This is a genomic window from Gardnerella vaginalis (genome assembly GCF_001563665.1).
Taxonomy (GTDB): Bacteria; Actinomycetota; Actinomycetes; order Actinomycetales; family Bifidobacteriaceae; genus Bifidobacterium; species Bifidobacterium vaginale_A.
In genome coordinates this window covers 27,191-84,861 of the sequence record NZ_KQ961867.1, presented here as the reverse complement: position 1 = coordinate 84,861, position 57,671 = coordinate 27,191, and the positions used below count along the sequence as shown (strand labels likewise).

Annotated in this window: 46 protein-coding genes and 2 tRNA genes (1 of these 48 cut by a window edge); 12 read left to right on the top strand and 36 right to left on the bottom strand. The window is 36.7% G+C overall.

Features of this window, described 5'->3' with window-relative positions; all coding sequences use genetic code 11:
- The 9 genes from HMPREF3230_RS03900 to HMPREF3230_RS03860 all read right to left on the bottom strand — a co-directional run.
- Window positions 1–322, bottom strand: the 5' portion of a protein-coding gene (locus HMPREF3230_RS03900) for an HAD-IC family P-type ATPase (RefSeq protein ID WP_075523646.1). It extends 2,090 nt beyond the left edge of the window; 322 of the gene's 2,412 nt are visible here — the first part of the coding sequence; it begins with the start codon at window positions 320–322; its stop codon lies beyond the left edge, outside the window.
- A 452-nt stretch (window positions 323–774) separates the two neighbouring features.
- Window positions 775–847, bottom strand: a tRNA-Ala gene (locus tag HMPREF3230_RS03895).
- Between the two features lie 28 nt (window positions 848–875).
- Window positions 876–949: transfer RNA gene (locus HMPREF3230_RS03890), tRNA-Ile, on the bottom strand.
- 106 nt (window positions 950–1,055) lie between these two features.
- A complete protein-coding gene (locus HMPREF3230_RS03885) occupies window positions 1,056–1,535 on the bottom strand; it encodes a Dps family protein (protein ID WP_075523645.1) in 480 nt (159 codons plus the stop codon).
- A gap of 90 nt (window positions 1,536–1,625) precedes the next feature.
- Window positions 1,626–2,933, bottom strand: coding sequence for a hemolysin family protein (locus HMPREF3230_RS03880; RefSeq protein ID WP_075523644.1), 1,308 nt, complete (start codon window positions 2,931–2,933; stop codon window positions 1,626–1,628).
- Between the two features lie 173 nt (window positions 2,934–3,106).
- On the bottom strand, window positions 3,107–3,889 hold the full coding sequence (locus HMPREF3230_RS03875; RefSeq protein WP_075523643.1) for a TIGR03943 family putative permease subunit: 783 nt from the start codon (window positions 3,887–3,889) through the stop codon (window positions 3,107–3,109).
- A 142-nt stretch (window positions 3,890–4,031) separates the two neighbouring features.
- On the bottom strand, window positions 4,032–5,123 hold the full coding sequence (locus tag HMPREF3230_RS03870) for a permease (RefSeq protein WP_075523642.1): 1,092 nt from the start codon (window positions 5,121–5,123) through the stop codon (window positions 4,032–4,034).
- Between the two features lie 166 nt (window positions 5,124–5,289).
- Window positions 5,290–5,955: a carbonic anhydrase gene (locus tag HMPREF3230_RS03865; protein ID WP_075523641.1), complete on the bottom strand. Its 666-nt coding sequence runs from the start codon at window positions 5,953–5,955 to the stop codon at window positions 5,290–5,292.
- Between the two features lie 293 nt (window positions 5,956–6,248).
- Window positions 6,249–9,005 carry a phosphoenolpyruvate carboxylase gene (locus HMPREF3230_RS03860; protein ID WP_075523640.1) on the bottom strand — a complete coding sequence of 919 codons (2,757 nt, stop codon included), beginning with the start codon at window positions 9,003–9,005 and terminating at the stop codon, window positions 6,249–6,251.
- A 226-nt stretch (window positions 9,006–9,231) separates the two neighbouring features.
- Here HMPREF3230_RS03860 and HMPREF3230_RS03855 point away from each other — a divergent pair, with 226 nt between their 5' ends.
- Window positions 9,232–11,004 (top strand): threonine/serine exporter family protein, encoded by a 1,773-nt coding sequence (locus HMPREF3230_RS03855; protein WP_075523639.1) that lies wholly within the window; start codon window positions 9,232–9,234, stop codon window positions 11,002–11,004.
- A gap of 94 nt (window positions 11,005–11,098) precedes the next feature.
- On the opposite strand, the gene HMPREF3230_RS03850 is transcribed toward HMPREF3230_RS03855, so the two are convergent.
- The 6 genes from HMPREF3230_RS03850 to trpS form a co-directional block, all read right to left on the bottom strand.
- Window positions 11,099–12,655, bottom strand: a complete 1,557-nt coding sequence (locus tag HMPREF3230_RS03850) for an AAA family ATPase (RefSeq protein WP_075523638.1) — start codon at window positions 12,653–12,655, stop codon at window positions 11,099–11,101.
- Between the two features lie 5 nt (window positions 12,656–12,660).
- A complete protein-coding gene (locus HMPREF3230_RS03845; protein WP_075523637.1) occupies window positions 12,661–13,272 on the bottom strand; it encodes a hypothetical protein in 612 nt (203 codons plus the stop codon).
- Between the two features lie 14 nt (window positions 13,273–13,286).
- Window positions 13,287–14,651 (bottom strand): hypothetical protein, encoded by a 1,365-nt coding sequence (locus tag HMPREF3230_RS03840; RefSeq protein ID WP_075523636.1) that lies wholly within the window; start codon window positions 14,649–14,651, stop codon window positions 13,287–13,289.
- A 2-nt stretch (window positions 14,652–14,653) separates the two neighbouring features.
- Complete coding sequence (locus tag HMPREF3230_RS03835; protein ID WP_075523635.1) at window positions 14,654–16,411, bottom strand: hypothetical protein; 1,758 nt, start codon at window positions 16,409–16,411, stop codon at window positions 14,654–14,656.
- Between the two features lie 134 nt (window positions 16,412–16,545).
- Window positions 16,546–17,043 carry a hypothetical protein gene (locus HMPREF3230_RS03830; protein ID WP_075523634.1) on the bottom strand — a complete coding sequence of 166 codons (498 nt, stop codon included), beginning with the start codon at window positions 17,041–17,043 and terminating at the stop codon, window positions 16,546–16,548.
- 170 nt (window positions 17,044–17,213) lie between these two features.
- Window positions 17,214–18,305, bottom strand: a complete 1,092-nt coding sequence (trpS, locus tag HMPREF3230_RS03825; RefSeq protein WP_075523633.1) for a tryptophan--tRNA ligase — start codon at window positions 18,303–18,305, stop codon at window positions 17,214–17,216.
- 144 nt (window positions 18,306–18,449) lie between these two features.
- Between trpS and HMPREF3230_RS03820 the strand changes: the two genes are divergently transcribed.
- Window positions 18,450–18,824, top strand: a complete 375-nt coding sequence (locus HMPREF3230_RS03820; RefSeq protein ID WP_075523632.1) for a DUF3073 domain-containing protein — start codon at window positions 18,450–18,452, stop codon at window positions 18,822–18,824.
- A 339-nt stretch (window positions 18,825–19,163) separates the two neighbouring features.
- On the opposite strand, the gene HMPREF3230_RS03815 is transcribed toward HMPREF3230_RS03820, so the two are convergent.
- Window positions 19,164–19,592, bottom strand: coding sequence for a sterol carrier family protein (locus HMPREF3230_RS03815; RefSeq protein WP_075523631.1), 429 nt, complete (start codon window positions 19,590–19,592; stop codon window positions 19,164–19,166).
- A gap of 218 nt (window positions 19,593–19,810) precedes the next feature.
- Between HMPREF3230_RS03815 and HMPREF3230_RS03810 the strand changes: the two genes are divergently transcribed.
- Window positions 19,811–22,294 carry a glycogen/starch/alpha-glucan phosphorylase gene (locus tag HMPREF3230_RS03810; protein WP_075523630.1) on the top strand — a complete coding sequence of 828 codons (2,484 nt, stop codon included), beginning with the start codon at window positions 19,811–19,813 and terminating at the stop codon, window positions 22,292–22,294.
- A gap of 243 nt (window positions 22,295–22,537) precedes the next feature.
- On the opposite strand, the gene HMPREF3230_RS03805 is transcribed toward HMPREF3230_RS03810, so the two are convergent.
- Window positions 22,538–22,756, bottom strand: coding sequence for a hypothetical protein (locus tag HMPREF3230_RS03805; RefSeq protein WP_075523629.1), 219 nt, complete (start codon window positions 22,754–22,756; stop codon window positions 22,538–22,540).
- Between the two features lie 158 nt (window positions 22,757–22,914).
- Between HMPREF3230_RS03805 and HMPREF3230_RS03800 the strand changes: the two genes are divergently transcribed.
- Entirely contained in the window at window positions 22,915–23,622 is a 708-nt protein-coding gene (locus tag HMPREF3230_RS03800) for a rhomboid family intramembrane serine protease (RefSeq protein ID WP_075523628.1), read from the top strand.
- Window positions 23,623–24,094: 472 nt separating this feature from the next.
- On the opposite strand, the gene HMPREF3230_RS03795 is transcribed toward HMPREF3230_RS03800, so the two are convergent.
- The 3 genes from HMPREF3230_RS03795 to HMPREF3230_RS03785 all read right to left on the bottom strand — a co-directional run bounded on the left by HMPREF3230_RS03795 (window position 24,095) and on the right by HMPREF3230_RS03785 (window position 27,752).
- On the bottom strand, window positions 24,095–25,756 hold the full coding sequence (locus tag HMPREF3230_RS03795) for a PASTA domain-containing protein (RefSeq protein WP_075523627.1): 1,662 nt from the start codon (window positions 25,754–25,756) through the stop codon (window positions 24,095–24,097).
- Window positions 25,757–25,848: 92 nt separating this feature from the next.
- Window positions 25,849–26,961, bottom strand: coding sequence for a class E sortase (locus HMPREF3230_RS03790; RefSeq protein ID WP_075523626.1), 1,113 nt, complete (start codon window positions 26,959–26,961; stop codon window positions 25,849–25,851).
- A complete protein-coding gene (locus HMPREF3230_RS03785; RefSeq protein ID WP_075523625.1) occupies window positions 26,958–27,752 on the bottom strand; it encodes a DUF881 domain-containing protein in 795 nt (264 codons plus the stop codon). The genes HMPREF3230_RS03790 and HMPREF3230_RS03785 overlap by 4 nt, the downstream gene beginning before the upstream one ends.
- A gap of 75 nt (window positions 27,753–27,827) precedes the next feature.
- Between HMPREF3230_RS03785 and crgA the strand changes: the two genes are divergently transcribed.
- Complete coding sequence (crgA, locus tag HMPREF3230_RS03780) at window positions 27,828–28,241, top strand: cell division protein CrgA (RefSeq protein WP_075523624.1); 414 nt, start codon at window positions 27,828–27,830, stop codon at window positions 28,239–28,241.
- Between the two features lie 180 nt (window positions 28,242–28,421).
- Here crgA and HMPREF3230_RS03775 read toward each other — a convergent pair whose 3' ends face one another.
- From HMPREF3230_RS03775 to HMPREF3230_RS03740, 8 genes are all read right to left on the bottom strand, one after another.
- On the bottom strand, window positions 28,422–29,786 hold the full coding sequence (locus tag HMPREF3230_RS03775) for a THUMP-like domain-containing protein (RefSeq protein WP_075523623.1): 1,365 nt from the start codon (window positions 29,784–29,786) through the stop codon (window positions 28,422–28,424).
- Window positions 29,787–29,838: 52 nt separating this feature from the next.
- Window positions 29,839–31,884: a Stk1 family PASTA domain-containing Ser/Thr kinase gene (gene pknB / locus HMPREF3230_RS03770; protein WP_075523622.1), complete on the bottom strand. Its 2,046-nt coding sequence runs from the start codon at window positions 31,882–31,884 to the stop codon at window positions 29,839–29,841.
- Window positions 31,881–32,846, bottom strand: coding sequence for a serine/threonine-protein kinase (locus HMPREF3230_RS03765; protein WP_075523621.1), 966 nt, complete (start codon window positions 32,844–32,846; stop codon window positions 31,881–31,883). Before HMPREF3230_RS03765 ends, pknB begins: the two co-directional genes overlap by 4 nt.
- Window positions 32,843–34,309 carry a peptidoglycan D,D-transpeptidase FtsI family protein gene (locus HMPREF3230_RS03760; protein ID WP_075523620.1) on the bottom strand — a complete coding sequence of 489 codons (1,467 nt, stop codon included), beginning with the start codon at window positions 34,307–34,309 and terminating at the stop codon, window positions 32,843–32,845. Before HMPREF3230_RS03760 ends, HMPREF3230_RS03765 begins: the two co-directional genes overlap by 4 nt.
- Window positions 34,302–35,891 (bottom strand): FtsW/RodA/SpoVE family cell cycle protein, encoded by a 1,590-nt coding sequence (locus HMPREF3230_RS03755; protein WP_082266274.1) that lies wholly within the window; start codon window positions 35,889–35,891, stop codon window positions 34,302–34,304. The genes HMPREF3230_RS03760 and HMPREF3230_RS03755 overlap by 8 nt, the downstream gene beginning before the upstream one ends.
- On the bottom strand, window positions 35,888–37,516 hold the full coding sequence (locus HMPREF3230_RS03750) for a PP2C family protein-serine/threonine phosphatase (protein ID WP_075523682.1): 1,629 nt from the start codon (window positions 37,514–37,516) through the stop codon (window positions 35,888–35,890). The genes HMPREF3230_RS03755 and HMPREF3230_RS03750 overlap by 4 nt, the downstream gene beginning before the upstream one ends.
- A gap of 158 nt (window positions 37,517–37,674) precedes the next feature.
- Window positions 37,675–38,205 (bottom strand): FHA domain-containing protein FhaB/FipA, encoded by a 531-nt coding sequence (locus HMPREF3230_RS03745; RefSeq protein WP_075523619.1) that lies wholly within the window; start codon window positions 38,203–38,205, stop codon window positions 37,675–37,677.
- A 27-nt stretch (window positions 38,206–38,232) separates the two neighbouring features.
- Window positions 38,233–38,934: an FhaA domain-containing protein gene (locus tag HMPREF3230_RS03740; RefSeq protein WP_075523618.1), complete on the bottom strand. Its 702-nt coding sequence runs from the start codon at window positions 38,932–38,934 to the stop codon at window positions 38,233–38,235.
- A gap of 211 nt (window positions 38,935–39,145) precedes the next feature.
- Here HMPREF3230_RS03740 and HMPREF3230_RS03735 point away from each other — a divergent pair, with 211 nt between their 5' ends.
- Window positions 39,146–39,904, top strand: coding sequence for a phosphatase PAP2 family protein (locus tag HMPREF3230_RS03735; RefSeq protein ID WP_075523617.1), 759 nt, complete (start codon window positions 39,146–39,148; stop codon window positions 39,902–39,904).
- Between the two features lie 102 nt (window positions 39,905–40,006).
- Here the strand turns inward: HMPREF3230_RS03735 and mscL are convergent, their stop codons facing one another.
- The 8 genes from mscL to dnaA form a co-directional block, all read right to left on the bottom strand.
- A complete protein-coding gene (gene mscL / locus HMPREF3230_RS03730) occupies window positions 40,007–40,417 on the bottom strand; it encodes a large conductance mechanosensitive channel protein MscL (protein ID WP_075523616.1) in 411 nt (136 codons plus the stop codon).
- 16 nt (window positions 40,418–40,433) lie between these two features.
- The gene (locus HMPREF3230_RS03725; RefSeq protein ID WP_075523615.1) at window positions 40,434–40,937 is read right to left on the bottom strand and encodes a DUF3566 domain-containing protein; all 504 of its coding nucleotides are present in this window, start codon (window positions 40,935–40,937) and stop codon (window positions 40,434–40,436) included.
- 230 nt (window positions 40,938–41,167) lie between these two features.
- Window positions 41,168–43,873, bottom strand: coding sequence for a DNA gyrase subunit A (gyrA, locus tag HMPREF3230_RS03720; RefSeq protein WP_075523614.1), 2,706 nt, complete (start codon window positions 43,871–43,873; stop codon window positions 41,168–41,170).
- 69 nt (window positions 43,874–43,942) lie between these two features.
- Window positions 43,943–46,018 (bottom strand): DNA topoisomerase (ATP-hydrolyzing) subunit B, encoded by a 2,076-nt coding sequence (gyrB, locus tag HMPREF3230_RS03715; RefSeq protein ID WP_155642899.1) that lies wholly within the window; start codon window positions 46,016–46,018, stop codon window positions 43,943–43,945.
- A 275-nt stretch (window positions 46,019–46,293) separates the two neighbouring features.
- Window positions 46,294–46,752: a DciA family protein gene (locus tag HMPREF3230_RS03710; protein WP_075523612.1), complete on the bottom strand. Its 459-nt coding sequence runs from the start codon at window positions 46,750–46,752 to the stop codon at window positions 46,294–46,296.
- Window positions 46,749–48,212: a DNA replication/repair protein RecF gene (gene recF, locus HMPREF3230_RS03705; RefSeq protein ID WP_075523611.1), complete on the bottom strand. Its 1,464-nt coding sequence runs from the start codon at window positions 48,210–48,212 to the stop codon at window positions 46,749–46,751. The genes HMPREF3230_RS03710 and recF overlap by 4 nt, the downstream gene beginning before the upstream one ends.
- A gap of 222 nt (window positions 48,213–48,434) precedes the next feature.
- The gene (gene dnaN / locus HMPREF3230_RS03700; protein ID WP_075523610.1) at window positions 48,435–49,556 is read right to left on the bottom strand and encodes a DNA polymerase III subunit beta; all 1,122 of its coding nucleotides are present in this window, start codon (window positions 49,554–49,556) and stop codon (window positions 48,435–48,437) included.
- A 607-nt stretch (window positions 49,557–50,163) separates the two neighbouring features.
- Entirely contained in the window at window positions 50,164–52,053 is a 1,890-nt protein-coding gene (dnaA, locus tag HMPREF3230_RS06605; RefSeq protein WP_419471025.1) for a chromosomal replication initiator protein DnaA, read from the bottom strand.
- 675 nt (window positions 52,054–52,728) lie between these two features.
- On the opposite strand from dnaA, the gene rpmH reads away from it, so the two are divergent.
- The 6 genes from rpmH to rsmG all read left to right on the top strand — a co-directional run bounded on the left by rpmH (window position 52,729) and on the right by rsmG (window position 56,938).
- Entirely contained in the window at window positions 52,729–52,863 is a 135-nt protein-coding gene (gene rpmH / locus HMPREF3230_RS03690; RefSeq protein WP_004106067.1) for a 50S ribosomal protein L34, read from the top strand.
- A gap of 20 nt (window positions 52,864–52,883) precedes the next feature.
- On the top strand, window positions 52,884–53,606 hold the full coding sequence (rnpA, locus tag HMPREF3230_RS03685; RefSeq protein WP_082266273.1) for a ribonuclease P protein component: 723 nt from the start codon (window positions 52,884–52,886) through the stop codon (window positions 53,604–53,606).
- Between the two features lie 212 nt (window positions 53,607–53,818).
- Window positions 53,819–54,106, top strand: a complete 288-nt coding sequence (yidD, locus tag HMPREF3230_RS03680; protein ID WP_075523681.1) for a membrane protein insertion efficiency factor YidD — start codon at window positions 53,819–53,821, stop codon at window positions 54,104–54,106.
- Window positions 54,106–55,113, top strand: coding sequence for a membrane protein insertase YidC (gene yidC / locus HMPREF3230_RS03675; RefSeq protein WP_075523609.1), 1,008 nt, complete (start codon window positions 54,106–54,108; stop codon window positions 55,111–55,113). The genes yidD and yidC overlap by 1 nt, the downstream gene beginning before the upstream one ends.
- Before the next feature lie 277 nt (window positions 55,114–55,390).
- On the top strand, window positions 55,391–55,942 hold the full coding sequence (locus tag HMPREF3230_RS03670) for a Jag family protein (protein ID WP_075523608.1): 552 nt from the start codon (window positions 55,391–55,393) through the stop codon (window positions 55,940–55,942).
- Window positions 55,943–56,143: 201 nt separating this feature from the next.
- Entirely contained in the window at window positions 56,144–56,938 is a 795-nt protein-coding gene (gene rsmG, locus HMPREF3230_RS03665; protein WP_082266271.1) for a 16S rRNA (guanine(527)-N(7))-methyltransferase RsmG, read from the top strand.
- Window positions 56,939–57,671 lie beyond the last annotated feature (733 nt).

Sequence of the window (57,671 nt, the reverse complement as noted above, 5' to 3'; positions counted from 1 at the left end):
GAGTAGAAAGTAGCGCTACGAATGCGAGTAAATCGATACCCAAAGTTCCATTACACAAATCATTAAACATGCTAATTAAAGACACGGCACACGTATATAAAACTAAGAAAACTATAATAATTTGCCCAATAGTTGGATTCATATTTAAGTAGAAATCAATATTCACAAGAAGAAATGCATTATGAATAATATGATTTATCTCAATCCAGAATCCTGAAAATATACGAAGATCTAATGAATATGAAGCAAAAATTATTGGAAATAGTACTACAACTACTGTTAATTGAGGTAGACGATTGAAATACGCTAAAAGTTTACGCATACACTTTCCTTACGCTGATCAAGTCAACTACGTAAAACGTTGTCAACACGATTTCACGCCTTGTTAACCCATTGACAGCCAAGCTCAAGACACGATCAAAAAAATCATCCAAAATGAGCAATAACTTAAACCAGAAGATTTAAACTCACTATCAATACACGGCGTAAAGATACTTATGTTTATTTAATTATTTAATATTATTTAATTATTATTTAATTATTATTTAATATTATTTAATTATTATTTAATATTATTTTCAGTTTTAAAAGTTGTTTTGTCATTATAACAAAAGCCCTTGATGAGAAACATTCTCATATAAAGCGATATAAGTCTACAACCAAAAACGAGTAATTGAGGGGACTATTTGGGGGTTATTTCCCAAAAACGTTGATATTTCAAGGGTTTTCGGCATGAAAAAAGGGCTTCTAGCGATTGGCTAGAAACCCTGTTTGTGGAGCTAAGGAGACTCGAACTCCTGACCCTCTGCTTGCAAAGCAGATGCGCTACCAGCTGCGCCATAGCCCCATTTGAAAGAACGCTAAACATTCTATCGTGGGCCCGGGAGGACTTGAACCTCCGACCTCATCCTTATCAGGGATGCGCTCTAACCACCTGAGCTACGGGCCCAACGTATGTCGAAAACATACAAATAGATAGATTAGCACAGGAAAGAAAAAAGTCAAATTAAATAGTCAAAGCTGGTGCGCTGGCGTGTCGCAATCGATTATTCAGATTATTCAAGATGACTACGCATAAACCATTGGAATTTCTCAAGCTGCTGAACGTGATCCTGAATAATGTTTGAGCTAACAAAATCTAATTCATCAAGCTCATAAATAGCCTTACGATCATCTGAAATCATATCGCTATAATAATCAATTAAAGCTTGCAAATATTCCTTAGTAGACTTACGACCAGTCAAAGCAAAGCGCTTCCATGTACGAGAAGAAATAACGTCATCAGCGCGTCCAAGTGGGGAACCGCCTAAAGTCGCAATGCGCTCAGCAGTTTCATCAGCTTGATTCAAAACCTCATCAACTTGCGGATCAAGCATTTCATGAACTGCAATAAAATCAGCCCCAGTCACATTCCAATGAGCATGTTTCAACACTAACGCAGCCTCTTGCTCATGGCTTAAGCGATTTTGCAAAATCTCTATAGCTTTCTCACTAGCATCTTCATCAAGACCTGGAACTATATGTAACAAAGTCATTTTATCCTCCATAACCTTCGTTAATACAACCTTCGTAATATATAATAGCCGTTGTTAATAAACCTTTGCTATAACATCTTTATTTTACAGCTAAGACTCAGGCTGAGCTCTACGGCGTACTTCAAGAGTAGCAATACGCCTTCCATCAACCTCAGTAACAGTCATATCGTAACCGTCAGCATCATGCAAAACAGCGCCAACTTTGCCCATCGCACCAGTATGAGCCAAAAAATATCCAGCTACAGTTTCATAAGGACCATCTTCAAGCTCAATGCCGGTTATATCTGCAAAATCTTCAATAGTCATACCACCATCAATAGTGGCAACACCGTTCACAAAAGCAGTTACCTTATTATCATGACCTTGATTCGTTTCAGTCGGCAAATCGTATTCATCACGAATATCACCAACTAACTCCTCTGTCATATCTTCTAAAGTAACAATTCCATCAGTTCCACCATATTCATCAATCACTACAGCTAAATGTATTCCGCGCTTACGCAACAACGACAAACTAGGTAATAATTTTGAAGTTCCAGGAAGACTAATACCCTCCCTTGTTACATCTGCAACTGTTTTTGCATTAGGATCCTTAACATCCAACAAATCACGCACATGCACAAAGCCAATAACATCATCAAAATCTTTTCCAGTAACAGGATAACGAGAATAAGGAAGCTCACGAATCTTATCAGCAGCATCTTTAAGGCTTAGTGAACCCTCTAAGAACTCAACATCAGCACGAGGACGCATAACTTCAGCTACAATCGTTTCTGAAGCATCAAAAACATCATCGAGAATAGTTCTCTCATCTTGACTTAAGCGTTTATTGGAATTTACGAGTACACGCAATTCTTCGTCAGAAACTTCGCTTTCTTTCTCATTTGGATCAAATCCTAAAAGTCGCACTAAACCATTGGTATTCTTTGCTATAAGCCAAATCAAAGGTCTGCAAATCATAGAAACAATATCTACAGCAGGAACCACAGCTCTAGCGATTTGCTCAGATCTTTGCATTGCAATTCTTTTAGGAACAAGCTCCGAAATAACAATCGAAAAATAAGATATTACCAATGTTAAAACTATCGTTGTTAAAGGAGATGCAATATGAGCTGGCACACCCCATGATTTGACTTGAGGAACAATATATGGAGCGATTGCAGATTCACCAAAAGAAGCAGAAAGAAAACCTGAAAGAGTTACGCCAATTTGCAATGTTGAAAGAAAAGTATTAGGATCTCTCGCAATTCGCGCCACACGCGCTCCACGCGCATCTTGCAACTCCATGCGATCAATTTGTGAAGCTCTCAAACTTACAAGAGCTAATTCAGTAGCAGCAAAAATAGAACCGCATAACAAAAAAATTACAATAAGCAAAACGTTAAAAGCCAGCGCCATACTTGTTATATTAGTGAACTTCGCTACGATATCAACACATATACAATAAAAATCGATTTTCAAATAAGTAAATTTTATATTTTATCTTTAATTTTCACTTATTTTGCTTCTAGATTCACTACAATAACACCCTCAACATTTTTAATCCTTTATGCCGATTTACTGCCCATGCTTTACTGCCTGTAAAAATATCCGCTAGGAGGAGCAGCTTCAGATATTTTGTCAATTCGCAAAATCACACCCGAACGCCGATTATTATCATTACCAACGTTTCCAACATCAATATGTGCAATAACATGAATCCATTGATGTTCTTTAACTAACGAAAAATCATTCTTGCTAGAAGAAGAAATCTCTCCAACAAACCCAAATGGTGACATATCTAAAATACAGCAAGACATAAAATGACGAGCAACATAAAATTGGTTAGAGCCAAGAGATCTAGATTTACTTACGAATCCATTAACTATTATTTTATATCCCTTATAACGATTCACATTGTGATCGATTTCGTCATACCAAGTTCCAAAATCATCATTAGAAACAGAAATAGTGCGACTAGCTTGATCAAGACCTCTAAAATTTTTATATCCTTGAAAATCCTTAATTGCTATAGCTCTTCCGCCGGCATATTTATCGAATCCAAAATTTGCATAATCATGATTTTGCAAAGGAATCACAATAAGTAAAGCAGGGATGCATATTGCAACTAATATACGAAAAGACTCACGTGAAGATACTTTACAAACGTTGAAAAGCGCACAAAAAGCCAACAAAATAAGCATTATTGACGCAATTATTAAATACGGAAAAACGCGAGGCGTTGTAAGAAAAGTATAACTTCCACTAAAAGCAGACCAAGCTATTGATACAGAAAGAAAAGACAAAGACAAACAAAGCACAATCCTAGAAAACAAAGGATTGCGCAAAGACGAATTCTGCGTGATTTTACTCATCTTTCACTCACCTTTTCTAAAGTTTCTAGATTCAGATTGAAAAATTTAAGAAAACTTATGCTAATTACTAAAATCCGATTCGCACGATTCATACAACTCGTCCGATTCATCCAATTCGCACGATTCGCACGATTCATCCGATTCATAGCACACCTCCCCAAGCAAAATGAACAAGCAAAGATGCAACTAAGCACAACAAAACAACAGTTAAAGTAAAACGTAAAACAAATTTACCTTTACAATCACTAATAAGCATAAGTGTATTTTTAACATCTAGCATAGGTCCAAAAAGCAGAAAAGCTAGGACTGAAGATATTGGCAAAGATGCAGCTAAACTTCTTGCAATTACAGCATCGGAACTTGAACACAAAGAACTTGCATAAGCAATTAACATCATTGCAGGTATAGATATAAGCGCAACAGTTGTATTTATATGGGATGCTGGATCATTACCTAACCAAGCTCGTATTATTGATGCAATAATTGAACCAAATAAAATTATTGGCATTAAATGAACAAAATCTTCATAAATATGATTAGCATATGCTAATAATTTCGACCCAAATGAATTTTGCATAGAAGACTCATCGCGAGAACAACAAGACCCATCGCGAGAACAACAACTATTTGAAGAATCTGAATCTTTACAAACACATAAAGTACTTTTATCACCCAGTATACGCTGTTTAAGAATTGTGCCTTTATACGGGAATATTACAAAACTCATTCCAACAAGTAGAGCGACAACAATCCCCAATGCAACTCGAATAACAACAACAGCTGGAGCGTCAGAAAAAGCGTACCAAGTAGCTAAAACAGATACAGGGTTCACAACAGGCACAGCACATAAAAACGTTACAGCAGCAGGCAAAGGCAGCTTTTTAGCAACCAATCTAGAAAAAGTCGGCACAATAACACAATCGCAAACAGGCATGCAAAATCCTGCTATAATCGCTACCAAAAATCCGTCTGAAGTAGATTTAGGCATATGCTTTTCTATAAATTGAGTCGTAACGAAAGTTTCAACTGCTGCAGAAACCAATACTCCAATAAGCGTAAAAGGAACAGCTTGCAAAAGTAAACCTGCTATTGCGCGAATTGTAGTGTTTATTGCAAATCCCGTAAATCTAGCTTGTAAAGCAGGCGCAATTGCAATAAGTATGGCTATTATAGGTACGCCAAGAATCACATATAAATAATGCGCAGAACTTGTTTTTTGCATATCCTGTTTCATGTCTAAACCATTTTCACAAATAAACTAATAAGCCAACGAACTAAACTAAACTAAACTAAACCGATGAACCAGACTAAACCAAGCCAACAAACCAGATTGAACTAACAAACCAGACTGAACATGAAAATATTCTTAAATCTCAGTAAATAAAATAATATTTTCAATATCAGCAAGATAATATTTCAACTAATCCGTCACTCATTCGATATCTAGCTCCAACAATCATGAGCTTCTCACTATTCATAGCTTCACGAATAACTTCAGATTTATCACAAATACTCATAAGTACATTACTAACGTGAATACGCTCAATATCATCAGTTTCCAAAGAATCCTCAATTCCAGAAACTACAGCAGGGCCTAAAGCGCGCAATAATATTGATTTTGAAGATTCAATAGCTTCGTATACATCATCTTCATCAATATCTTTAATAATCTTAGAAACTTCTGGCAAAACAGCTTTTACAGCACCGCAATTCTCATGACCTAGCACAACAAGCAATTTAACGTGCAAATCACTCACAGCATATTCCAAAGAAGCTAAAACTGCATCATCAACAACTTCGCCAGCACTTCGAACAGAAAATATATCTCCTAAACCAGCATCAAAAATAAATTCAGGAGCAACTCTAGAATCAGCACAAGAAAGCACAACAACATTAGGATTTTGACCACTAAGAAGTGATTTGCGAGTTTCGATATCCACGCCAGAATGTAGCGATTTACCTTCCGCAAATCTGCGATTACCTTCGAGAAGTGAAGTCAATATTGATGTTTTTAACACAGAATTTTGCTCAATCAAATTATTTTGCTCAATAAAACTATCTTGCATAATCACCTCTAAAACGTAAATCAAAACAAGCTTTCATTACCAACAACATTGTATATTCACAAATGCTTTTCACAAAAGATATTAAGACGTTGAAATTCACTACAACAAGACTACAAATTCACTACAACAAGGCGATTACACAAAAAGTTACGATAAACAGCAACAAACAGCGACAAACAAAAATATGGGTTATTCCCCAAAAATATAAACAGCAACAAACCAAATATAAGAAAACCTTCACAAGCTAAGCAAATAGCAATGTGAAGGCTTTCTTTACTAAACAAATAGTGAAATCATCCAGTATTTTGCAAACCGGCAGCCACACCGGAAACAGTGCACAAAATAAGGTAGATGAACTCAGCTTGCTGACTTTGACTCAGCTCTTCTTTATCAACTTTATTGCGCAACTTATGCAATGCAAGCGACTGAATTACAGACAAAACATCCACATAAGGCGAGCGCACACGAATTGCTTGACCGAGCACGTGTCGATGTTGCAAAGGCCACTTATCATCAACAATTTGCAAAACCCACTTACGAGTCAATTGCATTTCTGAAAGCACTTTATTGCTCAAATCTTCACGATCTCCCAAGCTTAAATACATACGAGCAATACGCTCATCTGTTTTAGCTAAAGACATCTCAATATTGTCAATAAAAGTACTAAATAACGGCCACTCTTCATATGCTGTGCGTAATGTTTGTAAATCGCCAAACTTTTCACATGCTGTACCTAATCCATACCAAGCAGCCAAGTTGATTCGAGCTTGAGCCCAAGAGAAGACCCACGGGATTGTTCGCAAATCATCCAAAGATTTCGCACCCAAACCACGTTTTGCAGGACGCGAACCTATAGGCAATAAGCCAATTTCACTCAAAGGAGTGACAGTTGAGAACCACGGCGCAAAATCTGAAGTCTGCAGCAAATCAAGGAATCTTTCATGAGCTGCAACATCAAGCTTTTGAGCCATATTCGCATACTTATGAGTCATATCTGTATTAGTCTTCTCAACGCTTGGCGAAGACTGCAACAATGTTGCAGCTGCAACAGACTCAACATGGCGAATTGCTAAAATAGGATTACCGTAACGAGCAAAAATAACCTCTCCTTGCTCAGTAAGCTTAAATCGGCAATTTACAGAACCAACAGGCTGCGCAAGCACAGCACGGTTAGCAGGACCGCCACCACGACCAACAGCACCGCCACGGCCATGGAACAAAGTCAAATCAATATCGTGCTTCTTAGCCCACTGAGCAATTCTCTCTTGAGCGCTATGCAATGCAAGAGTTGCAGAAGTAGGTCCAGCATCCTTAGAAGAATCAGAGTATCCAAGCATAACCTCCATCTTGCGACCGGTTGCCTTTAATCTAGCTTGAACCTCAGGAATCTTAATAATTTCTTCAAGAACATTCACAGAATTTTGCAAATCTTCAAGTTGTTCAAATAATGGAATCACGTCAATAGTCGGAGCATCCTGAGGATGAGCAAACGCAAGACGGTTCAACTCAAATACATCACGAACATGTTGAGCTGATTTTGCAAATGAAATAATATATCGGCGAGCAGCACGCATACCGTTACGTTTCTGAATTGCTCCCAAAGCGCGGAAAGTATCAAGAACCTCACGCGTCATCGGCTGCAACGGACCTCTCTCGCCATGCAAACCGTGCTCACGAATATCTTCTAGAGCGCGAGAATGCACAAGAGAATGCTGACGGAATTCCATTTCCACCATATGGAATCCAAATGTTTGAGCCTGCCAAATCAAATCCTGCAACGGTCCATAAGCAGCACGTGCATCACCTGCTTGTGCAAGAGAACGCTGAACTATATGCAAATCTTCAATAAAATCTTCGCAAGAATGATACATTAAATCAGTATCTCTTCGAATAGTTCTATTCAAACGATCTGCCATTACTAGCATTACAGCACGATGAGGTTCGCTATTAGATACATCAGACGCGCTCTCTGTAAGCTGCTCACTCATTTCGCGCTGACGATTCCAAAGCTCTAGCAACTCAACGCTTGGCGGAGTTGTGCGAGTTTCCATCGTTAGACATTTGCCAACTTCACGTGTGCGCTCTTCTAAAGCTGCCAAAACGTGATCACTAAACTTACGCGCAACTTGACGACTTACTTTAGCTGTAACATTTGGATTTCCATCGCGATCAGATCCAATCCAACTACCTGGATGGAAGAATGCAGGACAACGCGGAGGAACTAAACCAGCTTTTTTACCAAGCAGCCAATCGTCAAATCTACGATAAACAAGTGGAATAGTATCAAATAAAGTTGCATCAAAAATCTCAAGAATTGTATCTGCTTCTTCAACCGGCGTTGGCTTTTTCAAAGCTATAGGGGAAGTACGAAGTAGCGCATCAATCTCATTATAAAGACGGCGATAATTTTCTCGTTTATCTGATCCACCTAAACGATGATGTTCACTTAAAAGTTTGGAAATTCTGCGAATTTTGCCAGCAACAGCTTTACGGCGAGCTTCTGTTGGATGAGCTGTAAAAACGGGATGGAATTCAAGTTTTACCAACAATTCCTTAGCTTCAGCAGGGCTCATTTCGGTCAACAACTTGTGATATGCACAAGTCAGCTCATTTACTGGATCTACCGGATTAGAATCAGCAACATCACACTCACGCTGATGCAATACTGAAACTCGGTAATTTTCCTCACAAAGATTTGCTAAATGGAAATAAGTAGCGAATGCACGAGCTAAAAGCTGCGTATCAGTCAAATCCATGCCATTGATTTTCTCAACAGCTTTACTTAATCCATCATCAGCAGTTTCTTGAGCATCTACCATTTGAGCAAAATGAGCTGCACTAGCTTCAACTGCATTCAAACGCACTTCATCAAATACTACTAATAATTTTTCATCAAATTCGCCCAAAACATCGCGAAGAATATGCAAGCACAAATCCATGTCTTGCTGAAGCGATGCTGGAAGTTCACGCTCCTCAGGACCTTTTCGTCCTAAACCAGACGTCACAATAGTGGCGTCCGCTGGAGTTACCTGTTGATTATGAGCTGTCATCAGACCTCCTTGCGCTGTTTTAAGGTTGCTTGGTCATCTAACTTCCGCGGCTCCTCCGCGGTTATTGGGTTAGAAGTTGCAAGCCCACAGCCTTTGATACAGCGAGATACCACGTTAATTTTGAAACTACCACAGGACGTAACAACAAATATTCATTTATAAACAAAAAACATCTTCCAAACTAAATAAAACAACTAGGCAACAGGGGTGCGTATACTAAAAAATTGTGAGTATAGCAGAGAATAACACACCAACTGACAGTAGCGACTATAGCGAAGAAAATAGCGAAAACGACGAAAACGATAATATTTTTATCGATAGAGAAAGTTACATTAACAGCAACAAAAGCAAGCAGGAAATTCTTCCTAATGGACACGTTGTTGGAAAACCTTCTGGTAGATTTTTCACTCATGCTATCCCTCTGGATATGGAAGATGTTGAACGCGATTGGGATAAACCTGTTTGCGAAGCTGGAATAGCCGCAAAATCTAGCATTATTATTCGAGTCGGCTCTCTTGGTTTAGGTGCAGGAACTGGAAGCTACAGAGTTAGAGAACTTATGCATAGCGTTGGCGAACCTATGGGTGTAAGCGTAAGAGCAGACGTAAACCTCACAGATATTGAAGCCACATGCACTGATAAACATTCACGAATAACAGAGGTAGTTGACTTACCAACAACTGGAGTAAATACAGAACGAATTTGGCTTCTTGAACATTTTGCAGACTGGTTTAATGTAAAACTCGGAAACGATTCCTTATATCACTCAAAAGCATCTGTTTCAAAAGAACTAGTCGATACTTTGCAAGTTTCAGATGACGAAAATGCAATTATTAACACTGCTAAAAAATCTGAAATAAACGCTACTAAACGCGCTGAAGATGAAGCAATAGAGAAAGCAATATCGGAAGAAAAACCTCGCGGAATCTTTGCATTAAAACCTGAGAACACTTATGAGGAACATTTTGAGCATTTAGAAAATTCACAAGATCTTTCTAATAAAAAACATAAACCTCTCACAGTTCGAGAAGTTCACGATAAACTTGACCTAATTAAAAACCGCAAACCTCTTTATAAACCTTGGTTTGCAGGACTTGCTTCAGCTACAGCATGCGCATCATTCGCATTCCTACTTGGAGGCGGAATTTACGATATGATAGGCGCATTTATTGGAGCTGGAATAGGACACTGGGTTCGTAGACGAATGTTTATGCATCATCTAAATCAATTCGTTGTGACATTCATAGCTGTAGCAGTTGGCGCATTATCATGTATTGCTTCACTTCAACTTATAGGATTATTTGATCCTACTGCACCTTTGCATAATACAGCGTATATAGGTTCAGTATTATTCGTAATTCCTGGTTTTCCACTGATTACAGGCGGTTTAGATATTGCAAAAATAGATTTTCCATCTGGAATACAACGTCTTTCTTATACGCTTGCAATAATTTTGATGGGAACTTTAGCAGGCTGGATGGTCGCAAGCCTAGTACAGTTAAATCCGCAAGGATTCACTCCTTTAGGCTTAAACCCTTGGCTAAATGGCATCTTACGCATGATTACAGCATTTGCTGGCGTGTGGGGCTTCTCCGTGCTATTTAATTCACCACAGAGAATGTGTGTTGTTGCTGGAGTTATAGGCGCAATTACAGATACACTTCGTCTTACTATGGTTGATTTCGGTGTTAGCGCAGAAATAGCAGCATTTACAGGAGCGCTTCTTGCAGGGCTTCTTGCTTCTACTTGGAGGTCTATTGTGCGTCACGGATGGGCACCTCAATACTTAGGATATCCTCGAATAAGTCTAACTGTGCCTTCAATAGTGATTATGGTTCCAGGCTTATATATGTATCGCGCAATGTTTTACCTTGGTCAATTTAACACTTTGCCAGCTCTAAATTGGACTTTCCGCGCCTTTATGGTAATAGTGTGCTTGCCAATAGGACTTGCTGTAGCTCGCGTAATTACAGACAAGAATTGGCGTTACGATGTGTGATTAGTTAAATTTGCAATAAAATAACAAAAATAACCAATCACATAATCGTTTTATTTTGTTATGCAAGCTTAAATAATCAAACTTACATAACCAATCACATAATCACTCTTCGTCCAGTACTAAGAGTCGGCTGTTGAACATCTTGACACTTTTGACCTGCAGGTACTGCGCGATTATTACCCCATTCACGAATATATGCGATCTCCTCAGGATTAGACTTAGAGAACGGCACTACATTCCTGAAAACGTCAATTATGTAGCTTTCATTTGGCAAAGCAAGCGAATGATTAGCAAACATATCTGAAGCTATATCGTGCACAACTGCATCAATATCAGAACCAGCAAAACCATCAGAAAGCTCTACCAATTCGTTAATAAGCGAAGGATTCGGGCATACTTTTGCATACTTTGTGAAGCAAAGTCTAAGAATTTCTTCGCGCTCTTGCGGAGTTGGCAAATCAACAAAGAATATTTCGTCAAAACGACCTTTACGAAGTAACTCTGGAGGCAAAGATGAAACATCATTAGCTGTTGCAACAAGAAAAACTTTAGAAGTAGATTCTTGCAACCAGAACAAGAATTGACCAACAAGCCTTTTTGCAACTCCGCCGCCACTGTCGCCATTTGAACCTGAAAGACCTTTTTCAATCTCGTCAATCCACAGCACACATGGAGCTACTCGATCCGCTGCAGCTAACGCTTCACGAAGATTAGACTCAGATTCACCAACATACATTCCAAGAACAGATCCCATATCAAGTCTGTACAACGGAAGTTTCCATTCATGCGCTATTGCTTTAGCTGAAAGCGATTTACCACAACCTGGAACACCGCATAGCAAAACGCCTTTAGGAGGATGCAGCGGAGAATTAGTTAAATCGGATTTAATAAGAGCTTCACGCTTATTAAGCCAAGCTTTAAGGTTAGAAAGACCACCAACTTGATAATCTTCACGTAACTTAATTCGCTCTATTCCAGTCATATTACCAAAAATACGATCCTTGAATTTAGATAATTCAGGAATATCATCATTGGTAATAGTTCCTTTAGCAATCAAAGTTGCAAGAACATTAACTGCTTCTGCTTCAGTAACACCAAGCAAGATTTCTGCAGCTCTACGAATTTCATCATGATCCCAGTCAATACGAACATTAGGACCGCGATTAGCATCTATAGTTTCCGACAAAACATCATACAATTCGTCAATATCTGGCAAATCCAACGAAGTAGTCATACCCAAACGAGATAACCCACTCCAAACAGGCTTGTCAACAATTAAAATCATTGAACCCTGATGAGGTTCTGCAAGTCGAACCATTTGAGCAAAATGGCGAGCGGTTGTTGTATCACTTTCAATACCGTCAAGATCACTGAAAATATAATTAACATTTTGACGAGTTTTAAATGTTTGCTTTGCTGTATCTAAAGCTCCAACCAACGAATAATCGTCAGACATTTGCTTTCTAGACAGCAAGTCAACCAAACCTTCTGTTGCAGAAAATTCAAAAAATGGCAGAGAACGCAATTCCCTTGCAATATCACTAAGTAACCCAGTTACACGGCTTGGTTCTACTGAGTTAATAACGATTAAAGGAACTCTAGCTTTCAAAAATTGCTCAACTATATTCCTTGTACCGACATAATTTGGCATATTACCTACCTTGAATTACCAAATAATCGACCAAAGAAAGCTTTCAAACCCGTATTAGTTTTGTTAGCTTCTTTTTCACGCATATTTGACTGTTGAGCACGCTGTTCAGCCTGATCGATTACATTCATAATTTCATTATTATTCTGATAATTTTCATTAAGAACGGCATTAAGTGGCGAAGTTCTGACTATTTCAAGAAGCTGATCATGTGAATTTACAGCCCAAGAATTCTTGTTTTCAGTAACTTCTTTTTCTAGCTGCTTCTGAAGATTATTTATATCTTCTGTTGCATTTTTCATAAGTACCGAACGAACTTCCTGAGGTAATGTCGGACAGCTATCAAGATATATTCTTCTAGATAATAGTTTCCGAGAATGAAGTATAACATTCGACAACTCATGCAAATCAGTTACATGTTCTAAATCTCTTGTCAATTCAGAACGCCAACGTTCCATAATCTTGTTTTCCGCGCGCTCAATATGTTTCATCAATCGCTGAAATGTTGAAGAAGGAAACATCTCAACAGTGATTTCTGGCAAACCACTAAGAGAAGTATTTGGATCATTACCAAAAGCACTAAGCCTATTCACCCAAGAAACATAAACATCTTCAGACATCATTCACCTCACGCTCATCTGTTGATTAAGATTTCTCCAGGTGGCAATGGATCCCAATCAGGTAAATTACCAGCAATTTTACGTTCGCGCGTAATCTGATGCTTTGCGCTAGTTGCAACTGAAGTTAGAAGATTCCTACGCTCTACAAAAGATGCATTATCGTCATTTTTGGGTCTAGGAACAAATCGCGGACGCCTACGAGAACTTGGGCGCTGAACCATATTATTTACACCAGGCATAGCATTAGGTTCTCCAAATGCGCCAGGAACAGCATTCATAGTTACATTATTTTGATAGCTATATTGAGAATTATCATAAGAATTATTAGCCATCGCATAATTAGATTGCGCTGAAGTGTCAACAGAAGGATTCAAAGAAGAATCAGCAACCGAATCAGAAACAGGATTATTCGTTGCATCATCAGCAGAAGCGTAAGCAGAAGAATCACTCATTGCAGAATTACCCACTGCAGGAGTTTCAATATTGGAATAAGACTGCTCTTCAGATGACTGACTATCAAAATTATTTTGAGATGAAGATTCACTTTGAGATTGAGTATCAATGCGCGAGAAATCATCTGCATTACTTGTTTTAGCATCTTCTTCAGAAGTAGCTACGCTAGTATCAACACTATTAGAATCAGTTTGCACTGTTGAATCATAGTTTGAATCACTTTGACCATAATTTGAAGCGAGCGCACCATAATTTGAATATGAACCATATGTTGAAGAAGAATCATTTGACGCATAATTAGATTGCGAATAATTAGATCCATATGCATTAGATTCATACGTTGAAGAAGAGTTATTATACTGCGAATAACTAGATTGCGAATTATCATATTGTGTACCATATGGCTGTTGAGAAGAACCGTATTGATTATTCTGCTGACCGTACTGATTAACAGATCCATACTGATTACCAAAACCATACTGATTACCAAAACCATACTGATTACTCTGCTGACCATACTGATTAGAATTCCCGTACTGAGAATTCCCATACTGATTGGCAGAACCATACTGAGAATATGATCCATATGCGTACGAATTATTAGCATCATCGCTCTGTGTAGGAACGCTCGAAAAGACGTTACTATTCGCATTCATTCCTGTAGGATATGCATTCCCATTGCCATTAGCATTAGACGCATTAGACACATCATATGCACTAGATGCGTTAGACACATCATTAGCATTAGACACATAAGATGATTGGACACCATATGTCGATTGAGAATAATGAGAATAATAATTATCGTTTCCTGCTACATTCTGAGAATTATTTTCTGCAGACTCTTGATTATTGTCAGAAGATTTCGCATTTTGCGTTTCAGATCCCAGATTATACTGGTAATCTTTGCTATTATTGTTGTCCATCGTTATTTCTCTTCCTCTTGAGATTCATCTAATTTAGGCATTGCAGTAGGCCAAGTTTCAATTAGATTTCTTAAACTCTCTTCATCTTCATTAAGTTCTTGATATTCAAATTGAATATCAGCAAATGCAGCGCGAGCAGCAGCAAGATGAAGCCTTGAAACTTCAAAAGCTTTCTCTTTATCTTGTAAAGCTTTCGCAATTGCTTCCTCGGATTTTTTCTGTTTGTTACTAGCCCATATTGCTATACCGGCGATTGCGCAAACAGCAACGACAAAAGCAAACATAGTAGCATGAATTAAGAAAAGAATTACGACAGCAATAACAGAAAAAACAATCGGTTTAATCAGCATACTGTTATCAAACTTAAGTGTTTTTATATAATCTTCAAAAGTTTTATCCCAAGCATCGTGAAGTTGATTAAAAGCAACTGTTTCATTATCGCTAGTATAACCTTCATAACCATAGAAATGGTGTACTTCAGCTAGTTTAGAATGGCTTTGATCTAAAACAATTCGAGCTGAATTCAAAGTTTGAGAGCGATAATTTCTAGTATATTCATTTAAAGCAGCTAAGAAATCTTGCTGACTTGAGCCAACTGAAACCTTCTGTGTTTGCACAGAAACACCCATTAAATCAGGAGATATAGCAGTTCGAGTTTGCAAAGTAACAGCATCAACTGTTTCTTCCAACGCTCTTTTATATTGATCCGCTTTCTTTTCAGCCTTATCCATATCGCCATCAGTTTCAACAATAGCTTCGTTATACGCTACTTCACGTCTTAATGGCAATTCTTCATCGTCATACTCTGTAACTAGTTGCTCAAGCAAATCATCAAGCATATCAGCAGATGCTTGAAGAGTAGTATCCATATTATCTTTTACAGCTTGATACTTATCTCTCGTATTTCCAAGCGCCGTAGCAGATTCAAGCATATACTTCAATCTGCCAAAATCTGGGCAGCAATCCCGCAATTCGCTATACTCTTCAGGAGCAAGCATCGAGCTATTATTTCCAAGTTCTTCCACCCATTCTTGAACCTGAGATTGCACAATATCGTCATTAAGGCGCAAATCATCATTCCATTTTTTAATTTGCTCAGAAAGCATATTTGCACCATTCTTGCCAAATGCTCCTTGTGCAGCAGCTTCAAGAATTATTGCAAATTCACGAGTAAGAGCTTTAGAATCACAACTTTGCAAATAATGCTTCAACCAGCGTAAAGCAGAATCATTTCTTCCCATTCGGCGCAATATTAAAGCAAAGAACAAAGATGTTTTCGATGCATTTCTCTTAAATGCTTCGTCTATAGATTTATTAACTATATCTTTATCGTCACGACTCCAAGCAGCTATAGCAACAAGTGCAGGAGCAAGCCAATATCTTGGACTTTGAATCATCAATTCTTCTGAAACGTGAGAAACTACAGAATCACTTACATTTGCAACATCAAAGGCTTGCAATACACCTACAGAAGTACGACGAACTTTATCGTAATGACCATATTGGCGATCGAGTTCGCTTTTAAGATTACCCAACTTTGTTTCAGCACGCTGAGCATTGACAGCACGCTTAGCAGATTCAACATATTCATAGAATGCCTTGCTAAGATTTTTCAAATCTGAGCGAGTTTCATCAAGATCTTGACCTACTTGAACTACAGCATCACTTACTGAGTCAACCCTATAACCGACTTCATTGATAGAACCAGCTATGTTATCTAAATAGCGTTCTAGCGCGCGAGGATCTACAACTTCCTCCATATTCATCTCCTTCTCTCAAAAGGCAATATTAGCCTGCACAAAAAGCAGCAATCTCATAAATTATATCAATTCAGTGATTATTAACTAATAAATTATTATTAAATAATAAATTAAATATTTTATGAAAAACTTATTTATCTTTCAGTCCCATCTTCAGCAACAGGAACTACTTCTCCATCGGAATAAATCTCTATATAAGCGTATTGAGGAGAAGACGCTAAGCTTCTAGCAGGTTGAAATAGCGTCGGAACTGTATCACTATTCTTATAGTGTTCAACAATGTTTCCATCTAACGAAACATAGTGATCTACATAAGGATAACCGATATAACATTTTGCAAATAATGCAACAAGTTGACCGCCAAAACGTTGCTTATATAATTCATCAATATATTCAATAAGTTGCTGCTTATAAGCTTCATTAGTTGTAGTATCAAGTTTGCGAACAGCTTCAAGAATCTGCTTAGAACGAATTGCATGCCTATTTTCAAGTTCCCAAGTAGAAGTTTTTAGCTCAGTTCCAGCATCCTTAAATTGACTATCTTTTTCTTGAGGAACCTGAAAAGAAAATCGATTTGCAGAACTTTGCACTTGCGAATTATTAGCATTTACAATTCTCACTTGACGTACCATATTCTCTCCTTGCTCTCTACTTGTTCATTGTTCTTTCATTGTTCTCTCACTTTATAAATTATTTACTATTATCGCTCAAATCACTACAAAACTGAGAAGAATTTAACGCTTTAATGCTGCAGAAACAGAAGTACGCTACGAAAATAAGTTAGAAAAAATTTTGCGCTATTTTAGTACTTCATTCCCATTGCTTCGCGAACTTGATCAAGAGTTTCCTCTGCAATTGCATTAGCTCTCTTATTACCATCGTGCAAAATATCGCGAATAGTATCCATATCTTTCGCCAATTCACTACGGCGTTCGCGATGAGGTGCTAAGAAATTATTTACATTTTCAATCACGTAAGCTTTTAATGCTCCAGCACCAGAATTACCAATCTCTTCTGCAATATCTTTAGGATTCCTACCTGTAACTAATCCAGCAGTAGTTAGAAGTGCCGAAACTTGCGGACGAGAAACTGGATCAAAAGTAATCATTCTTTCAGAATCCGTAGGACTCTTCTTAATCAACTTAGCAGTTTCTTCTGCAGTCGCTCCCAGCATAATCGAATTCCCATAAGACTTACTCATCTTACGACCATCCAATCCTGGTATTTCTGGAGCATCTGAAAGAATTGCTGCAGGCTCTGGAAATACTGGATTCTTTTTTGCATACCTCTCATTAAAACGACGAGCGATTGTTCGCGTAATTTCAATATGAGGCAAATTATCCTTGCCTATTGGAACTACATTAGCTTTGCAGAATAAAATATCACATGCTTGATGCACAGGGTAAGTTAGCAATAATCCAGTTAAAGCGTGACCAGAGGACTCCATTTCAGACTTTACAGTAGGATTCCTGTGCAATTCTGCTTCTGTAACCAAAGACAAAAATGGCAACATAAGCTGATTTTCTGCGCTAACAGCGGAATGTGTGAAAATCATAGTTTTTTCAGGATCAATCCCAGCAGCCATATAATCGAGAACAAGATTTAATACATTATCTTTAATGTGTTCTGTTGTATCGCGATCTGTAATCACTTGATAATCTGCAATAATAATATTCGTATTAACGCCACGCTCTTGCATCGCAACACGCTCACGAATAGAACCGAAATAATGTCCTAAATGCAATCTACCTGTAGGACGATCGCCGGTCAGCATTGTAAATGAAGAAGGATTAGCTTCCAATTTTTCTAATGTTGCATCCGAGCGTTTTCTAGCAGCCACAAAGCTTGCACTCATCTCATTACCTACAGCAGTTACTTGTGCTTCTTGCGACATATACGACTCCTTGCACATGCAGATTTTACGCTTAAAATATGGCTTTTATCGTAAAAGTTTGCTCAGACAATATATTCAGTTGTGGCACAGTGGTACGCTCTTGTGTGATGAATTGATTGTTACAGAATTTTTAGAGGGGGTCAGATGGGCCGCGGACGACAGAAGGCAAAGCAACAGAAAATTGCCCGTAAGCTCAAATACCTGACGACCGATACGGATTATGACGAGCTCGCTAAAGAACTTAATGCTCATGAGCTCGAACAAGAATCTGTCGATCCACAAGAATCTACTGAAAGCTATGAAGGCAATAGCGAGTATCTAAATGAAGATACTTCATCTTCCAATCAAGATGAAACAGATGATGATTTAGATGAGTATGCTAAGTGGGCTGCAGAATCAGCAGCGAAAGCGATGAGCAATGAGAAGACTTCATCGTCTTCAAACGCACACTCTCCTATTCACCACCATATTCCTATGCCTGTGCCTGATTTCATGCACAAGCACAGTGAAGATAAGTAGCATAGCAAATATAAGTAGATTAAAATAATAAGTCGCTAATATTGCAAATTTGCAAATATTGCAAATAGCTTATGCAATTAAATTTTGAGGGTAAGTATGTAAACAGGGTTAATTCCCAATATACTTGCCCTCATTAAATATTTACGCTTACTAAATATTGACAGCTTACTAGATAGTGACAGCTTTACAGATATTTACACTTACTAAATATTTAATATTTACACTTACTGCTAAAGACATAAAGCTAATTACAAAAGACATAAACCTAATTACTTTTTGGATATATCACACGAAAAACTTGGGATATAGCACACAAAAACTTGAGATATAGTCCAAAACCTATATGCCAGTATCTAAAGGTAAAAAGTCGCTTAGATTATCTCGCTCTCCAACTGCACTTATATTCCCAAACTCTTTTTCATCTTCCCAAAAAGTTATGCCACAAGCTAAACGCAACCACACATCCGGATTAAGTTCAATAACATCTGGAGGAGTTAAATTATGCGGATCTGAGATAGGACCTTTCAGAATTTTCACAGCTCCCCACGGAGCTACTCTAACTTCTACAGATCCTCCCGGCACGTTATTTTCAAGAACATATAAAGAGTACCTAACTGCCATCGCTTCATCGTTTTTAGAAATTCCAATCGCATTGCTGTTAATAGATTGCAAATTTGAAGAAGTTTGCATATAAGACTTTGCTTTATCTTCCCATAATTTAAAGGATTTTTTGCCACGACTTATATCTTTTTCACGTATAACAGTCATATTTGAATTATCTCACTGAAAATTAAGTTTTAGCTAGTTTTATTGTGAATTATTCTTAGTAAGGGTTTGGGGTTGTGCTATCATCTGACAATGAAAACGTGTGCATTACCGTATTCCTTTGATTTTGTACTCATTCAAAGAGAGCACACTCAGATGCGGCGGCTATCAAAACCGAGCACACACTTTAGTAAATAAACAAACGGCACAAGGAGTCAAATATGACTAAACACGTCGCGCCGAAAGCCAAGACTACTGCGACGGCATTTGCCAAAGAAATTCAAGAGCATCTCAAGTACACTCAGGGTGTTACGCCAGAGCAGGCAACTACGGCAGATGTGTATGTTGCCGCATCGGTAGCAGTTCGTCGCCATTTGATGGACTCTTGGATGCAGACACAGCATGACATGGTTAATGGCAACACCAAGGCTGTAGGCTATTTAAGCGCTGAGTTCTTGATGGGTAAGCAACTTGAAAACGCTTTACTTAACGCTGGCCTTACAGATCAGTTCAACAAAGCTGTTACAAAGCTTGGATTCGATCCAAAGGCTGTTATCGATGCTGAGTATGAGCCAGGCTTAGGTAACGGCGGTTTGGGTCGTCTCGCAGCCTGCTTCATCGATTCACTCGCCTCTATTGGCGTTCCAGCATTCGGCTACGGCATCCAATATCGTTACGGCATCTTCAAGCAGCGCTTTGATGAAGAAGGCAAGCAGGTAGAAACACCTGATTATTGGCTGAACAATGAAGAGCCATGGGGTCACATTGATTATGGTCGTGACCAGCGAGTCAACTTCGGTGGTGAAGTTGTAGAAGAAAACGGCAAGCGCGTGTGGAAGCCAGCTTGGTCTGTTCGCGCAGTTCCAGTTGATTACATGGTTCCAGGATACAATTCTGGTCGCGTGAACACTCTTCGCTTGTGGACTGCTAAGTCTTACGATGAATTTGATTTGCTCACATTTAACAAGTCTGATTATTTAGACGCTGTTAAGCCACAAGTTGCAGCAGAAAATATTTCTAAGATTCTTTATCCAGAAGATTCAACTCCAGAAGGTAAAGCTTTGCGTCTTGAGCAGCAATACTTCTTCGTAGCTGCTTCTATTCACGATGCAATCCGCGTATTCTATCCAGGTCAAGATAAGCCGGATCTCACAACCTTCCCAAGCAAGATTAACTTCCAGCTTAACGATACTCACCCAGTTATTGGTATTCCAGAGCTTATGCGCGTTCTTATGGACGAGTACGACTACGATTGGAACACCGCTTGGGGTATTACCACAAAGACCTTCAACTACACTTGCCACACTTTGCTTCCAGAAGCTTTGGAAGTATGGCCAGCCAAGCTTATTGGCGAACTTTTGCCACGCCACCTTGAGATTATTCAGGGCATTAGCGAGCAATTCCGCAACGAGCTTCGCGGTAAGGGTGTTGCTGAAGATCAGGTTGAGCGCATGCGTATCGCTACAGACGCTGACGAAAATGGCGAAGGTGCTGTAGTTCGCATGGCTTACTTAGCAACCTATGGTGGCTCTTACGTCAACGGCGTTGCTGAACTTCACTCTGAGCTTTTGAAGGACGTCACTTTGAAGGACTTCTCTAGCGTTTATCCAGATAAGTTCAAGAACGTCACTAACGGCGTAACCCCTCGTCGTTTCGTGCGCTTGAGCAACCCACGTATGTCTGCTCTTATTACTGAGGGCTTGGGTACTGACGCATGGCAAGGCGATTTGGAACTTCTTGAAGGTTTGAAGCCATTGGCTGACGACAAGGCATTCGTTAAGAAGTTTGCTGAGGTAAAGAAGCAGAACAAGCTTGCCTTCGTTGATTTTGCAAAGCAAAAGTATGGCTTCGAAATCAACCCAGACACAATGTTCAACACCATCATCAAGCGTTTGCACGAATACAAGCGTCAGTCCATGAAGATCCTTCAGGTTATCTCCATGTATGCTGGAATTAAGAACGGCACAATCGATGTCGATAAGATGCTTCCACGCACCGTGTTCTTCGGCGCTAAGTCTGCTCCAGGCTATGCTATGGCAAAGCTCACAATTCAGCTCATCAATAATGTTGCTCGCGTTGTGAACAATGATCCAGCATGCAAGGGCAAGCTTGCTGTATTCTTCCCACCAAACTACAACATCGAGTTGGCTATGAACTTGATTCCTGCCACCGATTTGGATGAGCAGATTTCTCAAGCTGGTAAGGAAGCAAGCGGCACCGGTAACATGAAGTTCGCTTTGAATGGCGCTTTGACTGTTGGTACTCTCGATGGTGCAAACGTTGAGATTCGCGAGCGCGTTGGCGCTGAGAACTTCTTCCTCTTCGGCATGACCGTTGAAGAAGTTGATAAGCTCTACGCTGAAGGCTACGATCACGGCGGATCCCGCAAGTACTACGAGTCTGATCCTCGCTTGAAGACTGCTGTTGACATGGTTGCTGACGGCACCTTCTCCAATGGCGACAAGAGCGTGTATGAGCCACTCGTCAATGATTGGCTTACACACGATTACTTCATGGCAATGGCTGACTTCAGCTCTTACATGGATATTCAGGCTCAGATTGAGGAAACTTACCGCGATCCAATGAAGTGGGCTCGTATGGCTGTGTTGAACGTAGCCAACTCTGGTTACTTCTCTTCTGACCGCTCTATCGAAGATTACCTCGATCGCATCTGGCATACTGGAGCTCTTCCAACAGCTGAGTAAGTGCATATAGCGCTGTAACTCAGATTTATTGAGCTACTAGAAAACTACTAGATAACTTAAGGGCAGTGGAATTTAATATTCTGCTGCCCTTTTGTGAATTTTGAAACGTTATATGTTTTATATAAGTTTATAAGTTTATAAGTTTTAAGTGTCGAAATATTTAAGTTTTTATTATGCACAAACAAATAACGGTAGACATCCACTGACATCTACCGTTATCTTATATTTCATACGATATTGAATTTACTCTTCAGTAGCAGCTTCTTCACTTGTTGTTTCTGAAGCTACTTTCTTAGGTGAAGTACCTAAATCAATTGGCGAAGAGCTATTCTCCCATGGCTCTTCCCAAGGATCATAATCAGGATTATGACGCTTATAAACATAATATGCGGCAACACCTGCGAGCAGTGCTCCGAAGAGCAGTGCAAAGAACTTCCAACCGCCAGAGGATTTGTTCTCCATGATGACTCCTTCCGGTTTATGCTGACCTGCTCGTCCAAGTCAACGATTTCTACCACGATTTTTCGCTTATGTCTAATAATAGTAACTTTCCGTGACACTAGTATAAATTTTTCAATATTTTTTTACATTTGTGCAGTCAACTAGTTAATGTTTATTTTATGGGCAATTTCTCTGTTAAAAATTTATTAAAAAAATTAAAAGCTGATAGCAAAAGTACAACATACATGCTTATTTACGCATGTGTCTTAGTGTGGGCAATTGAAATTATTTTATACGTTTTTTCGAAAGATTCTTATCAATTATTTATAGAAAACACTGCTTTCGTGCCTTCACTCGCTTTCAAAACGAGCTGGACTTGGTTCACTTCTATGTTCGTTCATTCCATTTCTATAGAACACATATTTTTCAATATGCTTTGCTTATATTCTCTAGGCTTGGAGCTTGAGAGATTTTTTGGTAGATTAAAGTTCTTTTTCTTATACGCTTTATGCGGATTAGGCGGCAGCGCAGCAACGATTTTATATTGTTCCATTACCAACGACTGGAATATGGCAGCTTACGGCGCTTCAGGGGCGATTATGGGGCTTATAGGAGCACTTCTAGTTGCACAATGGAAGTTAGGTCAGAATATTAAAGGAACGCTTATTTGGATTGCTATTACTTTAGCTTTACCTATTATTATTCCTCGCATTGCATGGCAAGCACATCTTGGAGGACTTGTTGTTGGAATTGTTTTATCAATGCTTTTAGTAACACATAATCCTATTTTGAAAAATTGTTCTTTTAATAAACGATTCACTATTTATTCTTCAGCATTGCTAATTATTCTGTTGGCAATATCTATGTTGTGCTTATTTGTTTTTTAATTCGATATCAAACAAATTACACGCATGTAGTTTTCCACAGATGTGCACAAAAATGTGGATAACTTGGGCATAAGTTGGGTATAAATCCACAAAATGCCCAAAAGTTATCCACAAAGTTATGCACAAACGTTGATAACTAGCACTTTTTAGCGCTGTGCGCATGTGGATAAAAAGTTATCCACATTTTAACGAATTGGTGGATTACTTTTTATAGCGCTCTAGAATACGCTCAGCTACAGTTAAAAATATCCCCCAAAATAATAAAAATATCCAAAAATAGCCAAGAAACAACAAAAATAAAAGCAGCGTTACAGCCCAAAGCGGGTTATTTCGAGTTATTTAGAGGCATTTGAGCCATTTCCCAAAAGCACAATAAACCTAAAATATAAAAAGCGCGCCACGAGAACCACTTAACTCACATAAAGATGAGCATATGACAAACGCAGCGCGCTTTTCAGTGAATTTTAAACTACTAATTTTCTATAGGCAATTTGCTCATATCAAAAGGCTTTTCAACCAAATAGTAAGCATTGTCGTCATCTGGAGCTGGAGCAAACTTCACAGGCTTACTTTCTCTAGTTGGAATAAATGGATTAGGCATACTATATACATCCTTCGGAGGAATATTTATTTGAGTTTTCTTATATAACTTAGGATCTCTTCGTAGAATAAACGGTCTATTCATATCCGGCTCATGTTTGCCAACACCTTGGAAATAACCGTCAGCTTCCAATTTCTTCAAATCCGCTCCAACAGGAAAAATCACATAAAAATCAGCCATTCTAAAACTCATTTTATGGTTATATTCTGGATTCTTTTTATTTTCTTCCTCGTTCTCGTAATTTTTGTCAATCTTTCCACCAACGCAAGAATAGCCAGTAATTGAATCAAACATAGAATTACCACAGAATTCTTCAAATCCGCCTCGATAAAGCTCTACAGCTCCAGTATCTCCGAATATGAGATGATTCTTCATCCAACTCTTTTCTCCAAGAGCAGGATTCAAATCACAGCCCATAAACGTCTGATTTGTAACACACATATTCAATTCATTATTTAGGCCAAGACCTTCAAAACTAGCAACATTATCTGCTTTACGTAAATTCAAATAATCTCGTTCATGAGAACCATGCAATTCAACCATTTTAAAATTAGTTCCCGGATACTTAATTTTTGAAACAAAATCAAGACAATCACCTGAATTGGTACACCACAAACCATCAAAAGGATCAGGATTCTCAGCCAAATATACTGTGCTGCCGTCAAAATCTTTGTCCTCACGTATAAACATTTTCTTATCAACACCTGCGCCAAAATAAAGCGTAACAGTGTCACTATTAGTTTGTGAGCCAAGAGAAGGATTTGAGCCTATAATCTTACCAATATTTTTACGAGAAGATAATTTTGGAACTAAAGATATATTCTTAAATCCATATTTACTCAATATATCTTTTGCTTTATTAGAATCCATTCCATATAAATCTGCTGGAACTCCCCTACCCTCTGAGCCAACCAACACGTTTATAACACGTTCTGAATGCTCGATAATTGGGTTTCCCGGCATTGGATAAGATCCAACGATTTTACCTGGTTTTGTAGCAATAGCTTTATGAACTTTTACAGGAACTTTCATACTCTTTAAGACTTTTAAAGCTTTATTTAAAGACATTTTATTAACGCCTTCAGGCACACCAGGTCCAAGAGATTCAACTACTGTAACTTTGCGCGAACGATCTACTTTTTCGCCCTCTTTTACTCCTTTTACTTCAACAAGATCGCCTTTTTTAAGAGGAGAAACTTTTTTAACTACCTTTACAGGAAGACCATATGACGATAACTTATCCGCCATTTCTTTCGCGCTATCAGCTTTTAGGGCAGGAATCACAGATTTTTGGAAAACTACATACGCAACTGCGCAAACTATAAGTGCTACTACAACAATTCCTATAACAATAAATTTCCATATTCCAAATGGTTTACGCTTTTTTGAATTATCAGAATTATTTTGTACATTATCAGAATTATTTTGTGAATCTAAATTTTCATTAACACTATCTTCAATTGCAACGCCGCAATTATCACAGAATTTACTATTTTCTTCTAGCTTAGATCCGCAATTATCACAGAAATTCATCTTTTCTCTCTTCTAAAAAAACAATAATTAAACAAATACGCATTGACTATGTAACTTTAATCATAGCCAATGCGTTAAATACATTAAATTTTTTAAATTGGAGTGTAATTAGACATTCTCTGCAAGAATGGTATATTTGCTGAAAGCCACGGGAATATCCATTGCATCAAAATCATTATAATAAGCAAATAGAGCAGAACTTGAAGCACTAAACGAATAAATAAGATTCCAGGCTGAAGCCTAGCTATGCCTCCAAAAATACTAGCATCAGGCTTTTTAACAACTCCTTCACGAATCTTTTTGCGCAAAGGCCAACGCCAAGCAGCAGCGCCTGCTATAAAAACAATCACATATAACACAGAAACAACAATCATTGGATTAACCAATGAATCGAGATGAGAAATAAGAGATTGCTGCTCATTGTTTATAAAACGGACATGGCCACTTTCATCAACTGTTGAAAGCTCTTTAGGTATACCGTCAGAAACCTTAGCCCAATAATCAAATTCTCCATAACTAATCCAACGGTAAATCGGTGTTGCATACTTTGGCTCACACGTTGTGAGAGTAATCATACGCTTGACTGGCTCTTTATCTGGATTTTCAGGATTCGGAGCAATAACCTCAGTGTGATCAGGAGTTACAATTTTATGAGTAGTATACCTATACACAAACCAATAATTTTTTGTACGTATTATTATTGGATCTCCTGGAACAAGTTTATCGACATCAATCAATGCTTGTCCGTAACCCTCACGGTGACCAGCAACAGCAAAATTGCCAATTTGACCAGGCAATTGAGTGCCCTCATAATGGCCTAAGCCCAATCTATTAAGAATCTGAACAGTTGATCCTTCAATAATATTTCGTTCCCACTGATTTCCAAATCTAGGAACATACGCGCGAGCAAGCAATTCGCCTACTTTGACTTTTCCTTCTACAGGAGGCTCACCAGATTGGCGCATTGCAATTTTCGTATTATTCCCTTTATTAGGGTTAGTCCAAGAAACTGATGTACGCACAGCAACTTGAGCGTGTTCAGCTTGCACTCCAGTCCACCATAATTGCCAAACAATATAAAGTATGCAAATTACAGCAAAAGCAATTAGAAGTTCTCCTAATACGTTTATGGCTTGCCAGAAAAATCCTGTGCTTTTCTGAACTTTAGCCTGAGGATTTTCTTCATCAGTGCGATAGTGCTTCATGCCACCCCTTTATTGCTATGAGAATGATGCTGTGAACCAAAAGTATCCATATTCGTTCCGCGTGGAACTCGTGCATACCTAAGCGGTTGCAGCAAAGCAGAAGATTCAGAGAAATGCAAATTCTCCTTTTTTTCTACTTTCCACCCTAATCCAAAAGCATTTACGTAGTCCTTATATGTAAGAATTGCCGGAGAATTATCCAACGCTTCTAACATATCTTCAGTAGAACCAATAGCAGATATTTTATATGGTGGTGAGTACTGATGACCCTGCAACATTAGAACATTTCCAATGCAAATAACAGCGGAATTAAATAAAACTCGCTGTCCTTGAATTGTCATTGCTTCAGCACCACCACGCCATAAAGCATTCACAACTGCTTCAATATCTTGTTGGTGTATTACGTAATCATTTATATTTGGAGAACTTCCAGATCCATTCACTGTTGATTTCCATAAAGGCGAATCATTAAGAGTAACAGTAATACCAGGACCTTGTATTTCAGGCAATACAGTGCTGCTTATATTTGAATTAGAAGGATTATTTTCATTATTATTATCTAACGTCTTATTTAAAAGAGTGACCTTCGAATCTAATTTTTTAACTTCTTCTCTAAGTTCTTTCGCTCGTTGAGAATTTCGCTCAACCATTTGACTAGTATCTGAAGTTACAAAGGCTGTGCGATTCACTCGTTGATTTGTGACGAATAAGAAACCCGTTAATGCAAGAGCAATAGCAACGCTGCTTAGCAAGTGTTTTTTTGCTATATGTTTTCCTGTTTGCTTTGACATAATGACTTGTTTCTTTCTGCGTTCGAGTGTAACTATTATTATAGCGTGTAGCCTATTGATTGGAGAGTTACAGTTATGGCTGACGAAAAATTAGATACGTTAAACACGACTGCAGCTAACGACGCTGCCGTAGCAAGCGATAATAGTGATGAGGAATCTCATGACGATTTTTATGGCGTCCCTATGGATAAGGTAGAAGCAGTATTAAATACTACTGCAGATAAATCTACTTTGACTCCACAGATGCAACGTATGATGCAGCGCCAAGCTGAAAATACGCGCCGCGTTGAAGAGAGCATTAAAGGTACTAAAGCTAACGCAGGCTGGTTTGTGCCTCTTTTCTGCAGCTTAATGATAATTGGATTATTGTGGGCAGTTATTTTTTACTTGACTGCATCTTATCCAATTCCTGGTATTGGCGCTTGGAACCTGCTTATTGCTGGAGTTATTGCACTTGCAGGATTCTTCATGATGATGCATTGGCACTGATACTTAAATAAGCACTGATACTTAAATAACTATTTATGTTATTTCATAGATAGTTTTAGCGTTGAAGTATTTCTCTTATAAATTTATGAGATTGCTTCAACGCTATATTTTTATATTTAGAAATATTTCTTATTTCTTTGTTATTTGTTATTGATTTCTTTGTTATTTATTTCTTATTTCTTATTTTTCTGGTTTTGCAAAAATTAAAATATGATTATTTTGCGAATCAGTTGTTGCAATAATACGCATTTGCATACCATCTTTAATTCGTAATTTCTTACGCAAAGAGTCTACAGACATAGGGAAATTACGTACTACAATACTCGCATGAGTTATTCCATTTAAAGCTTGCTTTAAATCAAGTTTATTCATAGTACAAATATTTGTAACAGCTAACATTTTCCCAGGAAATTGTTTTACAGGATTTTTAGAAACAAAAACATGACTATTTTGTGCTATTTGATTAACTGAATACATATGCGTTAAAAGTTCAAAACATCCAGATTTCATAATAGATGCATTTGGCTCATAAACGTAATTTGCGTATTCTTTTAAAAAGTTTTTTGATTTTCCCACACAAGTTGGAATTGACGATTCAACAGCAGAAAGACCGAACTCGCTAGTTTCAGATTCACTAGCAGATTCACAATCAGATTCACTCGCATCAATTGAATCGTCTAAGAAAACTTCTATGCGAGCAGACTTTAAATCATATTTCGCGCAAAAAATAGTGTGCTGATCATCATTCACACAATGAACACGAATATTAGTATGTATATTATTATCTAAAACAACAAGTAATTCTTTACATTCATTATTGCAAGAAACAATATGAACTTGCGAAACGTTACCTTCAAAATCAGATATAGTCTTACGCCAATCTAACATTGGAGAAAGTTTAACTATAACAAAATCAGATACATCAAGTAATTTATGTTTTAGTAACAATACATTTGGCGTACAATCCTCAATAGCATAAGTTCGAGAACCATGCGAATCACGTCTTGCAGGGTCTATATAAATCATAGTTGCTTTATGAATCGCATTAAGAGCAATAACACTATCTTCATTAAAGCAATGCACAATATTTTTGCACATAACACTAATATTATGTTGAGCAATACTAGCTAATTCACTCTGTTGTTCAATATAAATAGATTCATCAAACAACTGAGAAAGTATAGTGAAATCTACTCCAAATCCTCCAGTTAAATCCACAAACGTTGAATGATTTTCTGGTATTGATTTAAGTAATTCTCTAGTTAAAGATTTCTTATATTCTGCAGTAAATTGTGACGAACATTGCTCTAAAGAAAGATGAACTGGATATATCACATTTTCTAAAGACGCCCATAGCGGCAGCTTTTCTGATGCGATTTTCCGCCCTGCGATTTGATTAACAGCAAAAACAGTATCTACTTTAGAATTTTTCGATGCTTTCAGAGCAGCCACATCAGAAGGCAAGCTCAAATTATCCTCAATAAATTTAAGCGTCTGAGGATTAGTTTGAACTACTTTTTGAGGTTTCTTTAACTCTAAAAACATAATTTATTCTTGCGTAAATATCTCCTTTAAGTTTTACTCAAATTCGCACAATCTAATTTCCATTGCCAGAAGGCGTTTGAGATCCGGAATGATTTCCGTTCGGATCAGTAGGCGTAGTTGAAGCAGACGGAGTAGTAGTAAGAGTAATCTGAGAACCCTTTTCTAGCTTAGTTCCTTCAGCTACAGACATTTCAGTAACAATGTCATCATCAGTCGCACCGGCACTTAAAATAACCTTAAATCCTCTAGATCCAAGAATCATCTTTGCCTGTTTAACTGTAGTTGTTCCAAACGCAATATGAGGAACTTCAACTTTTGAACTTCCTGAAGAAACATACAACTTAATAGAACTATGCGGCTCTACAACGCTACCAGAAGAAGGATCTAAACGTATTACTGAACCTTCAGGAACAGAATCTGATTCCTCAGTTGTAGTGTCTGTGCTAAAACCAAGACTCTGCAATTGGCTAATAACACTATCTTTAGGATGACCAACCATATTGTCAGGAACTTTAGTCATTCCAGAAGAAATATAAAGTGTTATAGAAGAACCTTTATCTGCAAACGATCCTCCAACTGGATCAGTTCGAGTTACATGATTCTTCTTAACATCAGAACTATCTTCCACACAAACACTAGATACCTTAAATCCTGCTTTAGTCAATGCTTTACGAGCATCTTCTTGACTTTCATTAGTTACATCAGGAATCTTAGTAGATTGCGGACCAACAGAGAACCAAAGAATTACCTTCGAGCCAACAGCAACACGCTCCCCTCCTTTAGGAGATTGCTTTGTAAGAGTTCCTTCAGGCTGAATAGACTTAGTATCTTCACGAATATCTGCTATCAAGCCAAGCGCACGAAGTTTTTCTCTAGCAGCATCTTGAGTAGTAGATTCTCTAAAAGTAGGAACAGTAACTTCTCCAGTATTACGCCCCTGTATGAGCACAATTACCAAACCGAGTATAACTGCAAGAGCTACAAACACGCCGATTATAGAGCCAAGCACTACCTTCTTTCTATGCTTAGCTTGAACGGCTGCACGCTGAGCTGCTCTAGTAGTAAATGTTCCTGTATTATTTGAATCCTCTCCATATTGTTCTATAGGATTAAAACTCTGAGTTGATGCTGTGTCTATTGCACTCATGGTTTGAGTAGCAGACATTTCCGCTTGCTTACGAGATTTTATATTCGCGAGATCTGTTAGCGGATTAAATGCTGCTGCAGCGGGCACACCACCATTCATGAAAGCAAGAATATCATTCTTAAATTCTGCAGCAGTAGCATAACGATTTTGACGATCTTTAGCCATTGCCTTAGCGCAAATTTTATCCCACATAACAGGTAAACCTGGCACTAAGGTACTAACAGGTGTTGCAACTTCAGAAACATGCTGGTAAGCGATTGCAACAGCAGAATCGCCTATAAAAGGCGGCCTTCCAGTGAGCATCTCATATAACACGCATCCTGCTGAATACAAGTCAGATCGCATATCAACTTGCTCTCCGCGAGCTTGTTCAGGAGATAAATATTGTGCAGTACCAACAACACCTTGAGATTGCGTCATAGTAGTTGCAGAATCATCTAGAACACGAGCAATGCCAAAGTCCATGACTTTAACAATCCCTTGTTCGGAAATCATTATATTTCCAGGCTTAATATCCCTATGAATAATTCCCATTCTATGAGAATATTCTAAAGCATTTAGAACGCCCAACATGATTTGCTCAGAATCACGTTGGCTCAACGCTCCATTCATTTTAAGAATATCTCGAAGTGTTTTTCCTTTTACATATTCCATTACTAAATATGGCAAACATTCTTCAACGCCATTATCGGTTACAACTGACTCTTCTCCAGAATCATAAATATTCACAATATTTGGATTGTTCATTTGAGCAATAGAATGTGCTTCTCTTCTAAATCTAGATAAGAAAATCTCATCTGTAGCTAAATCAGAACGCATTATCTTTACAGCAACAGTTCTACCCAGCCTACTATCTTGCGCTATTCTAACTTCAGCCATACCGCCGCGACCAATGAGTTCTCCTAATTGATATCGGCCATTCGCCAATGAAGTTGGCATTGTACTACTCATTGCTGCTCCTTGCGATTATTGGTATCAAAAATATCGATTATATTTATTTTTGTTTGAGGTAAACTTTTTATTCGACGGGGCGGTCTTGAATTCTGCGAATTAAGCACCGACGTTTTATCTTCAAAAGACGTCTGTTGATCTAACAATCTTCGTTCAATTTTAGAAAGAACTTTTGCAACTATAAGAGCGTCTTGAGGACGATCTTTAGGATCTTTTGAAAGCATTGACATTACAAATTGTCTTAATTGCAAATCAATAGTTTCAGGTAAAGGCGGTACAGGATCATTTACATGTGCAGCTGCAATATCAACTGGAGTAGCTCCAGTAAAAGGCCTATGGCCACACAATCCTTCGTAAGCTACAACTCCAAGAGAATAAATGTCTGACTGAGCAGTAGCTTGTTCACCTTGTGCTTGTTCAGGGGAAATATATTGTGCAGTACCAACAACCATTCCGTCTTGGGTTATTTGTTCTTGATCATTAGAATAAGAAACACCAAAATCAGTGATTTTCACACTACCAGTTTTAGAAACCATAATATTTGCAGGTTTAACATCTCTATGAATAACTCCATGCGAATGAGCTATAAAAAGTCCTCTAGCAGTCTGAATAAGAATTGGCAACAATCTAGTTGGCTCAACAACTTTTTCTTTACGATACAAATCAGCAAGAGATTTACTTGGAACGTATTCCATAATAAGGAATCCAATTCCATCATGCTCATAATAATCAAATAGAGCAGCAATATTAGGATGCGCAAGATTAGCAGAGTTATGAGCTTCAGCGCGTAAACGTCTTAATTTAGCTTCAACATTAGAAGTATCTGTTCTTAAAGCTTTAATAGCAACAACACGACCAAGTTGTATATCAAAGCCTTTCCAAACTTCTCCCATGCCACCTTGTGCTAAGCGATGATCAAGGCGATACCTATGATGAACTAATTGTCCTTCTATAAGTTTCATTTCGTAAGCGCCTCCTTCATCACCTTTTGCATAATTGGTCCTGCTGTTACAGTTCCAAATGAGTGAGAATTATGAATAACAACTGCTATAGCTATTTTAGGGTCTTGAGCCGGAGCAAATCCAATAACCCAACCATTTAATGATTCTTTATGAACACCAATTTGAGCAGTACCTGTTTTTGACGCCACAGGAATATTTGGCAAAGATAAGTGAGGATTACCCTTAGTTACAACAGACTGCATCATATTTGTTAATTTTACAGCATTATCAGCACTCATAACTTCACTCATAACAGTTGGCTTTGTTTGAGAAAGAACCGATAAATCACTAGACCTTACACAATCCACTAACGTAGGTTTCATTAACACACCTTTATTCGCAATTGCAGACGCAACCATTGCAGCTTGCAAAGGTGTAACTACTACATCTCCTTGTCCAATTGACTCAATAGCTAACTTATCAGGCGTTGGCTTAATTGGTATCCTAGATGTTACTGCGCGCATAGGGAAACCAGTAGAATCTGAACCATCAACTGTAATAGAGCTGAAGAATCCAAATTTTTTAGCTTGTTGCGTTATAGCATCAGCACCTAAACTAACTCCAAGCTGAGCAAAAGCAGTATTAGATGAATAAGCTAAAGCATCTTCTAAAGAAATTTTCCCATCATTTCCATTTGCTTGATATACAACATTCATTAACGAGGTTTTAGTTCCAGGAAGAATATAACTTGAGCCAGCAGGAATAATACTGTCTGGCTGATATTTTCCAGACTCTAATGCAGCTGCTGCAACAACAGTTTTGAATATTGAACCAGGAGCATATAATTCAGATATTGCTCGATTAAGCATTGGATTATTAACATCTGAAGTCAACTTATTATAAGAACTATTAACTGAACCTATATTATGAAGAGCTAAATTACTCGGATCATAACTTGGAGTGCTTACCATTGCTCTAATCTTGCCAGTTTTAGGCTCTATCGCAACCAAAGCTCCATCTTTATCTTTAAGTAATTCGTAAGCTAGTTTTTGTAGTTTAGGATCTATTGAAGTTTCTATCGAAGCACCTTTATTTGCTACACCAGTAAATAACGACTTAAATTTTTGCCAGAACAAAGCATGAGAATCACCACTCAATAGCTCATTGCGTGAAGCTTCAATACCTCTATCTGCACGTTGACTGATAGAAAAATATCCAGTTATAGGAGCGTAAAGTGTTCCTTGAGTATAATATCTTTGATACGCAAAAGCATCTTTAGAAGGCTCTGATTTAGCCAAAATAGTTCCATCAGATGCCAATATTGAACCTCTAGGCGCTCCAAATTCGTTATATAAAGCACGCCTATTACGAGGATCTGAATTTAACGCGTTCGCTCTTATAGAAGTGATTGTCATACTTGATATTCCAAGAATAACAAACAAAATCACTACTGTAGCAAAAAGTTGCTTTAAGCATTTATTCATCACTATCACCCCTATTTGCAGAGTGATTGTTTATATTAAGAGATGGAACTACTAATTCAGGCCATAAGTCATCATCTAATTGCCTATTTTCATACAAATCCGAAGAACCAGAATCCGAATCCGAAGAATCAGAATCCGAATAAGATGAACTCTCATCGCTATCTAAATCATCATAATCTTCGTTTTCTTGTTCTCTATTTTGAGCAGCATCAGCACGCTCTTGTAATTCGCGCTCTCTTAACGCAGCTAAAGCTTCATATTGGAACGTATCAGACATCACAGCAGCTTCAGGCTTATTAGCAGCGTTAGAAATCACAACAAGAATTGCAACAAGAATATAATTAGCTACTAGCGAAGATCCTCCAGCAGCCATATAAGGCATTGTTAAACCAGTTAATGGAATAACTAATGTAATACCTCCAACAACAGTGAAAACTTGGAAAGCCATTGTAAAAACTAAGCCAGACGCTAATAATTTTCCAAATCCATCTTTAATTTTCATAGCTGTAATAATGCCAGAAGTAATAATTATCAAATAAAGCATCAATATAGCTAGTAATCCAGTAAGTCCTAATTCTTCTCCAACAGAAGCATAAATAAAATCTGAATTAGCTAAAGGAGTAAGAGAAGGATGTCCTTTACCTAAACCTGTACCCATTGTTCCACCAGATGCAAGTCCAAAAAGACCACTTACAATTTGAGCAGAACCTCCAGGGAACCTATTGTAAATTTGCGAATCAAATGGATGTAACCACGCATCAACTCTATATTGAACATGCGCAAATAGTTTTACAGCAGCAAAACATCCTATCATAAATGCTATTACGCCAATTGCAAGCCAACTTTTTCTTCCTGTTGACACATACAACATCGATACGAACATAGCAAAGAACATTAAGGAAGTTCCTAAATCGTGTTGAATAACTAACACGCCCATAGAAATTGCCCAAACTATAGCTATAGGTCCTGTATCTTTCAATCTAGGAAGATGAACTTTAAAAATCTTCATACCACCAACAGCAAGACGATCTCTGTGATTAAAAAGATACGCTGCAAAGAAGAACGATAAGAATAATTTCGCAAATTCACTAGGTTGAAGAGTATGTTGACCAAAACCAACCCAAATTCTCGCTCCACCGATTTCTTTTCCAAAACCAGGAATCATAGGAGATAAAAGAAGCACAATACCTATAACCATGCTTACATACGAGAATCTTCTTAAAATACGATAATCATCAATAAAAATCACTAATAAAATCGAAAGAACTAATGCAACACAAACCCATATTAGTTGTTTAAGCGCCACATGCGTACCAAGTTGCTTATCAATACGAGCTATCATCGCTGTACCAATAGCAGTCAAAATCAACATGCAAGGTAATATAACTTGACTTGCAAATGGCTTTTTAACTAATAAAACTCCCCATAGAATCAAGTAAAGAATCGCAACTAATAAAAGCATTGAAGCGAATTGAGTTGTTATATAGCCATCTATTCGCAAGAACATTTGAATGAATATAATGCTTGCGATCAACATTGAAAATACTAATAACGCTACTTGTCTAATACGAGTAAAAGTCATGAGTTGTGATCCTCCTGACTAGTACTGTCACTTTTATGATTATTATCTTTATCTGAATCGCCATCAGATTTTTGTGACTCTTGATTATTGGAAGAAGACTTACTGCCACTATTACTATCTGAATTATCTTTCTTATCTGAATCTTCAGAATTATTAGATTTAGTATTTTTACCGCTATCACGCAATTTTTCTATTTCTCTAGCGTGCATTTCACGACGAATTAAAGCAGCATGACCTCTAGCTTCAGAAAGACTACTAACAGTAATACCAGCTTTGAGTTGCTCTTGCCAAGATTTATCAAGATTACTTACAATTATGTCAGTTGATTCAACTTCATGAGATAAAGCTAAACCGAATATATTCGTTGGTACACCTTGATAAATAGCAACACGATTATTGTTGCTACCAACGTAATATTGCATTTGAGTCCAAGCATAAACTCCATATCCACATGCACATACAATAATTACAACAAATAGTGACGCTAAAGCGACTCCTATTCTAGTCCAACGTCGACGTAAATGATTTGCTTTATGCGCTTCGTCCTGTTCACGCTTTACAGCACGCGCAACATCAGGATCTCGAGGATCTGTGGAAATTTTCCCATTTTTCTTAGCAACAACAGGTATTTCATTAGTATCTGGAGTATACAAATCACTAGAATCTTCACGAATATGCGATGGCTGAACTAAACGAGTTGCCTGCTCAATATTAGAATTATCAGAAGATTGATCGCTATTTTGAGCTAAAGCTGCAGCTCTTTTAGCAGGCGAATTATCATCACGCAATGCGGGAGTAGAAGCAACAGCTTTATTAACAATATCTGCAATAGATTCCAAATCTAAACTAGCAGCTCCACCAATAAGAGGAGTTTGATGAGGTAAATCAAAAGCATCAGCATCTAAAGCCAAAGTAGCATCCGCAATAACAGCAGTAACATTATCAGTACTACCTGCACGAAGTGCCATAGAAACAAGTTTTTGGGCACATTCTTCCTGGTTAGAAATAGTGCTCATAACCTCTTGAATAGTAGAATCCTCTAAAACTCCACATAAACCATCTGAGCATAAAAGCCAACGATCAGAAGGATGCGCAACACGTATTGAAATATCTGGACGAGGATCAATATCAAAATCACCCAATACTCTCATAACAACATTTCTTTGAGGATGATTTCGAGCTTCTTCAGGAGTTATGTGACCCATATCAATCAAATGTTGAACATAACTATGATCTGAAGTTATTCTCATAAGATGATTATCTCTCAATAAGTATGCTCTAGAATCCCCCAAATGAGCTAAAACCCAATAACTACTTACAAGAGATAATGCAGTAACAGTTGTACCCATTCCTGCTAATTTACGTTCTCGCTTAGCTTTACCCACTATTGCATCGTGAGCTGCCATAATAGAAGTTTCCAACATATCAGAAACTTTTTTAACATCATTTGGGCGAGAATCTTGTTCTATATGAGCTAAAGATCTAATAGCAATAGTAGAAGCAGTATCTCCACCAGCATGACCACCCATACCATCGCAAATTGCAGCAAGATGTTCACCAGCAAATGCAGAATCTTGATTATTACTACGAACTGTACCAACATCACTTACAGCTGTAGCATACATGAATAAAGTCTTATCTATAGAAAAAGAATTATTATAATTTTCTGATTTAGCTTCTTTTATTTCATCAGATTTATTTTTAAATGAATCTTCGATATTTTTATAATCAGAATCATCTATATTATTATTGGTCATATTTGAATCAGAATGAGCCATATGTATCACCTCAATTCAAACATGGTCGCGCCAATACGCACAGAAGTCCTAGGCTTTAGTACAACTGGCTCTGTTACACGAGCATGACCAATCATAGTTCCATTAGTACTTCCCAAATCTTCAAGAACCCATGATTGAACACTATTGTTGAAATAAACACGAGCATGATGAGATGAAACAAATTCGTCATTTAATACAACAGTATTAGATGCAGATCTTCCTAATGTAACTCCAGACGCATTTAATGGGAATGAAGATCCTGCTAAAGGCCCGTCAATAATAACTAAAAGTGTAGGACCATTATTATGAGGTGACTTGTTATGCTGCTCATCATTTTGCGAAATATTGTTACGAACCTTATTATTAGACTCGGAAGCGTAATTAGAACGCTTATTTTTGTCCATCAACTTCTTTTTACGAGGACTAAAAATTTCAATATCCTTATGCAAAGACCGAATAGCACACCACACAAAAATCCAAAGTAAAGCTAATAAACCATACTTCAGTATTGCAAATGTAAGTTCAGTAAAAATCATGCGCGTGCTCGTCTCTTAGAAGTTCTCTTACTCCTGATCTTGCGAGGAAGCCCAATAGAGTATGCGAGTTCTACCAATGGTAATCGTATTGCCATCAACTAAAGTAGCTGCTGGAACTTGGTGACCTTCAACAAAAGTACCATTCGTAGAACCAAGATCCCTAGCAATCACACCATCTGGAGTTATATTGATATTAAGGTGACGGCGAGAAATACCAGGATCATCAATAACAATATCGCATCCAGATCCACGACCTAAAATAGTGTTATCTTTAGTCAACAAATACTGATTTCCATTGATTTCCAGCATAGGATGATTTTGAGATTGATCTTCTGTAGTAACAGGAACAGCATTACCTTGAACAGATTCAGAAGATAATTGGAAATTGCCTTTTGTTAATTCCAAATCTTCCTCAAAAATAACCACAACAGGGCCAACAAAAGCATAATGCTGACTTTTAGCATATTGAGTAAGATTATCGGCAAGTTCATTTGCCAATGCTTCACTTCCCCATTGCTCAATATGATCAAAATCAGGTGTACTCAACTTAAAACGATACTCATTAGGAGCAACCGTATGATCATGACCAATTGGCATGGCTTCAGAATCAATTTCTCGCTCCAAAGCACTAGAAAGATCTACAGGTTGTAAATCTTTAGAGCCAAATTTGGCGAAGACACCGTTCATTGCACCTTCAACGCTTTTCTCAAGTCGGTCAAGCACGCTCATTATAAACCCTTTCTATCTTTTCAACATAGTACTCGTCACCGGGTACGGTATTCAACATTCCATATTTTTATAATAATTTTTATAATAATTTTTAACTCTCAAAAACAAATATTAAGGTTTATATATCAATATTAAAGCCTTATCAAAGTATTCATTATTAGTTATAACTTATTCACCTTTTAGCATAGTTAATGTAGTACTCTTAAATAATATGAATACTTATAATAATGAAAATTCGAATTTTAAAAAAGTTATGCAATGCTTTTTGTATTCTATAACGTTTTTACTAGCTGTTGCTTTTCCTATTATAGGTAAAGCAATATTGACAAATCCAAAAGAAATTGCTTATGAAAATTCTATAGTCGCTTTATTCCATAATAATTCTCCACATTTTTTGTATTCAATTTCTCATGTTATAGCAATAATTTTCTCAACTAAATGTTGCATTCTTATATTAGTTTTATTAGCGTTAGCATCTCTTTATATACATAAAAATTATAAAATTACTATTGTTCAACTCCTTATATCATTACTTCCGATGATATACGTTTTTGCAGTTAAATTTGCTGTTCATAGGAATAGGCCAAATATAGGAATATCTGTTCAATTACCTCCAGATCCAAGCTTTCCTAGTGGTCACACTGCTGCAGCTGTAGCAATTTGCACGATGATCATGTTAATTGTTTATCTTAAAAAACCTACTTTCCTTCAATCAGGATTGTTTATAAGTGGATTTGTTGTGATTATTGTTGCAATATCCAGACTTATTGTTGCAGCACACTTCCCTACAGATGTTCTAACTTCAGCTATTATTTATCCGCTATTAGCAACAACTATTTTCTACATGTTTCAAAAACGTGGTTTATATGAATCAATTAAAATCAATAAAATAAATGGATCAGATATATTGAATAAAGTAGAAAACACTGAAATAGAAAACACTGAAATAGAAAACACTAGCGAAAAATAGAAATAACAAAATAACAATAAAAGTAAATATCCTCTCTAACTTTTGAACATCTTTTGTGTTAGAGAGGATATTTTTCTTCACTAAATCTAAACTAAATCTAAACTATTTATTCGCTAACTCACTACGAATATCTTTCAATAGTGAAATTATTTCTTTTTCGCGAATCTCTCGTTTCTCTTCTTCAGTTTTTTCTTTATCTATTTGCAACAAATTCGCGCTAACTTCTCTTAATTTGTTTATAGGAAGAACTATACAAAAATATACAGCTGCAGCAACAATAATGAAGTTCAATAAAGCACCTATAACAGCTCCAAAAGATATTGTTGCTCTATTAAATGTAATTGTAAGAACACCATTAAGCTCTGGTTTTCCACAAATCATAGCAATTAAAGGGTTAATTATGTGTTTAACAATTGCTGTTACAACTGAAGTAACAGCGCTACCCATAACAACACCAACAGCCATATCAATAACGCTGCCGCGAGAAATAAACTTTTTAAATCCCTTTAACATAATGTTCTAAACTCTATCAGTCATCTCCCAAAGTGAGATGAACTCCTCCAACTAATGCTCCAACAACGTTATAAAGCAAAGAAACAATTACAGAAAGAACAGTAGCAACTAATATTTCAACAACTGAAAATATAGTTGTTGCGCTTAAAACAGCAGGAAGTGAGAATACGTCTGCAAGATTAAAACCATTAGTGTCTAATCCAGTAGAAGATACAATCTGCGTTACTTGATCAAAAACACCAACCATGTTCAAGAACACCCATACTAAACCTGCAGCAATAACTTGAATAATTCCTACAGCAACACTCAGCAAAAATGCTACTTTAGCTATAGACCAAGGATCAACCCTAACTAAAGAAAGGCTCATTCTACGTGCTCGTGGACGATGCGAAGAATGCGCTCTTTTTTTAGTCTGAGAAGAAGCCATTCCTCCAATAGTACGAGGCATTGCACCACCACTATTTTCAGATGAATACGCTCCAGAAGAAGCTGTACGCACTGGTTCATAATCCTCGCTCATGAATTATTCCTTCTCTTATATTTGTTTAGTCAGTACAAGAAGTTTTAATAACTCTATAATGTGCTGATTAAGCCTATTTATTGCTTATTTCTAATAAAAAAGAGTATCAGTCGAAAAGGACGTGCCATTAGACTGATACTCTTTAATTTTCACACTTTATTAAAGTTTATTATTCTTTATTTAAGTGTTTAATAATAATTATTTAATTAAGTATTAAATAATTTTAATTATTAAATACTATTATTATCTGTATCTTCGCTAGATTCGTTCATAGTGTGAGATTCATTTATTTCTTGACTCTCTTTTACTTCTTTTGAATCAAATTCAGAAGATTCTTGATTTTCAACTATCTCAGGATTTTCTTCATCTTTTTCTTCATTACGAGCTATAGAAATAATCTCATCACCTTTATCTGGCTTAGCAAGTGTGACACCTTGAGTAGTTCTTCCAGTGCGCTTAACTTCATTCACATCTGAACGAATTACTTTTCCAGATTTCATAATTGCCATTACTTGATCTGTTTGTTCAACAATCAAAGCACCAACCAAAGAACCGCGTCCCTCTGCAAGCTGTACAGCTTTAACACCATAACCATTTCTACCTTGCAAACGATATTCTTCAATAGCAGTCCTCTTAGCAAAACCTTCATTTGTAACAACAAGAAGATCTTTACTTGTTTCAGCAGCAACTACATCCATATCAAGTAATTCATCGCCATCTCTAAATCGCATACCTTGAACACCAGCAGTCTGACGTCCCATTGGGCGAAGTTGCACATCATCAGCTCTAAACTTCAAACTCATTCCAAGCTTAGAAACGAGAATAATGTCATCTTCTGAATTGCAAAGTGCTGCACCAATAAGCTCATCTATTGGTTCACCAGTTTCTTCATTAGACATTAAGCGAACTGCAATTAAACCACCTTGACGAGGTGAATCATATTCTTGCAAAGAAGTTTTCTTAACTTTTCCAGAACGAGTTGCCAAAACCAAATATTTAGCAACATCATAATTTGGAATTGAAAGAACTGTTTGAATAGTTTCTCCTGGAGCGAATTGCAATAGGTTAGCAACATGCTGACCCTTAGAATCGCGTGAACCTTCTGGCAATTCATAAGCTTTCAAACGATAGACTCGACCACGATTAGTAAAGAAAAGCAACCAATTGTGAGTAGATGTTAAGAAGAAATGATCAACAACATCATCTTCACGAAGCTTTGCACCTTTAATGCCTTTACCACCGCGATGCTGAGCACGATACTCATCAGCCTTAGTTCGCTTGATATAACCTGCTCGAGTTACTGTTACAACAACGTTTTCTTCAGCAATAAGATCTTCAACATTCATTTCACCAGAGAATGGGAGAATCTTAGTTCTGCGTTCATCGCCATATTTTGCAACTATTTCATCAAGTTCATCGCCAACAATTTTGCGTTGACGTTCTGGGCTTGCCAAAATATCGTTATAATCAGCAATTCTGCGCATCAATTCTTCATGCTCATCTAAAATCTTTTGACGTTCCAAAGCTGCAAGTCTACGAAGTTGCATAGCAAGAATAGCGTCAGCTTGTACATCATCGACATCAAGCAAATTCATTAAGCCTGTGCGAGCAGTATCAACATCTTTAGATTGACGAATTAAGGCAACTACTTCGTCAATCATATCTAGGGCTTTCAAATAGCCTTGTAAAATATGATCTCTTTCTTCGGCTTCGCGCTTCAAATAACGAGTACGACGATCAATTACTTCAAGCTGATGAGTTACCCAATGACGAATAAAAGCATCTAAACTCAAAGTTCTAGGAACGCCGTCAACCAAAGCAAGCATATTTGCGCCGAAAGTCTGCTGCAATTGTGAATGCTTATACAAGTTATTTAAAACAACTTTTGGTACAGCATCTCGCTTAAGAACAAGAACTAAACGCTGACCTGTACGACCAGATGTTTCATCTCGCATATCCGCAATGCCTTGAATTTTGCCATCACGAACAGCTTCACGAATAGAAGCAGCTAAGCGATCAGGATTAACTTGATATGGTAGCTCAGTAACAACCAAGCACATTCTTCCCTTAATTTCCTCAGTATTAACTACTGCGCGCATTGTAATTAAGCCGCGTCCAGTTCTATACGCTTGCTCAATTCCCTTATGACCTAAGATCGTTGCTCCAGTAGGGAAATCAGGTCCTTTAATACGCTGAATTAAAGCTTCAAGTAATTCTTCTTTACTTGCTTCAGGATGATTCAAAGCCCAGTGCACACCATCAGCCACTTCACGCATATTATGAGGTGGAATATTTGTTGCCATACCAACAGCAATACCAGCAGAACCGTTAACTAAAAGATTTGGAAAACGTGCTGGAAGAACTGTAGGTTCTTGAGTTTTACCATCATAATTAGGCAAGAAATCAACAGTGTCTTTATCAATATCTCTAACCATTTCCATGGCTAAAGGTGCCATACGACATTCTGTATAACGCATTGCTGCTGCAGGATCGTCACCAGGAGAACCAAAGTTACCTTGACCATCAACAAGCATGTATCGCATAGACCAAGATTGAGCCATACGAACTAAAGTGTCATAAATAGCAGAATCACCATGAGGGTGATACTTACCCATAACGTCACCCACAACGCGAGAGCACTTATTATATCCACGATCCGGTCTATAACCGCCATCATACATAGCGTAAATAACGCGGCGATGAACAGGCTTCAAACCATCACGAACATCAGGTAAAGCGCGCTCAACAATAACAGATAATGCGTAAGCTAAATAAGATTCACGCATTTCTTGTTGCAAATCCATATGCTTTACGCGAGCACCCTTCATTAAGCCATAATCGGTATTATCTGCTTCTTGTGGGCTTTGTGGCTCCATTGATTCGTCCGGCAGCTGCTCTTCACCATCATTATTGACGGAGTTCATTTCATCTACCAATGTAATTCCTTTTTCTTACGATTCGAAGTATTTTTGCACTTATAAAATATTTACAAATATTTTTAAGATTTAAGCATCAATGAAACGTGCATCATGAGCATTTCGCTGAATGAAAAGTCTACGAGGCTCTACTTCATCACCCATAAGCATTGAGAACGTTTCATCAGCACGAGCAGCATCTTCAATATGAATTTGCTTTAAGATTCTATGCTCAGGATCCATAGTAGTTTCCCACAATTCCTGATAGCTCATCTCACCTAAGCCCTTGTATCTCTGAATACCTTCACCCTTAGGAAGTTGACGACCAGCAGCTTTACCTTCTGCTAAAACTCTATCTCGCTCAGCATCAGTATAAACAAAATCATGTGCTCCCTTACTCCACTTCAAACGATAAAGCGGAGGCATAGCTACGTAAACATAGCCGGCAGTAATCATAGGACGCATATATCTGAAGAACAAAGTCAAATTCAATGTAGCAATATGAGCACCATCGACATCAGCATCAGCCATAATAATAACTTTGTGATATCTAACTTTGCTTAAATCAAAATCTTCACCGTAACCGCCGCCAACAGCCGTAATTAAGGATTCAATCGTTTCTGATTTCATCATTCTGTCTATTGAAGCACGCTCAGTGTTAAGGATCTTACCACGTAAAGGCAAAATTGCTTGAGTAATAGGATCTCTACCTTGAATTGCTGAGCCACCTGCAGAATCACCCTCTACTATGAATAATTCGCATTCTTCAGGATTATTTGATTGGCAATCCTTCAATTTATCTGGCATTCCAGCAGTTTCAAAAATAGACTTTCGTCTAGTATTCTCGCGAGCTTTCTTTGCAGCTAAACGTGCACGAGATGCTTCAATTGATTTTTGAATAATATTCTTTGCTTCACTTGGATGAGCATCAAACCAATCACCGAGTTTTTCAGTCATAACTCGCTGCACAAAAGTCTTAGCTTCGGAATTTCCAAGCTTAGTTTTTGTCTGACCTTCAAATTGAGGAGTGGTAAGTTTTACTGAAACAACAGCAGTTAAGCCTTCGCGAACATCGTCACCAGAAAGATTAGTATCTTTTTCTTTTAATATATTCTTTTCACGCGCATAACGATTTACTAAAGTAGTAAGAGCTGCACGGAAACCTTCTTCGTGAGTTCCACCTTCAGTAGTTGAAATTGTATTAGCAAAAGTATGAACTGCTTCAGAATAAGCAACAGTCCATTGCATAGCAATTTCTGCAGAAATACCAATTTCAAGATCTTCAGCCTCAAAATCAATAACATCTGGCTCTACTGGAACAGCTTTACGAGATTTAACTAAATAGTCAACGTAATCTTTAATACCATGCTCATATCTATAACTCACACTTCTATGTTTATCTTCATTACTAGATTCAGCATCCCCTGCTACTTCATCACCTGCTTCATCAGGCTTTCGCAAATCAGTTAAGGAAATTTTTAATCCCTTATTAAGAAATGCCATTTGCTGGAATCTAGAACGTAATGTTTCAAAATCATAAATAGTAGTTTCAAAAATTGCAGCATCTGGCCAGAATGTAACAGAAGTACCAGTTGATTCACCTTCTGCCATTGGCTCACCTTTAGCTAAAGGAGCAGTTGGATGCTGATTTATATAAGTTTGAGTCCAATGGAATCCTTGACGTCTAACTTCAATATCTACTCTTGTAGAAAGTGCATTAACTACAGAAATACCAACACCGTGAAGACCACCTGAAACAGCATAACCGCCGCCGCCAAACTTACCACCTGCGTGAAGCTTAGTCATAACTGTTTCTACACCAGAAACACCTTCTCCAGGTACTTCATCAACTGGAATACCACGTCCATCATCAACAACTCTAATTGCATTATCTGGCAAAATCGTCACTTCAATGTGAGAAGCATAACCAGCTAAAGCTTCATCAACAGAGTTATCTACGATTTCATAAACCAAATGGTGTAATCCTCGAGGACCTGTTGAACCAATGTACATACCTGGACGAATACGCACTGCTTCCAAACCTTCGAGTACACGAAGATCACTAGCATCGTAATGTTCAGGAGCAAGCGAATCATCAAGTTGAGCATCATCTAACTTATGCTCATCATTGATTTTCTCTATCGAATCGTCTTCCATATTTGACAACTTCGATCCCTTCCCGTATTGCCTCGCAAAATATGCTATTCACAAGGTCGATACACGCTAGAAAGCACATAAAAGGGGGTTCTAGCGATTGAACTATAACATACGACATTCTACACATATACCCTGACGGCTTAAGAATAAGAGCCATTGTAAAGATTTGGCTTTATATAGCGAAATATAAAGATTAAAATACTAAATAACAATATTAAAAAGTAAAACTAGAAACCAAAAAACTAAAACTAAAACTAAAACAAAAACAAAAACAAAAACAAAAACTAATGTTTTTTATCAGTTGAAATAACTAACTTTATATTTTTAATATTTTTTATACTCTTTTCCTCTATTTTTTTAAGAATAATTTTTTTAGATGAATTAACTAAAAATTTTGTAATTGTATAAGCAGACTGATTATAAGCGCTGATAATTAAAGTTTCTTTATCTAAATCTTCAACTTTGCTAAATTTTGCATTATATTCACCAATAATATTTGGCCATAGCTTATTTAATTTAGAAATTGTAAGGAATTTGTCCCAATTATGATTATGAGCAAATAAGTCTAAAACAGAATTTAATTTGCTAGGATCTCTTCCAGGCTTACCAAAACTTTCCCAAGAATCCTCTTGCTTTTGATCTAGCTTTTCTAATTTTTCTCCCTTATTTTTAATAGGTTCAAAAATAAGTGATGGTAAAACTCTAGTATCAAGATTCAAAATTAAATGTACAGGCTTCTTCATATTCTCTCACCATTGTTTTCTTTACTGCTTACATCATTTGAATCACTACTACTCGAACCACTTAAATTTCGCTTAGAAATAACTTCATCGATAATACTTTTATGACTAGAATCAATGTTTTGAATAGTATTATTAAAATTATTTTCACAAAAAACTAATTTAGAAACATCAATAAAAGAATCACTTTTTATAACATCATTTTTCGGTATATCACTTAATGAAGCAACAGTAATAAAAACTTGACCTTTATTACGAATAAAATTGACTATTTGCAATCTACGCGACTCATCTAATTGAGAAAAAACATCATCTAAAATAATAATAGGTTTTTGATTATTTTTATCTTCTAAAGCCTTAAATAAAGACATTTTCAGAGCTAAAGCAATAGTCCAAGACTCTCCATTAGATGCAAAATCTCTAGCATCAAATCCGTCAAGTTCTATAGAAAAATCATCACGATGAGGGCCAATAAGATTACATCCTCTAGCAACTTCACCAGCATAGATACGTTGAAAATGCTCACTTATTTTTGAAGCACAACTTTTAAATAAGTAATCACTATTTTTTTCACCAACAGAAACTTCACCATTTGTATCACGGCAAAAAACGCCATCAACATTACAATCAAGATTACAGTTATCTTCACCAGTAGCATCGCTAAAAACATCAAAAACTTCTTCAAAAGAAGGATTATAAATTATATTTGCATTTTGCTTACAGCTAGTTATTTCACTTATAATAGATGAAAAATATTTTGAAAGTTCTTTGATAATTTTTATGCGATTTTTAGTTATGGAAATACCAACTTCAATCAATCTTCCAGTCCAAATTTCCAAACTTGAAAGAGAAACATTTACAGAATTATTTGATAATTGTTTTAATAAAGCAGTTCTTTGCTTAGCAATATGCTTATATTCTTGAATAAGTCTAGAGTATCCAGATATCAGTAAAACTCCAGCTTGATCTAAAAAAGTTCGACGATTAGAAGGATCTCCTAATACTAAAAACTGATCTCTTGGAGTAAAAGAAACAGATGGTATTAAGCCAACAACATCTCGCATATAAATAGATTTTCCAGAATTTATACGAGCGCGATTAGCTCCTCTAGAATTCAAAGTAACTTCATAAGTACAAATTTCGTTACAAGAATCGTTACAAGAATCGTTTAATTTTTCATTGTCTAATAAATTCTTATTTTTAAAAGTATTATTTAAATCACTTAAACTATTTAAATTATTAACATTAAAACGAATAGTTGCAGAAGAATTTCCTTTTTTAATAAGTGGAGTTGTTAAAGAAGTTCTATGACTTACTCCAGTTGAAATAACTTCAATAGCTTCAACAATATTTGTTTTACCTAGACCGTTATTACCATAAAAAACATTAATATCAGGATTGCAATCAATTACACAATGATTCCATGATCTAAAATTATCTAGAGCAATAAGCGAAATATGCATTATTCCTCCTAAAAAAAAAATTGCTAATCAAAATCTTTTAAAACTAATGTTTTTTTATATTCTAATATTTTTATTTTATTATTTAATGATTTATTTATTCTTATTTGTTTTCTAAATAAAAATATTTACCTTTGAATGATATTTAGCAGAAAATTTAAGATTATAAATAATCTATTAAAACATCATTCAAAGGCTAAGAATCTAATATTTTTATTGCTATTTTTATCGTGGAAGCATTGGAACAACAAGATAACGATAAGTTAGAGATTCATCTCCATCTATTTCTTGTTGTCCATTAAATTCTACTGGTTTAACAGCTGTTTTTATCTTCACATGAACGTATGGCTCAGTAATATTATTTAATCCTTCAATTAAGAAATTAGGATTAAATTTAACTTGAATATCTTCTCCATCCATGTCAATGTTAATGCTCTCTTTTGCTTGTGATTCATTTGAATCTCCAGCGAAAAGAGTTAGCTCTTGACCTTCAAATGAAAGAGTAATAGAAGGATCTCTACCTACGACTAGTGAAACTCTTTTAATTGCGTTAATAAGATTTTGTTTATCAATAACAGCGTGAATAGAATATTCTTCTGAGAATAAGAGATCTAAAGAAGGAAATTCGCTATCAATAAGTTGAGCTGTAGTGGAATGATATGAATTTTCAAATCCTAAGAGATTAGGATCTTCAGCATTAAGATTTATTAAAACATTGCTATTATCGTTTAAAGATCTAGATACATCTTTAAGTAAAGTGCCCATAATAAGAGCTTCAGTGTTTATATCTTGTTTTTCTGGAGTCCACTTAAAAGATGCTCTAGATAGCCTATATCTATCAGTTGAAGTCATAATAACAGAATCATTTTCAAAGCGAACATGAATTCCTCTAAGAACAGGTCTTTCATCGTCACGTGAAATAGCTACAGAAGCTTGATTAACTGCTTGAATAAAAGTAGGTGCATCAACTTGACCTAATTTTTCAGGCATTGTAGGAAGATCTGGATATTCACTTTCAGGCATTAGTTGCAAATTAAAAGTTGATTTTCCAGAAGTAATAGTCAAAGTAGTTTCATTTGAGGATAATGTTGTTTTTTCGTTAGGTAGAAGTTTAGTTATTTCGGCTAATAGGCGACCAAGAACTAGTATGCTTCCATCTTCTTCAACTTCAGCTTCAATATGGTTTTTGCTTGAAACTTGATAATTGAAAGCAGAAAGGTTTAGCGTACCATTTGATGCTTCAATTTTTAATCCAGCAAGAATAGGGTTTGCTGGTCTAGAATCTATGATTCTTGTGGTCCAAGCTACTGCGTCTGCAAAGGCTTCGGAATTAACTTCTACTTGCATACTTCCTCGTTTCTTAAAATCTTAATTTAGTTTAGCGTAAGGTGTTACCCGAAATCTTTTCAAAAGCTGATATAAAAAATGGTTGGTTATTACTTTAGTTATTAAATAAAATAAAAATAATATTCATATTAAGCACCGTGGATATGTGGATAACTAATAAAAATCAAGAAATAAGAAGGCTTATCCACAAAAAGAGAATGTGCATAACCTGTGGAAGTCAATGTGCATAACTTGGCGACTTATCCACATTCGGAGCTATTTCTTGGCGTATCCACATTTTAAAGGCTTTTATTAACTTGTTATCCACATTTTTTAGCGGCGTTTTCCACGACTTATGCCCAGGGTTTACCCACATTTGTTAATAAATATGTGGATAACTTTTTATTTTTTTATTAACTACCCAATAATAAGTTTGTGGAAAACCGCTTTTTATAGTTAAAAATAAATCAAAAATTCAGCGTAAAAAGAAAAATTCGTAAAAATTATTGAACAAAATTCTCTCGATTATTCTCTCGAATATTTTCGCGAATAATTTAGCTAATATTCTCTCGAATAATCTCGCTAAAATAATCGCGAATAATCGTATAAATCTGATTTTGATAAAATTCTAATTATTTTGCTCCGAATTTTCTTCGCTATTTTTCCCGTCTTCATCAGGAGCATTATGTTGCTTTAAACGAACAGTTAAATCAATAACATAGTTATAAATTTCCTGTTTTTGCTTCATTTCATCACTAATTCTCGTATAAGCATGCATTACAGTAGTATGATCTCTACCGCCAAAAACTTCACCAATATCGACTAAGCTCATGCTAGTCATTTCTCTAGCAAGATACATTGCGATTTGACGAGATAAAGCTACATTTTTAGTGCGTGTGCGACCAACTATTTCGTCAAAAGTAAGATGAAAATATTTCGCAACTTGACCAATAATATCAGTAGGACGAATTTCAATATCTGATGCAAAAAAATCCTGTAAAGCTCTTTCAGCAAGAACTCTACTAACAGGTTGATTACTTAATGATGCAACAGCAGTAACTCTAGTTAAAGCTCCTTCAAGCTCTCGAATATTTTGAGTAAAACGTTCAGCTATAAGATCGAAAACTTCAGCAGGAATTTTTACAGAATTTGTTGAAGCCATCATTTTTAAAATAGCAATTCGAGTTTCTAAATCAGGTGGCTTAATATCAACAGTTAAACCAGATTCAAATCTTGTAATAAGTCTAGATTCAAATCCTCGCAAACGTTTAGGAGCAACATCAGAAGCAATAACAATGCGCTTATTAGCTTGATAAAGAGCATTAAAAGTATGGAAGAATTGCTCTAATGTGGCTTCTTTACCGCCTAAAAATTGAATATCGTCAATAAGCAAAAAATCAACCTCTCGATATTTTCTATTAAACTCGGAGATTTTATTTTGACTTTCATTAGGAACTCGCAAAGCATCAATAAAATCATTTGTAAATTCCTCACTTGTTACATATCTAACTTTTAGTGAAGAATCTTTTACTAAAGCATAATTTCCAATAGCATTAAGCAAATGAGTTTTACCTAATCCGGATCCTCCATAAATACACAAAGGATTGAAATCTTTTCCGGAACCTTCTGCAACAGCCAGAGCAACAGTTCGCGCAAAACGATTTGAATCTCCCGGAACAAAATTATCAAAAGTAGCGCAAACATTTAAATGAGTTTTAGGATCTGTTTTTACAGAAACAGATATTTTCCCATTACCCTTATTGTTAGTTATTGAAGAACCAATGATTTCTGGTTTAAAAACAGAAAATCCAGTAGATAAAGGAAAAGGTGGCTGTATTGGTATAGAATTATCTTCTTCGTTTTCTCTAACGTTAGCGCTAACGTTAGCGCTATCGATTTCGATAATATCTTTATTTTCGCTATAGTTTTCGTTTTTGTTATTTATATCTTCTTCGTTTACGCTAGCATCTTTATTTTCGCTATTGCTGTCTTTTTTGTTATATCTATTGTTTCTGTTATAGACATCGTTTTCGCTATATCTATCGTCTTTGACTTCAGTAACAGTAAAATCAGTTTCTTTTAAATCTGCGAAGTTTGGAATTTCATCAACAGGTTTTCTGCCATAATCATCTAACTCAGAATAGCCATAGTATGGGTCTAAAATATATCGTTTTGCTTCAGATTCATCAAATGTGTACTTTCTTACTTCTGTAGTTCCGGATTCAGAAGTGTAAATAGTTGAAGAAAAGTTTGATTTTGAACCTGTTAATGAGTTGTTTGCATTACTAACGCTGTTTTTTGTGATATCTTTGCCATATTGGTCAATGCTTCGATTATTTTGATTAAAGATTTGAGCGTCTTGAACGTTTAGATTATTCTGTATATTTTGATTGTTTTGAGCGTTTTGAACGTTCAAATTCCTGTTATTTGTATTAGTTTGATTATTATTTTCAGAAAAATTATTGTTATCTTCAGAAAAACTATCGTAAGGCTTTACAATCTTAAAAGCAGGAAACATATCTTTTCCTGTGCAGATCTTTAATGCCACTAGTAATGGCTCATTAAGCTCATTTTGAAGTGCTTGCTGAGCAGTGGCACTTGTAACGCATAAAACAATAGTAGTGCCATAAATTGCCTCAGGATGAACACCTTCAAACCAGCTTTTATCTCTAGCACTTAGTAAAGCATTATGTTTTAATACACTAAGCGTATTGGCCCATACAATAGCAGCTTGTGCTACTGGGTCGCTGAATGCATCAGACATACCACTCCAATCCAAAACGCCTAATTAAGAAATCCTAAATTCATTGCGTGTATAACATTTTTGCGCGTAAGAAAAAGAACTTCAATAGAACATGTTTACTACCACCCTGTGAAGTTATCCACAGCCTCGCGTGTTGAAAATATTGGATTGTTAATAACATGCGTGTAATTTGTGGATAATTTTTTGAATGCTTAAATTATCGAATTTCTAAAGTTTTCTAGGGCTTTCGTATTTATTCACGAGTAATTTAATTATTTTATTTAATAGAAAATATCTAAGTTAATTTATATAAATTCTGTTTGAAATATGAATAATTTGTGTAATAATTGATTGAGTTTTTTGCCTTTTGGTGAGGGGTAATAGTAATTTAGTAGAGCTTGACGTAAAATTGGTCACGTTTTTACATGACTGAATATAGGAGCATTATTTATGAAAAGGACATTCCAGCCAAATAATCGTCGTCGTCACATGAAGCACGGCTTCCGCGTTCGCATGCGTACGCGTGCTGGTCGCGCAGTAATCAATCGTCGTCGCGCTAAAGGTCGTAAGTCGCTGTCTGCCTGAGTTGAGATAGCGTCGTAAATATGGAAAGGCTGAAAAGCCATCGTGACTTTGTTGCGGTACTCAAAAAACGGCGCAAAGTGAGTTCGCGGGATATCGTCGCGCATTATTTGATGCGTGACGATACAACCGTATGTAGCGCACTTAATCAGGTAAATGATTTTACGAATAATGAAACCACGGGATTTGATAGTAGTCCCGCGGAATTTTTTGATACCTTAAAACAGCCTGAAAAGTCTTATAATTCCAACGATTCCGCGAAAAATTATTCTTTTGGAGTTAAGCACGCGGAAAAGGAAAAATGTAAAAGACTTGGTCTTGCAGTATCTAAATCAGTTGGCAAAGCAGTAGTGCGTAATTTAGTTAAAAGACGCTTTCGTGTGCTTGCAAGTAAATACGAATCTTTATTGCCTTGTTATTGTGATGTTGTGTTACGAGCAAAACCTAGTGCTGCAAATGCAACGTTTGCTTCATTGAATCAGCAAGTTGAAAAATTGTTTATCAATATAACCAATAATGCTAAGATTCATGAGCAAAAAAGCAACACATCTTTCAATCGCGAGATAGTGGATCAATCTAATGAACATAAAAGCGATGAATCTAGCGAATCTTTGTATGAAGATTTTAAGAAAGACTCATATGAAGATTTCATAAATGATTCTAAAAAATGTTCATACGATTTTTCACAAGATTCTCGCGAAGTAGATTCTCGTACTTCAAATAGTTCTGAAACAGAGTCTATATGATTGAAGAGGATTATTGCGATGAATAGATGTTGCTAAAAGTGTTGTTAAGAAGGTTGTTAAAAGTTTATTAGATTTTTCTAAAGACTTTTAAGATTTCATAAAGTTATACAATGCGAGGATTTTTAAAGAGGAAGGTGAAAGATATGTATAGCAAATCTGCTTTTGATAATAAAGCAAATAAAGCCAAATCGCATATTTCATGTTCCTCAATAATGATTAATTCTATTCGCTGGTATCAGAGAGTAATATCTTCCAATAATCCTGCATGCTGTCGCTACTACCCTACTTGTTCCAGATATGCAATTGAAGCTATTGAGCGTTATGGAGCATTTCGTGGCGGATTGTTAGCTTTTTTGAGATTATTAAGATGCCGACCATGGACTAGTTGTAGTATTGACGATGTTCCGCGAAAATATTCTATTTTTTATCGTTGTGCTTGGTCTAAAGCGCATGAAGAGCCACGGCTAACTCCCTTGGCTGAAGAAGACAAGGAAAACTAATGTTTAATCAAGATCATTTCGTACTTGATAATGGATTCTTCGGATGGTTTTATAAAATCCTAACGCCAGTTGAGTGGATTATGACTCAAATTATGGTGTTGTTCCACAAGTTCTTAACCCTTATAGGAATGAATGAAATAGGATTGTCTTGGGTGCTTTCAATAGTATTTTTGCTATTGGTTGTTCATGCATGCATTTTCCCTGCGTTTATTAAAAGCATTAAAGGAATGCGCCAAATGCAGGCTATTTCCCCTCAAATTAAGAAAATTCAGCAAAAATATAAAGGGAAAAATGATCCTGCAAGCAAAGAAGCTATGCAACGTGAGATGATGAAGCTTTATCAGGATAATAATGCTAATCCTGCTGGTTCTTGCTTACCTATGATGATTCAAGGTCCTGCTTTTATGAGTATGTGGTATACGCTTTCAGTAATTCCTTTTATTGCAAACGGTAAGCATGCTCCGCTTGGCGCTTTTGATGTTACAGTTGCAAAACAATTTGTAAAAACACATGTTTTTGGTGTAGGTCTTTCCGATACATTCATTACTGTTCAATTAGCCGGTAAGATCATCATTGTTTTAGTTGTGATTCTTATGTGTGCTGCAATGTGGTACATGCAATTTAATAACGTTCGTAAAAATTTGCCTCCTGAAGCTAAGCAGGGCAGTCAATATACGATGCAGAAACTTATGATGTGGGGATTCCCTCTGATTTACGTTTTCTCTGCTTTTGCACTTCCATTTGCAATGTTGATATATTGGCTTGTAAACAATATTATGAATATGCTCCGCTCAATTTGGCAGGTTTATGCTTTCCCAACTCCTGGTTCTCCGGCAGCTAGCGAAAAAGAAAAGCGAGATCACGATAGGGAAGTTAAGCGCAGAGAGCGTGAAGGATTGCCTACATTAGAAGAAGAAGCGTTGCAAAAAGCGCGTGAAGAAGCTGAAAGGCGAGAGGTTGAAGGTTTCCAAAGGAAACAGCCTCAACGCAAGCGTAAGCGCTCTTAATTTAAGTTTTTGAGTATAATGCGCGAGTTCGTAGAATCTTTGCTCGAGTATTGTATGAAATTTATAAGTAAAAATTCATAATTTAATAAATAATTATTACTTATTGTTTAAAGTGATATTACTGATATTGTTATGTTGCATTGTTATGTTGCATAAGATGCATAATCGTGCTGTTATGAGTGATAATACTGTTATAAGTGATAATGTAATTGTTAATGTGACGTTATTTTTTAAGTAGACTTATAAAAGCGATTTACAGTCGTGCTAAGGAGTGAGTATGGTACAGGAAGAAAGTAAAACAGTAGAGCAGCTCAATGAAGAAGCTGATATTGCTGCTGATTATTTAGAAGGATTACTTGATATCGCTGATTATGAAGGCGATATTGAGATGGGAGTTCGTAATAATCGCCCTATGATTCAGATTGTTGCAGATGATGATACTGACATTAAAAATTTGATTGGTCGTAATGGTGAAGTTGTTGATGCTTTACAACAGTTGAGCAGACTTGCTGTGCAACAGAAGACTGGTGAGCGCTCTCATCTAATTGTTGATGTTGATGGTTTCTTAAAGAGAAAACGCCAACATTTGCGAGATATGGCTTTAGATGCTGTTGATGAGGTTCGTGAAACTGGTGAATCTGTGAGCTTAAGACCTATGAATTCTTTTGAGCGTAAAGTTATACACGATACGGTTCGAGATGAGGGATTGCGTTCGCGTTCTCATGGTGAAGAACCTCGCAGATATGTGACTGTTTATATGCCTGCAAGTCTTTCTGAAGATGAAGATTCAGATAATTTCGATGAAGATGTTGAATACGTTGATGAGTAAAAATTTATTGTAAATAAATATAAAATAAGTCAGTAAAACGAAAGTTACACGATAAAACAAAAATGTTTTTGTTGTGTAACTTTTGCTGATATTTGAGCGAACATATAAAAGTTTTAAAATTTACAGTACTAAAGTGCTTAAGTTTTAAAGTGCTGAAATTTTAGAATATTAAAGTATAAAATATAAAAGTTGTGTGCAGTTATGGAAGATGGTTTGCGCGTGGAAAATTCTGAAGGCGTTGTGAATTCTGAAGGCGTTGCGAATAATGAAAACGCTAAAGATTCTGAAGGCGTTGCGAATGCTAACCTTGAGAATACTTTCGATGAGAATATTCTAGATGAATTAGATTCTTCGCCAATATTATGTGAAGTGCTTGGCGATGCACTACCTAAATGCAGATTGTTTCATGTGAAACTTTGTAAAGAGGGGTTGATTCGCGGTTTAGTTGGACCACGCGATATGTGCATACTTTGGGAAAGGCACATATTAAATTCTGCTGCTGCAGTTCCGTTTATTGAAAAAATTGTTGTAAATAGTAAGCAAAAAAGAATCGCGGACGTTGGCAGTGGTGGCGGATTTCCAGGTTTGGTTATAGCTGCATGTTTGCCAGACGTAAATATAACTTTGATTGAGCCAATGGAAAGACGCGTAGTTTGGTTAGAAGAATGCGTGTCTTTAATGGATCTTAAAAATGTGACTATTTTTCATGGTCGTTCTGATGAAGTTATTTCTCAAGTCAAAGAGCATAAGATTCAACCGTTTGATGCTGTAACATGCAGAGCAGTAGCGCCTATGACTAAGTTAGCTGGTTGGACAATACCTCTTTTACGCAAACATGGCAGTCTTGTTGCGCTTAAAGGCAAATCTGCTCAAGCTGAAATTGAAAAGGCTTCGAAAATGATTCGCAAAGCAGGTGGAGTGAATCCTCGTGTTGTTGAAGCTCCTGTTGCACGCGGATTACAATCAACGACTGTTGTGATAGTCGATAAAGCCTAATTTTGTGAATAAAGTATAGGATTGTTTTACAAAATATGATTGTTGTTGTGATGTGTGGGAAATACTTACCTCACAGGAGCTTCAACTTTTTACGCATGTTTAAATGTTGTTGCTTGTAGTAGTAAAAGTTAGATTTTAGCTTACTTTAGTTTTATAAAGAGTTTGGATTAGGTGTAACTTCTTCAAATACCGTTTCGCTTTTTATTGTTCGTTAAGTAATTTCCACATCTCACTAGTATGTAATCTATACTTTATTTGCTTAGTAAATAAATCTATAGTTTGTTTTACAAAATATGCTTTGCTATTAGTTAGGCAGAGATTTAAGATTTCTCGTTCATATGCGTGTATATCCATATGATAATGAGGTATGGGTGTTACTTGTCTCACAGACGTTACGCTCTTATGAGGTACATTGTCATTATGCTTGTGTTACTAGTTTTTAGATTTTTAATTTAACTTTTTATTCCCAATAGGATTGGATTATGTTGGAATTTATTTAGAATCGCTCCACTTTTATATTGTTCGACCAAGCAACACCCATCCCTCACTAGTACATGATGTGTATTTAACTTACTTCGTCAACAGGGATATAAGATTTTTACGTAATTGTTTTTTACTGTGTTTGTGAGGTGTGGGAAATACTTACCTCACAGGAGCTTCAACTTTTTACGCATGCTCAAATGTTGTTGCTTGTGGTAGTGAAAGTTAGATTTTAGCTTACTTTAGTTTTGTG

What these genes read in the sequence shown, in the direction of transcription:
- HMPREF3230_RS03775 (WP_075523623.1), bottom strand. Translation starts at nt 29,786, where the DNA reads ATGTTTTTAGAGTTAAAGAAACCTCAAAAAGTAGTTCAAACTAATCCT.
- HMPREF3230_RS03840 (WP_075523636.1), bottom strand. Translation starts at nt 14,651, where the DNA reads ATGGACAACAATAATAGCAAAGATTACCAGTATAATCTGGGATCTGAA.
- dnaA (WP_419471025.1), bottom strand. Translation starts at nt 52,053, where the DNA reads ATGTTTCCTGCTTTTAAGATTGTAAAGCCTTACGATAGTTTTTCTGAA.
- trpS (WP_075523633.1), bottom strand. Translation starts at nt 18,305, where the DNA reads ATGTCGCAAGAAGCACAAGTAACTGCTGTAGGTAATGAGATGAGTGCA.
- rnpA (WP_082266273.1), top strand. Translation starts at nt 52,884, where the DNA reads ATGGAAAGGCTGAAAAGCCATCGTGACTTTGTTGCGGTACTCAAAAAA.
- HMPREF3230_RS03735 (WP_075523617.1), top strand. Translation starts at nt 39,146, where the DNA reads ATGAATACTTATAATAATGAAAATTCGAATTTTAAAAAAGTTATGCAA.
- recF (WP_075523611.1), bottom strand. Translation starts at nt 48,212, where the DNA reads ATGCATATTTCGCTTATTGCTCTAGATAATTTTAGATCATGGAATCAT.
- HMPREF3230_RS03835 (WP_075523635.1), bottom strand. Translation starts at nt 16,411, where the DNA reads ATGGAGGAAGTTGTAGATCCTCGCGCGCTAGAACGCTATTTAGATAAC.
- mscL (WP_075523616.1), bottom strand. Translation starts at nt 40,417, where the DNA reads ATGTTAAAGGGATTTAAAAAGTTTATTTCTCGCGGCAGCGTTATTGAT.
- HMPREF3230_RS03880 (WP_075523644.1), bottom strand. Translation starts at nt 2,933, where the DNA reads ATGGCGCTGGCTTTTAACGTTTTGCTTATTGTAATTTTTTTGTTATGC.
- HMPREF3230_RS03875 (WP_075523643.1), bottom strand. Translation starts at nt 3,889, where the DNA reads ATGAGTAAAATCACGCAGAATTCGTCTTTGCGCAATCCTTTGTTTTCT.
- HMPREF3230_RS03820 (WP_075523632.1), top strand. Translation starts at nt 18,450, where the DNA reads ATGGGCCGCGGACGACAGAAGGCAAAGCAACAGAAAATTGCCCGTAAG.
- crgA (WP_075523624.1), top strand. Translation starts at nt 27,828, where the DNA reads ATGGCTGACGAAAAATTAGATACGTTAAACACGACTGCAGCTAACGAC.
- yidC (WP_075523609.1), top strand. Translation starts at nt 54,106, where the DNA reads ATGTTTAATCAAGATCATTTCGTACTTGATAATGGATTCTTCGGATGG.
- HMPREF3230_RS03670 (WP_075523608.1), top strand. Translation starts at nt 55,391, where the DNA reads ATGGTACAGGAAGAAAGTAAAACAGTAGAGCAGCTCAATGAAGAAGCT.
- yidD (WP_075523681.1), top strand. Translation starts at nt 53,819, where the DNA reads ATGATTAATTCTATTCGCTGGTATCAGAGAGTAATATCTTCCAATAAT.
- HMPREF3230_RS03865 (WP_075523641.1), bottom strand. Translation starts at nt 5,955, where the DNA reads ATGCAAGATAGTTTTATTGAGCAAAATAATTTGATTGAGCAAAATTCT.
- HMPREF3230_RS03850 (WP_075523638.1), bottom strand. Translation starts at nt 12,655, where the DNA reads ATGCCAAATTATGTCGGTACAAGGAATATAGTTGAGCAATTTTTGAAA.
- HMPREF3230_RS03810 (WP_075523630.1), top strand. Translation starts at nt 19,811, where the DNA reads ATGACTAAACACGTCGCGCCGAAAGCCAAGACTACTGCGACGGCATTT.
- HMPREF3230_RS03790 (WP_075523626.1), bottom strand. Translation starts at nt 26,961, where the DNA reads ATGAAGCACTATCGCACTGATGAAGAAAATCCTCAGGCTAAAGTTCAG.
- HMPREF3230_RS03805 (WP_075523629.1), bottom strand. Translation starts at nt 22,756, where the DNA reads ATGGAGAACAAATCCTCTGGCGGTTGGAAGTTCTTTGCACTGCTCTTC.
- HMPREF3230_RS03870 (WP_075523642.1), bottom strand. Translation starts at nt 5,123, where the DNA reads ATGAAACAGGATATGCAAAAAACAAGTTCTGCGCATTATTTATATGTG.
- HMPREF3230_RS03885 (WP_075523645.1), bottom strand. Translation starts at nt 1,535, where the DNA reads ATGACTTTGTTACATATAGTTCCAGGTCTTGATGAAGATGCTAGTGAG.
- HMPREF3230_RS03740 (WP_075523618.1), bottom strand. Translation starts at nt 38,934, where the DNA reads ATGAGCGTGCTTGACCGACTTGAGAAAAGCGTTGAAGGTGCAATGAAC.
- HMPREF3230_RS03760 (WP_075523620.1), bottom strand. Translation starts at nt 34,309, where the DNA reads ATGAATAAATGCTTAAAGCAACTTTTTGCTACAGTAGTGATTTTGTTT.
- HMPREF3230_RS03785 (WP_075523625.1), bottom strand. Translation starts at nt 27,752, where the DNA reads ATGTCAAAGCAAACAGGAAAACATATAGCAAAAAAACACTTGCTAAGC.
- HMPREF3230_RS03745 (WP_075523619.1), bottom strand. Translation starts at nt 38,205, where the DNA reads ATGATTTTTACTGAACTTACATTTGCAATACTGAAGTATGGTTTATTA.
- HMPREF3230_RS03815 (WP_075523631.1), bottom strand. Translation starts at nt 19,592, where the DNA reads ATGACTGTTATACGTGAAAAAGATATAAGTCGTGGCAAAAAATCCTTT.
- pknB (WP_075523622.1), bottom strand. Translation starts at nt 31,884, where the DNA reads ATGAGTAGTACAATGCCAACTTCATTGGCGAATGGCCGATATCAATTA.
- HMPREF3230_RS03830 (WP_075523634.1), bottom strand. Translation starts at nt 17,043, where the DNA reads ATGGTACGTCAAGTGAGAATTGTAAATGCTAATAATTCGCAAGTGCAA.
- HMPREF3230_RS03860 (WP_075523640.1), bottom strand. Translation starts at nt 9,005, where the DNA reads ATGACAGCTCATAATCAACAGGTAACTCCAGCGGACGCCACTATTGTG.
- rpmH (WP_004106067.1), top strand. Translation starts at nt 52,729, where the DNA reads ATGAAAAGGACATTCCAGCCAAATAATCGTCGTCGTCACATGAAGCAC.
- HMPREF3230_RS03765 (WP_075523621.1), bottom strand. Translation starts at nt 32,846, where the DNA reads ATGAAACTTATAGAAGGACAATTAGTTCATCATAGGTATCGCCTTGAT.
- HMPREF3230_RS03710 (WP_075523612.1), bottom strand. Translation starts at nt 46,752, where the DNA reads ATGAAGAAGCCTGTACATTTAATTTTGAATCTTGATACTAGAGTTTTA.
- HMPREF3230_RS03755 (WP_082266274.1), bottom strand. Translation starts at nt 35,891, where the DNA reads ATGACTTTTACTCGTATTAGACAAGTAGCGTTATTAGTATTTTCAATG.
- dnaN (WP_075523610.1), bottom strand. Translation starts at nt 49,556, where the DNA reads ATGCAAGTAGAAGTTAATTCCGAAGCCTTTGCAGACGCAGTAGCTTGG.
- HMPREF3230_RS03795 (WP_075523627.1), bottom strand. Translation starts at nt 25,756, where the DNA reads ATGAATTTCTGTGATAATTGCGGATCTAAGCTAGAAGAAAATAGTAAA.
- HMPREF3230_RS03800 (WP_075523628.1), top strand. Translation starts at nt 22,915, where the DNA reads ATGGGCAATTTCTCTGTTAAAAATTTATTAAAAAAATTAAAAGCTGAT.
- HMPREF3230_RS03845 (WP_075523637.1), bottom strand. Translation starts at nt 13,272, where the DNA reads ATGTCTGAAGATGTTTATGTTTCTTGGGTGAATAGGCTTAGTGCTTTT.
- HMPREF3230_RS03750 (WP_075523682.1), bottom strand. Translation starts at nt 37,516, where the DNA reads ATGTATGCTACAGCTGTAAGTGATGTTGGTACAGTTCGTAGTAATAAT.
- rsmG (WP_082266271.1), top strand. Translation starts at nt 56,144, where the DNA reads ATGGAAGATGGTTTGCGCGTGGAAAATTCTGAAGGCGTTGTGAATTCT.
- HMPREF3230_RS03725 (WP_075523615.1), bottom strand. Translation starts at nt 40,937, where the DNA reads ATGAGCGAGGATTATGAACCAGTGCGTACAGCTTCTTCTGGAGCGTAT.